Raw genomic sequence first — 56472 nt, 5'->3', positions numbered from 1 at the left:
CAGTTCCTGACCGTTCATCATAAAGTCGCCGTCGCCTGCGATAACCACGGACACGCGGTCGGGGAAGCGCAGGGATGCGGCCACCGAGGCCGGGACGCCATAGCCCATGGCGCCGCTGGTCGGAGCGAGCTGGCTGGGAAAGGCGCCATATTTCCAGTAGCGGTGCCACCAGCCGGAAAAATTGCCGGCGCCGTTGCAGATAATCGCGTCGGCGGGAAGCTGCTGCTGCATCTCCGCTACGCACTGGCCCAGGTCGAGCTTGGCGGCAGTGGGTTTCGGGCTCGACCAGTCCAGATAGTCCTGATGCGCGGCCTTGCCTGCGTCGAAAATGAGGAGATCATCGTCCCATAGCGTGGCCTGTTCGGCGAACTCGTCCATTTCGGCGCAGATCGGCAGGTCGGTGCGATAGACATGGTTGAGCTCGTCGGGATCGGGATGGACGTGGACGAGAATCTGGTCGGGATGGTCGGGGGTGATCAATGTATAGCCATCGGTGGTCGCCTCGCCGAGCCGCGCGCCGACCGCAATGATCAGGTCAGCCTCTTTTATTCGCTGGGTCAATTTGGGATTGGGGCCGTAGCCGAGATTGCCGGCATAGACCGGACTTTCGTTGGGGAAATTATCCTGTCGCCGGAACGCGACCGCCACCGGCAGGCCGATACGCTCAGCATATTGGGCGAAATAATGTCTGGCCTTGGCGCTCCAGCCCGCGCCGCCGATGATCGCGATAGGGTCGGTGGCATCGCGCAACATGTCGGTGAGCGTCATCATCGCGTCGGGGCAAAGTGGCTGGGCTGGGGGTATCACCTTCGGCCGGTCAAGCGCCTCGACTTCGTCGCGTAACATGTCCTCGGGCAGGGATAGCACCACTGGTCCGGGGCGTCCGGAACTGGCGGTATCAAAGGCGCGCGCAACATATTCCGGGATCCGGGCGGCATTATCGATCCGGGCCGCCCATTTGGCGAGCGGCGTGAACATCGCTGCGAAATCGACTTCCTGAAAGCCTTCACGGTCGCGGTCATCGCGGGCGACATCGCCGATGAACAGGATCATCGGCGTGCTGTCCTGCATCGCGGTGTGGACGCCGATGCTGGCATTGGTCGCGCCGGGGCCGCGGGTGACAAAGGCAATGCCGGGCGCGCCGGTCATCTTGCCATCGGCTTCGGCCATGAAAGCGGCGCTGCCGTCCTGCCGGGTGGATACGGTCTGGATCGTGCCGCAGTCGTGGAGCGCGTCGAGCACGGAGAGGAAGCTTTCGCCGGGAACAGTGAAGATTCGCTCGGTGCCCTGGATGACCAGCTGATCGACGAGAATTTGTGCTCCGGTGCGTTTTGTCATGTTTCTCTCTCCATGCTCACCCGCAGCTTGAGCTGCAATTTATCTATTTATATGTCGCACAAAGACACGAAGGCACGAAGGGAATTTAACTATCTGATCTTCTTTGTGCCTTTGTGTGTTCGTGCGACAAAATTGAGAAAGCTGTCGCGTACTGCGATCTCGGGATTTGCTCCCAAAATCAAGCCTGATGGATCGCTTTGGTCACCATATAGGCTTTTAGTCCGTCCGGTCCGTCTTCCGACCCGTGGCCGCTTTCCTTGACCCCGCCGAAGGGTGCGTCGCCAGGGCTGACGGTCAGATTGTTGATTGCCACCATGCCCGCCTCGATCTTGTCACCGATCATATTGGCAGTGTGCAGACTGGAGGTGAAGGCATAGGCGGCCAGGCCCAGCGGCAGGCGGTTGGCCTGATCGATGGCTTCGTCCAGTGTGTCGAAGGGCCGCATCACGGCGACCGGGCCAAACGGCTCCTCGTTCATGATATTGGCGTCGAGCGGGACGTGCGACAGCACGGTGGGATCAAAGAAGAATCCCTTGTCGCCGCGCCGTTCGCCGCCGAGCCGGACGTCGGCGCCCCTGGTCCGCGCATCGTCAATCATCACGCCCACAGCGCTCGGCCGGCGCGGGTTTGCGAGAGGGCCCATCTCGACCGCGTCAAAGCCGTCGCCGACGCTGATTTTTCGGGCGCGTTCGGTAAAGGCTTTCTCGAATCGATCATAAATGCCCGACTGGACATAGAAGCGGGTGGGCGAGACGCAGACCTGACCGGCGTTGCGGAATTTTCCGGCAACGACCAGATCGAGCGTCTTGTCCAGATCGCAATCATCAAAGATCAGCACCGGCGCGTGACCGCCCAGTTCCATGGTGGTGCGCTTCATACCCTCGGCAGCGAGCTTCATCAGATGCTTGCCGACCGGGACCGAACCGGTGAAGCTGACCTTGCGGATCACATCCGAGGCAATAAGATGGCTGGAGACTTCTGCCGGATCGCCGAAGACGACCTGCGCGACACCGGAGGGCAGACCCGCATCGACGAGGCAACGCACCATCTCGATCGGGCTGGCAGGGGTCTCCTCGGCTGGCTTGAGAATGATCGAACAGCCCGCGGCAATGGCCGGAGCCAGCTTGCGCACCGGCGTGAACACCGGGAAGTTCCAGGGACTGAATGCCGCCACTGGTCCGACCGGCTGATATTTGACGAAACTGTTCTGACCCGCCGGGCGGACCAGTACGCGTCCGTAACAACGCTTGGCCTCCTCGGCCATGATATCGAAATGATTGGCGGAAGCGGAGACTTCGCCAACCGCTTGGGCCAGCGGCTTGCCTTGCTCGTAGGTCATCAGACGGCCGATTTCCGGTGCCCGTTCGCGCATCAGGTCGGCCGCCTTGTGCAATATCACCGCGCGCTCGGCCACCGATGTATCGCGCCAGGTCGGAAAGGCGCGGTCGGCTGCGCCCAGCGCCCGGTCGAGATCGGCTTTGGTCGCCTTGGGCAGATCGGAAATAGCTTCACCGGTCGCCGGATTGACGACCTCATGAACGGCGCGATCCCCGCCATCGATCCATCCGCCATCGATATGAAACTGCAATTTGCGAGGATAAGCGTTTGACATAGTTGCTCCTGAAACTGTTTGTCTTGCTACTAGACTTGTCGCCGAATTCCCGCAATGACTGTGACAAATATTGAGAGGAGATTTCGATGGAGATAGTCACCGAAGGCCTGCGCTTTCCCGAAGGTCCGATTGCGATGCCGGACGGCAGCGTCATCTTGGTCGAAATTGAGGCGCAGCAGCTCACCCGTGTCCTGCCCGACGGCACCAAGAAGCTGGTCGCGAAAACCGGCGGTGGCCCCAATGGCGCGGCGATGGGTCCGGATGGCAAAATCTATGTCTGCAACAATGGCGGCTTTGAATATAAGGACGAGAACGGCTTTCTGACCCCGGCGGGTATCGCCAAAGACTATGCCGGCGGCAGCATCCAGCGGGTCGATCCCGACACCGGCGAAGTCGAAACGCTCTACAAGGACGGCGATTTCGGCTGCATCCTGCGCGGGCCCAATGATATCCAGTTCGACGCCCATGGCGGCTTCTGGTTCACCGATCATGGCAAAACCGATTACGAGAAACGCTGCCACGATATTGTCGGGATTTTCTATGCCAAGGCCGACGGCAGCCATCTGGAAGAGGTGGTCTTCCCCTCCAACAATCCCAACGGTATCGGGATTTCGCCGGACGGCAACACGCTCTATGCCGCCGAGACGTTCACCTGCCGGTTGATGAAATTCAACATCACCGCACCCGGCAAGGTGGCTGCCGACGCAGGGCCGGGCGGTCCCGGCATTCCGCTCTATCGTCCTTCCGGCTATAAATTTTTCGACAGTCTGGCGATGGAGGAATGCGGCAATATCTGTGTTGCCACCATCGGTGAATGCGGCATCAGCGTGATTTCGCCGGAGGGTGAGCTGGTCGAATTTGTCGAGACGCCGGATATCTTCACCACCAATATCTGCTTTGGCGGAGAGGATATGATGGACGCCTGGATATGTCTGTCGGCAACTGGAAAACTGGTCAAAACCCGCTGGAAACGGCCCGGAATGAAATTGGAATATTTGAACAAATGAAATTCACCACCGTAATTTTCGACTTTGGTGGGGTTATCACTTCGTCGCCATTTGAAGCGTTTAACCGGCTGGAGGCCGAGAAGGGCGTCCCCCGGGACAGCGTGCGCCGGATCAACAGCGCCAATCCCGACGATAACGCCTGGGCCAGGTTTGAGCGCGCGGAACTGGATGGTGCCGGTTTTGACGAAGCCTTTGCCGAAGAGGCCAAGGCGCTGGGTCTGGAATTGCGCGGCGCCGACGTGCTGGCCGTACTGGCGGGTGACGTGCGACCCAATATGGTGTCCACGCTGGACCGGTTGAAGGCCGAGGGCTTTGCGATTTCCTGCATCACCAACAATGTTCCGGCCGGCAAGGGTGCGGGCATGGCGATGGATGATGAAAAGGCGGCGGCGGTAGCCGCGATCATGCAGCGCTTCGATCATATCATCGAGAGCAGCAAGGCCGGGGTGCGCAAGCCCGATCCGCGCATCTATCAGATGATGTGCGAGGCGCTGAATGTCGACCCGACGCAATGCGTCTATCTCGACGATCTCGGGATCAACTGCAAACCGGCGGCGGCGCTTGGCATGGCGGCAATCAAGGTGTCGGCGGAGCAACAGGCGCTCGACGAACTGGGGGCCCTGCTGAATATGCAATTGCCCTGATGCTTTGCACGACCAGGATGAAGCTGTAATATTTCCGTCACCAATGAGTCGTCGAACGGTCGTGAAACCGCTATAGCGCGACGAGGGTTCAAAGGTTGCGGGGATTCGTGGGTAATAGCTTGTCGGACAGATTTGGCACGGTGGCCCGCTGGTATAGCCGGACGGGTCTATATCCGATTATCTTGGTGATACTGGCGGTTTTGCTGCTGGTCCAGGCGGTACGGCTGATCTGGCTGGTGGTGACTCCGCTGGGGCCGGTTGGCGATTATCGCGCTGATCAGGTGCGAATATTGTCACCGCAATCGCGGCTCACCCTGTTCAGCAGCTTCGATCCGTTTTTCCGCGACGGCGCAACGCAAAGCGCCAATGTCGTGACTTCGCTGCAATTGACCCTGTTCGGCATTCGCATGAACGAGGCGTCTGGACGCGGTTCGGCAATCCTCGCCGGTCCGGACGGGGTGCAGACCAATTATGTAATCGGCGAGGAAATCATGTCCGGTGTCACGCTCGACAGCGTGGAATTTGACCATGTCATTATCAACCGGGGCGGCGTGCGCGAAAGCCTCTATCTCGACCAGTCGATTCCCGCGCAGACCGTCGGCACCGAGGAGCCGGTCGCCTCCGCTTCGCTGTCGCTAGGCGCCAACGAAATCCCCGGCGTCGCATCGCTGGCGCCGCGCAATGATCAGGGGCGCGTCACCGGAATATTGCTGTCGCCGCTGGGCGATGGCAGCCTGTTCAAGAGCGCCGGTTTTCGCAATGGCGATATCATCGTGTCGATCAACGGCAATCCGGTGGGCTCGGCGAGCGACATCGAGGCGCTGACAAGTCAAATCCGGCCCGGCGCGCGCCTGTCGGTGGAAGTGGAGCGCGGGGCCGACACGGTTCCGGTCGCTGTCAATCTGGGAGCCCCATAATGTCTAGTTACTTCGCCCGGATCATAGCGGTCCTCGCTCTTTGCGCCGGCCTTTCGGCCGCGCCCGTGTCGGCCCAGCACACGCTCAATGTCCGCGATGCCGATATCCGCGCGTTCGTGCAGGATGCGGCAAAGGTCACCGGCCGCACCTTCATCCTCGACAGCCGGGTGCAGGGCAAGGTTTCGGTGGTCACCGACCGTCCGCTCAGCCGCTCGGAATATTTCGAGATTTTCCTCTCGACCCTGCGCGCCAATAATCTGGTCGCGATTCCGACGACTCGCGGTGCCTATCGCATCCAGCCGGCCGATGGCGCGGCGTCGCAGCCGAGCCGGATCGGGTCGCGTGGCGCCGAGGCCAATCAGTTGGTCACCGAAGTGGTACGGCTGAAATCGATTGTCGCGACCGAAGCGCTGGAGACACTGCGTCCGCTGGTCAGCAAACAGGGCTCGATCACCGCCAATCGCAACGCGAACAGTCTGGTGATCGTCGACTATGCAGACAATATCCGGCGGATACGGTCGCTGGTTGGCGATATCGACCGCGACAGCGCCGCCAGCACCATCATCACGCTGAAAAACGCCGGTGCTAGGGAAATCGCGACCTCGCTGCAGGCCCTAGCCGCGCAAGGCGGTGGTGACGGATTGCGCGCACCGGTAACCGTGGTGCCGATCGACAGCAGCAACAGCATTGCCCTGCGCGGCGACCCCGGCGCAGTGGCGCGTTTCGAGCAAATGGCGCGTGAACTCGACAAGGGCGCGGAATCGGGGACAGAGATACGCGTCCACCGGCTCGGCTATGCCAATGCCGAACATCTCATGCCGGTGATCGAAAATCTTCTCGGCAAAGGTGGTACCAGCGGAAGCGCGGCCAAAGTTGCCGCTGCCGACGGTGGCGAAGCGGCCGTTTCGTCTGTCTCTGCCGGCGGCAATGGTATCGCCAGCCGGGGCCCGGCCATCGTTACCCGGCTTGAAGGCACCAATGCGATCATCGTAGCGGCAAATCCCGATGTGCAGCGCATGATTGGTGAACTGATCCGCCAGCTTGACACCCGGCAGGAGCAGGTGGTGGTCGAAGCGATCATCGTCGAGATTTCGGAGACGCTGGCGCGCGAGCTGGGCGTGCAATGGCTGGTTGGCGGGGAAGATGTTCCTTTTGCCGTCACAAATTTCTCCAACGCCTCGCCGAACATTGTCGACGTCGCCGGCGGTTTGCTGGCCGACCAGTTCGATACGACAACCACCACCACGACCGATACCGCAACCACCGTAACCACGAACAGTTCGGTCGGCGACGCGCTGAGGGAAAATGCGGCGGATTCTGTGCTTAGTGCCCGCGGTGGATTCGGCGGCTTTGCGACCAGCCTGGGGGGCAGCGCGGTGCTGGGTGCGATCATCAACGCGGTGCAGTCCGATACCGACAGCAACGTCCTGTCGACGCCTTCGCTGACGGTGAACAACAATCTCAAGGGCAGCATCCTGTTCGGCCAGGAAATCCCGGTTTCAACCGGAGAAGCCCTGTCCGGCAATTTCGACAATGCCTTCCGCACGATCCAACGGCAGAATGTCGGCATCGAGCTGGAAGTAACACCGCAGATCAATGCCGGTGAGGAAGTGCGGATGGAATTGCGCCAGCAGGTCAGTTCGATCGCCGGACCGGTTTCCGACGATTTCAACGAGCTGATCATCAACAAGCGCGAGATCAATACCACGGTGACGGTGGGCGATGGCGAAATTATCGCACTGGGCGGTTTGCTCGACGACAACGAGCGTCGCACGATCCAGAAAGTGCCGTTTCTCGGCGATATCCCGGTTCTGGGAGAATTGTTCCGTTCGCGGGGTCGGTCGCGGGTCAAGACCAATCTGATGGTTTTCATCCGCCCGACGATCCTGAAAGATCCCAACGACGCCCGGCGTTTCTCCAGTGCGCGCTATGACTATATCCGGGACCGGCAGATCAGCCGCGATCCGGAAAGCGAACCGTCCATTGATGCTCTGGTCCGCGACTATCTGGGAACCGTTCCTCCGGTGGTCAAACCACGTCCGGACGACCGGATCATCTATGCGCCGGGCGACCGGCCTGCGGTCAGTGACAGTGGCATGATCGAGCGGGCACCGCTCCCGCCAAGCGAGGCCGGCGGGAAGCCGTAATGAAAATCGCCCGGGGAACAGAGGCGACGATTGCCGAGGCGGAGCACAGCCCTCAGAGCGCGCCGCTCGCGAGAGACCTGCCTTATACCTATGCCCGGGACCACGGCCTGTTGCTGCAGGACTGCAGCGGTGAGCGCCCGGTGCTGGCCATGCGTAGCGGTTCTGACCCATCCGCTCTGCTGGAGGTGCGGCGCTATCTGGCTCTGCCCTTCGATGTGGAACTGGTCGATGCTCCGGCGTTCGAGAAGCTGCTCAGCGCCCATTATGCGATGGACGGCTCGGCGGCCGCCATGGCGGGCGATATGGCGCTGGCCGGCGAGGGGCTGGACGATATTGCCGGGGACATTCCGAGCGCCGAGGATCTGCTCGACAGCGCCGATGACGCGCCGACCATCCGGCTGATCAACGGGATCATCGCCGAGGCGGCACGGCAGGGCGCTTCGGACATCCATATCGAACCCTATGAGACGGGGCTGGTGGTCAGGATGCGGGTCGACGGCGTGCTGACCGAGAAATTGCGCATGCCGCCGCATGTCGCGGGCGTGATCGTCAACCGGATCAAGGTTATGGCGCGGCTCGATATTGCCGAGCGGCGGATACCGCAGGACGGCCGGATCAGCCTGACGCTGGGCGGAAAGCTGCTCGATGTGCGTGTTTCCACCTTGCCCAACCGGGCGAGCGAGCGGGTGGTGATGCGGATTCTCGACAAGGAAAGCGCCGGTATTTCGCTCGACCTGCTGGGCATGTCCCCCAATACCCACGCGATCCTCAGCGAGGCGCTCAGCGAACCCAATGGCATCATCCTGGTCACCGGCCCCACCGGCTCGGGCAAGACCACCACGCTTTACGCCGGCCTCAAGCAGCTCAACGACGGCAGCCGCAATATCCTGACCATCGAGGATCCGGTGGAATATGCGATCGAGGGGATCGGCCAGACGCAGGTCAATGCCAAGGTCGGCCTGACCTTCGCGGCGGGTCTGCGCGCGATCCTGCGGCAGGATCCCGATGTCGTGATGATCGGCGAGATCCGCGACCGCGAGACGGCCGAGATTGCGGTGCAGGCGAGCCTGACCGGTCATCTGGTGCTCTCCACCGTGCACACCAATGACGCGGTCGGTGCGATCACCCGGATGCGCGACATGAAGGTGGAGCCGTTTCTCCTCGCCTCGACCCTGCGCGCGGTGGTTGCCCAGCGTCTGGTGAGAAAGCTCTGCGACCATTGCCGCACCCCGATCCAGGCCGACGGGAGCCTGGCAAGCTTGCTCGGTTTTGACAATGGCACCGTGGTCTACCGCGAGACCGGCTGCGACCATTGCAACCATACCGGCTTTCAGGGCCGGATCGGCGTGTTCGAGGCCATCCGCATCGACGACACGCTGCGCAAGCTGATCAACGACGGCGGCGACGAGGCGGCGATCACGGCCCATGCCTTCCGCAACCAGCCCCATCTGGGCGTGGCCGCAAGATCGCTGGTCCGTGAAGGTCTGACGACGCCCGAAGAAGCGATCCGCATCTCCCGGCGTGAAAGCGAAGCGGTCGATGCCTGAGTTTGCCTATAGCGCGATTGATCCCAAGGGTCGGGAAAAGGCCGGGCGACTGACCGCAGCCAGCGATGAGGCGGCGCGCGCGAAGCTGGTCGAACGCAATTTCTACGTCGTGAAAGTGGAAGCGGCCCAGGAGAAGTCCAGCGAACGGGGCAAAACGTCCGCCGGATTATTCGGCCCGAAAAAGCTGTCGTCGAAAGAACTTACCCTGTTCACGCGCCAATTGTCGTCGCTGGCGCAGGTCAGTCCGCTGGAAGAAGCACTACGGCTGATCGGCAACCAGAATGAAAAGCCGCATGTCCAGCAACGGATCGCAGCAGTCCATGGCGGGGTGCTGGAGGGGCAGCGTCTGTCCGAGGCGATGCGCCGAGAGCCGAAAAGCTTTCCGCCGCTCTACCGGGCAATGATCGCGGCGGGAGAAAGTTCCGGCACGCTGCCCGATATCACCGAACGGCTGGCCGATCTGCTCGAGCGCCAGGCCGAATTGCGCGGCAAGCTGATCGGCGCGTTGGCCTATCCGGCGGTGCTGGCTTTGGTCTCGATCATCGTCGTCGCGCTGCTGATGATTGCGGTCGTGCCAAAGGTGGTCGAGCAGTTCGACGACGTGAACCAGCAACTGCCGATAATCACGCGGATTGTCATCGGGATATCGGACTTTCTGGCCGGCTGGTGGTGGGGAATTCTCATATTCATTGGACTGGCGCTGCTGATCGGCTGGCGGGCGCTGAAAGAGCCACAACTGAAATATCGATTCGATGCTTTCCTGCTGCGCCTGCCGTTCTTCGGGCGCCTATTGAGGGACTTGCACGCAGCGCGTCTGGCGCGAACGCTATCGACCATGGTCGCCAGCCGCCTGCCGATTATCGAGGGGCTGCGGCTGACCACCGAAACGATCAAAAACAGCGTGTTGCGCAAGGCGTCGGAAGATATGGTCGAGGCGATAAGAGGGGGCGGCAGCCTGTCCAGCGCGCTGAAAAATGCAGGCGTATTTCCGCCAATGCTGATCTATATGACTTCCAGTGGCGAGGCATCGGGGCAGCTGGATGATATGCTGGCACGGGCGGCGGGCTATCTGGAAAGGGAATTTGACAATTTCAGCTCTACAGCCTTGTCCTTGCTGGAGCCGATCATCATTGTGGCCCTGGGAGGCCTGGTTGCGCTGGTGATATTGGCGATTCTATTGCCGATCCTGCAGCTTCAGAATCTGGCAGGACTATGAGGGCCGGGAAAAAGGAATGACTATGACAACAGACATTGAAAATTCTAGCAAAGCTGCGGTTCGCGAAACCGCAAAGCGCAAGAAGCGCAATGGCTTTACTCTGGTCGAGTTGATGGTGGTGATTTTCATCATCGGCCTGATGACCACCATTGTGGTGATCAACGTGATGCCCAGCCAGGACCGCGCAATGATCGAAAAGGCTCGAGCGGATATTGCGACGCTGGGGCAGGCACTGGAAATGTACCGGCTGGACAATCTCAGCTATCCCGGCTCGTCCGACGGTCTCCAGGCGCTGGTTTCGGCGCCCGCGTCTTTGACGACAAGCGCGCGCTACCGCCAGGGAGGTTATATCAAGAAGCTGCCGGATGATCCCTGGGGACGGCCCTATCAATATGACAATCCCGGTCGTCAGGGTCCCGGCTATGATCTTTACTCGCTGGGCGCCGACGGCGCGCCGGGCGGTGAGGATGATAACGCCGATATTTACGCTGAATAAGACCGAGCGCGTGAACCCCGACCTTCTCCTGATTGCCTTTCCCGTCGCGGATGACGAAGTGCTGCACTGGTGGCACGTCGCAGACGGGGCCGTGCAGGCTACGGACTGCGATTCGGATCCGCTCCTGGCATCGCAGGCCGGTGGGGCCGGCCAGGGGGATGCAAATATACGCATGATCGCGCTGATGCCGTCACATCATGTCAGCATCATGGCGCACCCAGCGATCAGCGATGCGAATGAAAGCCAGATGCGGGCGGCAGCAATTATCGCCGCCAGAGCCCAAAGTCTGGAAGCCGACCGGGTGCATATTGTCGCCGCTATCGATGAATCGGGCGAGCCGGTTACGGCTGCGGTCGGGCAGGATATACTGGCAAGCGGTCTGGTCCGTTTGCAGGCGCGGAATATTGACCCGGATGCGATCATTCCGGCTGGCTGGCTGCTGCCGACGGGCGGAGAGATGGAAGCGAATGCCGTATCTGCGGATTTCGGATTTGACCGGGTCGTGCGCGCCGGAAATATCATCGCGGTGGATGATCCTGCTTTGCGCAAAATTCTCTTTGCCGAACGAGCCGTCGAACCGATAGCCGGCGATGCTTTCGGCGTCATGCTGGCCGGTGCTGCGGAGAAAAGCGATCTGAATTTCCGGAGCGGGCCCTTCGTGAAGAAAACGCAACGGGCGATCGATGCGAAGGAAAAACGCCGCCTCGGCTGGATGGCTGCGGGACTGGTCATCCTGTCTCTTGCCATTCCGCTGGCGCAACTGGCCAAATATCATTGGGCAGCCGCGTCCGCGGACGAGGCGGCGCTGGTGCGGGCTGCAGAGATTGTCGGCGAGCAGGAAAATCCCGAAGCCGCCGAACGCGCGCTGGACCAGCGGCTGATTGCCGAAAACCGCGGCAATATAATGTTCCCGGTTCCGGCTTCGGCACTATATGCAGCGCTGCAGCAGGTGCCGAATGTGTCGATCACCCGCATGGCTTATGGTGACAATGGCATTGTGTCGGCGACATTGTCGGCGGTGCGCAATGAGGATATCAACCCGGCCCTGCTGGCTCTCCAGGACGCGGGTTTCATCATTACCGCGACCCCGCGTACCGACGCGACCGGATCGGCACAGGCTGACATTACGGTGAGAGCACCATGATAGACAATGCGAGAAGCTGGCTAGCCGGACTCAGCCGGCGGGAACAAATGCTGGTCGGCATAGCCGGCCTGTTGCTGGCGGGAGTGGTCGGCTATTACGGCATTGCCGGCCCGATGGTCGATGCCATGGACACCGCCGAAGATCGCTATAGTGATGCGGTCGAACGGCAGGCCCGGATCGAGAGCAAGGTTGCGGCGCTGCTGCAACCGGCGGATGGGCAGCCGAAACGCTTCACGGGGGCAATCGACGCTTATGTCAGCCAGAGCGCTGGCGAGACGGGTATAGCGGTGGCCTCTGTGACTCCGCAGTCGGACGAACGAGTGAATATGGTGGTGGAATCCGCGAAGCCGACGGCGCTGCTGGGCTGGCTTTCGCGGATCGAACGCGAGGGGATCGCGGTGGAAAGCCTTCGCGTCGATCCCGCTGACAATGGAACGGTTTCGGCCAATCTGACCCTGCGGTCACATTAGCCGCGATCCGTCATTCGGCGGGTTCAATATGATGCTGCTTGTCGGCCGGGAACATGATGCCGCCGTCATCGGCTGACATGACCTCCGGTTCGTCGAATCTGGCAGATGCGGCCTTCGGCTTTTGCTGGATCCATTCGCCCTTTTCGTTCCGGATATAGGCAGGGGCCCGCTGGACGTTCCAGACGAGGCCCATTTTCTCCCAGAGATAAATGATCTGTCCGTTCAGGTCGAACTCCCACCACGCAACCTGGGAGGAGGCGGCGCGCGGATGCTGGTGATGGTTGTTGTGCCATCCGTCACCGAAGGTCATCCAGGCCATGAACCAGTTGTTGCGCGATCCGTCCTTGGTATCAAAGCGCTGCGAGCCGAAAACATGGCCGATGCTGTTCACGCCCATCACGAAGTTCAGGAAGAAGAAATTGCGGAAAAAACCGCCGATCAGGATGGTGCCGATGATATGTTCCGGTCCGCCAAAAGCCAGCGCCCAAAGGGCTGGCAGGACGATGCTGGAAAAAACCGCGATCGACCAGCGATGCTTGTGGCACCACAATACTTGCGGATCGTCGATCAGGCCCTTGCCATAGACCTTCATGTCGGAAGTGGTGTTGTCGAACAGCCAGCCGAAATGGGCAATGCCCAGTCCCTTGAGTTTCCCCATTTTCTTGCCATGACCGTCGATATAGGGGCTGTGTATGTCGCCCACCTTGTCGGCAAAGGCATGGTGGCGGCGATGATCCGCGGCCCATTTCAGGACCGATGCCTGACAGGCCATTTGCGCCATGATGCCGATGGCAAGGCGCATTTTCGGCCCCGCTTCAAAAGCGCGATGGGTGAAATAGCGGTGATAGCCAATGCCGACGCCCATATTGATCAGGGCAAATCCGAACAGAAAAGCGGACCATTCGACCCAGCCGGTGGCGTGGGTCAGGGTCCAGTAAAGCGCTCCGAGCGATCCCAGTACCATCGTCGAAAGCAATATGCCATATTCGATGCGTTTGGCGCGTGCAGCCGGCCCGCCGATGATGACGCCATGCTGTGGATGTTGTTCCGACGGTGTATATTGGTCGGGTTGAATGTCGCTAAATGCGCTTGCCATTAACCAAAATCCTCGAAGATGATATCGGGATCACAGGATATAGGCTAATCAGTATGATTACAATTCTATTAACTATTACGCTGCGGGAGGCGGCGCGCGCGGGCCCGGTTGCGCTAGTCGTCGCGGAGCGGCTTCCGTCCGCTACGGCTGGATTCGCGCGCACGGCGACTCGGTTCGCTGCGGCTTTCGCGGGTTGCTCTGTCGGTACGAACCGACGACTGGGGCCGGGTTCGCGGCTGCTCGGCTGTTCCGTTCGATCTCCTGTTTGGACGGGTTGCCTCTGATTCCGAGCGATTGCCGCGTTCCTCGCGCGCACTTCTGTCGTCGCCGCGCCGCTGGCCGCGACCATTGTCACCATCCCGATCGCGAGAATCATTCCGGCGATCAATTCTGCGGTCACGGCGGTCGCCGCGGCGGCTGGAATCTACATCCCGATATCTGCGATCTCTGGCGCGATGTCCGCCATAAGCGGCACGCTGACGGGCCCAATAGCGCCGGTGATTGGCGTGCATCGCGTGGCGTCTGCCGCCACGATCAAAAATATAGATGCCATAGCCGGGATAATAATATTGGTCATACCAGCCGCCGCCGAAGCCGATATTGGCAAAACCATAGCCATAGTCGCAGGCATAATAATCATCGAACGGCGCATAGGGATCGCAATCATAGCCATGATTGTTGACATAGCCGTCGCCATATGTGCCGCCATACATGCACCCGCCGAGGCTCAACAGTGCGCCTGCGGCGAAGGCAGACTTCAGGAACCGGGGCGTTGCAAAATTGGTCATGATCGTTCCTCTGAATCCGGTTCCTTGGCACCAGCCCTACGGCATTGCGACTGTTTCGTGATTGGTTCCACCATTAATTTGCAGTGATTGAATAGCTTATGAATGGAGTGGCTTGCTGACATTAATGAAAGTAGCTATCCTGTTGTCAAAATACCAGTTCAGGAGAACTCGCGTGACGACAGTTGCAGCAAAACCGCATGGATATCCGTTTCAGGAGTCTGCCAATCCGCATTGGGTGCGGCGCCCCAGCGAGGAAGAACTGTCGCATATTCCGGGTGAAAAAGGCCTGCCGGTTCTGGGTTGTACACTGGATCTGCTCAAGAACCCGTACGCATTCGGGCGCCGGATGTTCGAAAAATATGGCTCGGTCTATCGCGCATTCAGTTTCGGGGGATGGTCGGTCAATCTGCTTGGGGCCGATGCCACCGAATTGATCCTGTTCAACAAGGACAAGATATTCTCCAGCGAGCAGGGCTGGGGACCGATTCTCAACAATTTGTTTCCCCGCGGCCTGATGCTGATGGATTTCGAACGTCACCGGGCGGATCGCAAGGCGCTGTCGGTGGCTTTCAAGCCGGGCCCGATGAGGCATCACTGCCAGGTGCTCGGCGAGGGGATATTACAGCGGGTTGGCGAATGGAGCGGGACGGAATTCGAATTTTATCCGGCGATCAAATCGCTGTCGCTGGATACCGCTGCCAGCGCGATCCTGGGTATCCCTTGGGGGCCGGAAGCCGACAAGATTAATAAGGCGTTCGTGCACGAGGTGCAGGCTTCGGTGGGTGTGGCGCGCAAACCGATTCCCTTTACCAAGATGTGGAAAGGCGTGAAGGCGCGCGAATATCTGCTCGAATATTTCACCCCGCAAGTGAAAGAACGCCGGGCGAAAGGCGGAGAGGATATATTCACCCAGATCTGCCTCGCAACCCATGAAAATGGCGAGCTGCTGACCGAGGACGAGGTCGTCGATCACATGAATTTCCTGATGATGGCGGCGCATGACACAATTACCTCGTCTGCGACCAGCCTGATCTATCTGCTCGCCAAACATCCCGAGTGGCAGGACAAGATCCGCGAAGAATGTCTGTCGGTCGCGCCTGCCGGAACGGCGCTGTCGATGGAACAGCTGGGCAAGCTCGAACTGACCGAAATGGCCTTCAAGGAAGCGCTGCGGCTGATCCCGCCGGTGCCGTCGATGCCGCGTCGGGCGGTCAAGGATTTTACCTTCCGCAATTACACGATTCCAGCCGGTACAACCGTCGGGGTGAGCCCCAGCTTTGTCCACAAGATGGAAAAACACTGGCCCGATCCGGAAAAATTCGATCCGTTGCGCTTCACGCCGGAAAATTCGGCCGGTCGTCACAAATATGCCTGGGTGCCCTTTGGCGGCGGCGCGCATATGTGTCTCGGACTCCATTTCGCCTATATGCAGATCAAGATCTTGATGCATACGATGCTGACCCAGAACCGAGTGGTCCTGCAGGGTGGAGCGGGTTACGAGCCGGACTGGCAGGTCTTCCCGATCCCGCAGCCCAAGGACGGGTTGCCTGTGCGTCTCGAGCGGCTGTAGACACCAGGCTGGACTATCCGCTGCGCTTGGGGCATCGCCTGTTCGGGATTTAAGCTTTTTTCGCTTGAGCGAGCGGGGCGACGGGGAAATCGAAATGAATATCTTACGTATTGTCACGATTCTGGTGGGGCTGGTTCCGCTATTTTTGGGCGTTACCGGCATACTATTTGGCGCAGCGGAACATAGTGGAGGGGACGCGGTCAGCACGGCGCTCGACAGCCAGTATCGTTATCTTGCCGGCGTCTATGTCGCTATCGGGTTGATGATCCTCTGGTCGGCCGGTGATATTCGCGGCCGGGCGGATTTATTACGCTTTGCCATGCTGGGCTGGTTTGTCGGTGGCATCGCCAGGGCGGTGTCCTGGACGACAGTGGGCGAGCCCGCTAGCTGGCAAGTCAGTGGCATGATTGTTGAACTGGTCGTACCGGTCGCGTTGCTATTGTGGCAGCACCGGGTCTTGAAGCGCTAGGGAAAATAGGCCGGAAATCTGGCTTTGATGATCGCAACCAGATCCGGATCCATGAACTTGTAATTGTCCGGAATGGCCAGGTTGCGAACCGGCTTTTCTTTCAGCAACGGGCCGAATTTCTGCGTGATCTTTTTCCTGTGGCCGGTCTCCATCACATAGATGCTGTCCGCCCAGAGGATCAGATCGCCGGATAGCGGTGTCTCGGCATCGTTATTCGTACCAGCCGAGATGGCCGTCACCCTGTCCACGCTGTTCAGCACCACCTCCGCTGTCGGGCTGCGCAGGCGGTTGCGGGTGCAGACGAAAAGAAGCCTCGCAACTGTGCCGCTCACTTCGCCAGCATATCTTTCAGATAGCCGCCGGTATAGCTGCCCTTGACCTTGGCAACTTCTTCGGGTGTGCCTTGCGCGACGATCTCGCCGCCGCGGACACCGCCTTCGGGGCCGAGGTCGATGATATGGTCGGCGGTCTTGATGACGTCGAGATTATGCTCGATCACCACGACGCTATTGCCCTGTTCGACCAGCTGGTGAAGCACCTGCAAAAGCTTGCGGACATCCTCAAAATGCAGACCGGTGGTCGGCTCGTCGAGAATATAGAGCGTCTGTCCGGTTGACCGTTTCGACAATTCCTTGGCCAGCTTGACCCGCTGCGCCTCGCCGCCGGACAGGGTCGTCGCCTGCTGGCCGACCTTCACATAGCCAAGGCCCACTTCATAGAGCATCGCCATCTTGTCGCGGATCGGCGGGACGGCCTTGAAGAAGCTGACCGCATCCTCGACCGTCATGTCGAGAATATCGGCGATTGACTTGCCCTTGAACTTCACCTCCAGCGTTTCGCGATTATAGCGTTTGCCGCCGCATTCCTCGCAGGTGACATAGACGTCGGGCAGGAAGTGCATCTCGATCTTGATCAATCCGTCGCCGCGGCAGACTTCGCAGCGGCCGCCCTTGACGTTGAAACTGAACCGGCCCGGCTTGTAACCGCGCGCCTGAGCCTCTGGCAGACCGGCGAACCAGTCGCGGATGTTGGTGAAGGCCCCGGTATAGGTCGCCGGGTTGGACCGCGGGGTGCGGCCGATGGGCGACTGGTCGATATCGATGACCTTGTCGCAATATTCGAGACCGGTGATCTTGTCATGCGCGCCGGCAATCACCCGCGCGCCATTGAGCGTCCGTGCCGCCGCCGCATAGAGCGTGTCGATGGTGAACGAGCTTTTGCCCGAACCCGACAGGCCGGTGATGCAGGTGAACGTCCCGAGCGGAATGGAGGCTGTGACATTCTGCAGATTATTGGCGGTCGCACCATGCACGGTCAGCTTCTTGCCATTGCCCTCGCGCCGTCTGGCCGGCACCTCGATTTCGCGGGTGCCGTTGAGATAGGCGGCGGTCAGTGACTTCTTGGACTTCAGGATCTGCTTGAGCGTGCCCTCGGCCACGACCTCGCCGCCATGGACGCCGGCGCCCGGTCCCATGTCGACAACCCAGTCCGCGGTGCGGATCGCGTCTTCGTCATGTTCGACCACGATCACCGTATTGCCGAGATCGCGGAGACGTTTCAGTGTGGTCAGCAGCCGGTCATTGTCGCGCTGGTGCAGGCCGATGCTCGGTTCGTCGAGCACATAGAGCACGCCCGACAGGCCGGAGCCGATCTGGCTGGCGAGACGGATGCGCTGGCTTTCGCCGCCGGACAAGGTGCCGCTGGTCCGATCGAGATTGAGATAATCCAGACCGACATTGTTGAGAAAGCCCAGTCGTTCAATAATCTCTTTCAGGATCGGTTCGGCAATCTGGCTCTGCGTCTTGTTGAGCTTGGCACCCAGACCTTCGAAAAATTCCAGCGCGTCACCGACGCTGCGGCGAGAGGAGATGGAGATATCCTCGCCGGCAATCTTGACCGCCAGCGCTTCCGGCTTGAGCCGCGCGCCGTGACAGGTCTCGCACGGTGCGGCGGCCTGGAATTTGGCCAGCTCTTCCTGCATCCAAGCGCTCTCGGTCTGCAGCATGCGCCGGTTGAGATTGCCGACGACGCCTTCGAATGGCTTCTTCACTTCATAGGATTTGCGGCCGTCCTGAAAACGGAGCGTGACGGGCAGGCCCTGGGTGCCGTTGAGAATGACATCCTGATGATGTGCGCTCAGTTCGTTCCAAGGCGTCTCGAGATCAAATTCGAAATGGCGCGCGAGGCTGCCGAGAACCTGCATATAATAAGGCGAGGGCGGGTTGGACTTGGCCCAGGGCACAACCGCGCCCTGTTTGATACTCAGCGCCGGATTGGGCACGATCAACTGGGTATCGAAATGCAGCTTCTCGCCGAGACCGTCGCAGGACGGGCAGGCGCCTTGCGGGGCGTTGAAGGAGAAGAGCCGCGGGGCGATTTCCTCGATGGTGAAACCGCTGACCGGGCAGGCGAAGCGTTCGGAAAAGACGATCCGGTTCGGGGGGAGGCCGGTGCCTTTCATGCTCCCCTCCCGCTTGCGGGAGGGGTCGGGGGCCCGCTTGCGGGAGGCGTCGGGGGTGGGGATATTCTGTGTGTCCGGCTGGCCCACCCCTAACCCCTCCCGCAAGCGGGAGGGGGAGTCATCCGGTTCCGGTTTGAAAGTCGCGCTGGCTTCCGCGACACTTTCCGTTCGTGCTGAGCTTGTCGAAGTACGATTGGCAAGCGCCAAAGCCTCCTCAACCGTCCCATCCGCCAGATCGACAAAGGCCAGGCCATCCGCCAGCCGCAGTGCCGTCTCGAAACTGTCGGCGAGCCTTTGTTCCATGCCCTCGCGCACCACGAGCCGGTCCACGACAACCTCGATGTCATGCTTGTATTTCTTGTCGAGCTTTGGCGTTTCCTCGATATTGTAAAATTCGCCGTCGACGCGGACCCGGGTGAAGCCGGCCTTCTGCCACTCCAGCAATTCCTTGCGATATTCGCCCTTGCGGCCGCGCACCACGGGTGCGAGCAGGAAGAAGCGGGTTTTCTCGGGCAGGGTCATCACCCGGTCGACCATTTGCGACACGGTCTGCGCGGTGATCGGCAGGCCGGTGGCTGGCGAATAAGGCACGCCGGCGCGCGCCCAAAGCAGGCGCATATAGTCGTAAATCTCGGTCACCGTCGCGACGGTCGAACGCGGATTGCGGCTGGTGGTCTTCTGTTCGATCGAGATCGCAGGCGAAAGCCCCTCGATATGCTCGACATCGGGCTTCTGCATCATCTCGAGAAACTGCCGCGCGTAGGCGCTGAGGCTCTCGACATAGCGCCGCTGCCCCTCGGCATAGATGGTATCGAAGGCCAAGCTCGACTTGCCGCTGCCGGACAGGCCGGTGATCACGATCAGCTTTTCGCGCGGCAGCTCGATATCCACGCCCTTGAGATTATGCTCGCGGGCGCCTTTTACTTTGATGTGGGTCAGACTCATGGACGTGCTTTGCAGAAGATGCCGGAGAGAGTCCAGCGGGCCAAAAGAACAGGGTGGTCCGCGTTATATGTTCAATGTTTGTTCTGTTTTCAAGGGTTGTGTGCGAGCAAATATACCGGTCGCGAGGCACTTGCTCTCGACTAGTCCTCATCGTCTCACCCCTAAAAATGGCGTTCAGGGTGTTTCATTCAGCGCCCGAGTCCCCTTGACCCGCCCAAAGGCCGCCCGATATTTCTCGAAAAACCTGACCATCTCCGGCGACCTTTTGCTCTTCATATCGCAGAAGAATTTGCGGTTCCATCCCTTGGCCGTGCCGAGATGAATCATCGCATAGACATAAGCGAGCAGGCCTGCTGAGAAAGCAAATGCGGCGTCCGTTCCTGCGGCTGCCCACGTGGCGGCCGCAACCAGCGGATAGGCGAGCACCGGGAAGCTGATCGCCTTGCGATAATTGAATATCGCCTTGCTCTCCCGTGTCGGCAGGCCGAATTTTCCGACCAGCGTCGAGGTGAAGGGCAGGCGGTTGTGGATGATCGCTGCTGGAATCTTGACCCACCAGGGGACGGGCGCCAGCAGGATAGTGGCGAGCGCGAGCAGCTCGAAAAACGGGTAGCGGATGACCAGCAGCGCCAATACCTTGTAGTCGTGATATTGTTTCGAGGTATGCTCGATCAGTTGGTCCACGCCATCGACTGCGTATCGGCCCTTTTCGCGGAAGCGGAATACATTATTGGGGAACATATAATAGCGCATCAGGCCCTTCTTCCCGGGCATGTCGGCGCGGGCCGGGCGAATGTCGAGCAGCTTGGCGACCTCGTCGGTGAAGGTCCCGTACCACACCAGATGGTCGGTCTTTTTCTCCGGCCGCTTGGTATAATAAGTCGCGTTATAGTCGGCGATGCGCTGGTCGATATTGGTCCTGATACTGTTACGAAAGTCCGGATCGGCGATCATCCGGTGAACCAGCAGGCACTGCATTTCGGTGATATTGTTAAGGCCGCCGGTGAACGGACGGGTGAAACCGATGGTGTAGATGTTCCGGAGCCCGGGTGACGTGACGCCCATGAACTGTTCGCGCGGCTTGTAGGCAAAGACTTCCACTCCGCTTTCGCCATGCGCCCGGATCTCGGGTACTGCGGGTATTTCCTGATCGCCGTCGATGATCATATCGAAGCTTGCGTTTTCGCCGTCTTCGCTGAGCGTCATCGCCTCATGATCGATGGTTGTGGCCGCCTTGTCCCACAGCTTCACATGGCCATGCTCCAGAAAGAAGGGCAGATCGTTGATCAGATAGCCATCGGCAATCTTCTGTTCCAGCGTCTCCTCGCAATAGAGCTTGTAGACATCGATCGGCCAATATTTGATCGCGATATGGCCGTTTTCGACCGGCGCCTTCGCCTTGAAGAAATGGCGGATGTCCTTGTGCGGCCGGATGCTCTTGGGGTGGCGCACGCCCAGGCTGTTGCGGTCGAACAACTGGGCAAAGCGGTGATGGATCAGGCCGTGGATATAGCCGCCGTCGATGAAGGCGCGATAGCTCCATTTGCTGACTTCCGAAAAATTGTGGCATTCGAGCTGGTCGAGCGGGACGAAACGCGGCCCATCGTCGAAGGGCGAAAAGGTGGCGAACATCTTGTCGAGAATGATGAAACCGTTGCTGACCAGATGCACTTTGGCGCCATGAGCAACCAGCTTGGCGATCAGCAGGTTCGAGCTGTCGCCGGTCGAAGTGATGGCGACGTTTTTGCCGGCAAAGCTCTCATCCACGGTGATCTGCTTGAGATTGGCGTTCATCCTTCGCCGGAAAGCGGTTGCGACGACGACATGTTTGGCGCGGAGCTGCTCGCCGCTTTCGAGGTGGACGATGCTGTGATCGGCATGATTGTCGATGCTGTCGACGACGCCATTGTAGATGTGATCGGCGTGACGTGCGGCGTATTTTTTGTGGATCCCGTAAAATTCCTTGGCAGTGGGAAATCCATCGGAGAAATTTTCCCCCTGCTCCCTGAGCATTTCCACCAGTTCGAAGGAGTAGACGCTGCTCTGGAGCGAACTCACAAGGTCGAAATCGAGTGCACCGGCAGTTTCCAGCTGCTCCCAGATTGGCTGCATCGGAGACACCATAAGCCAGCCGATGCCGCTTGCCTCCAGTTCGCGGATCAGTGGCATGGTCGAAAAGCCGCCGCCGACGATCAGAACATCAATTTCCCGTGGTTCAGCCACATTACCCCCTTAGCGATCCGCCATTGCCACTTTGGTACCCTTTCGGGGACCGAAAACCAACGGTCTTTTCCGATCGATGCAATGCAAAATGTCCTCGTTTTGCGCAGCTTGCCAAAGCATCTTTCTTTTGTCGATCGGCAAATGCCGTTGGTCGAACGGCAATCTGGGTGCGGCGCGTCTATGCTATGTTGACGGCAGCTGAGTGAGAATCCGGAAAAGCATAATGCTGACGGGTCGCATCGAAGCTTGAAATGGGGGATGGTATCGGAATGCGGACAAGCAAAACGCTGAACCGGAATATATTGCCTACCGCATGGGCAAGCTCCTATTTCCGGATTCGCGGATCATGCGTCCGCCCCCTATTGGGCGCAACCGTTGCAACGCTTCTGGTGCCATCCCCTTTTTTTTGAACCTGTGCACGCGCAGACGCCTGCGCCAGCGTCTGTCCAGTCGGTAAAAGCCTGCCTAAGCGACGCTCACCGTGCTTTTGATTTCTGGATCGGAGTCTGGGACGTTACCGCAGCCGGACAGGACCGGGCGACGGCGTCGAGCCGGATTTCACGCGATCACGGCGGCTGCGTTATCCGTGAAGATTATACCACCAAAAGCGGTTACACCGGCATGAGCATGAGCTTTTACGATGCCGCGCAGAAAAAATGGCACCAGACCTGGATGGGGACGGATGGTTCGGCGCTGTTTATCGAAGGCGGACTGAATGCTGAGGGTGAGATGGTACTCGCCAACCGCAACACCCTTTATTATGCAAGGGGCATGGTCATTAACCGCATCACCTGGACAGCCCGGGATGACGGAAGCGTCCGACAGCACTGGCAGACGTCGACTGATGATGGTGCCAGCTGGTCGACAATGTTTGACGGGCTTTACGTCAGGCAGGTGCCGCAGCCAGCGCCCTGACTATTCCGCCATCAAGTTCCGGACGAACCCGATCAGGCCGGTTTGTCGCGACCGTCGCATCCGTTCGGTGGCAAGAATTTGCTTCACCTTGGTGAAGCAGGCGTCGAGATCGTCGTTGATCAGGACATAGTCATAGCCGTCCCAATGGCTGATCTCGCTGGTCGCGCGCTGCATCCGGCTTTCAATGATCTCCGGCGCATCGGTGTTGCGGCTTTCCAGACGGTTGCGCAATTCCCCGAGCGAGGGTGGCAGAATGAACACCCGCACCACATCCTGGCCGGCGCGCTGATAAAGCTGCTGTGTGCCCTGCCAGTCGATATCGAACAGCACATCCTGTCCGGCTTCCAGACTCTGGTTCACCGGGACCGACGGAGTGCCATAGCGGTTGCCGAATACCGTAGCATATTCAAGGAAGCTATGGTCGGCGACCATTTCCTCGAACTGGTCGCCACTGACGAAATAATAGTCCTTGCCATCCTCTTCACCAGGCCGTTTCGGCCGGGTTGTTACCGACACCGACATGGCGATCTCGTCGTCGGCTTCCAGCAACATCTTTGCCAATGTCGATTTGCCGGCGCCCGAGGGAGAGGACAGCACGAAAAGCAGTCCTCTGCGGTTCAGTTCGCGGTGATCATTATCGATATTCTGGGAAGCAATATTGTCGGCCATAGCGGCTATTGGCCGATAGGTGTGCATCGCGTCAAGATGCTTGTCCCGATGTTTTATATCTGCAGGATGCACAATCATCCTGATGACAGTCACGGAGATTAAGGCTATCGAAAAATCATGATCCAGGGACGTATCAGCACCATTTTCTACGCGATCGGTATCACGATCATGATCGGCTGGCTGTTTTACGTGGGTCAGGACATCATCCTGCCGATTGTGACCGCGATCATCCTGCTGCAGATTCTCTATGCCGCCAGCGCCACTGTCGCCCGAATTCCCGGGCTTGGCCAGACGCCCTTGTGGCTCCGCGCCACGCTCGCCCTGATTGGCGTGTTGGCCATGCTTTTTGCCATGACCCGGATGCTGGTGGCCAGTCTGCAGAATCTGGTGCCTTCGCTGCCGGTCTATCAGCGCAATCTGGAAAATCTGTTCGCCCTATGGTTCCCGCTGCCGGCAGACGAGACGATTGGCCGTCCGGAAGTTTCCGAACTTATGGCTTCGCCCTCGGCGATATTTGACCGGGGCACCGAGGCGATCGCCAAAGCGGTACGTGAATTTGCCACGAGATTTTTTACCGAGATCGATATCGCCGCACTGGCCCAGTCGGTGCTGTCCTCGCTGACCAGCTTCGGCGGATTTGTCTTCATCACGATATTATATGCATCCTTCCTGCTCAGCGAGATCACCGGCTTTCCCGAAAAGGTGCGCCGGGCCTTCGGTTCGGACAGCGATTCGACCGATACACTGAACATGATCACCCGGATCAACCATGATATCGGCAGCTATCTGGCAACCAAGACGCTGATCAACATCATCCTCGGTGTCATCTGCTGGGTGATATTGCTGATATTGGGCGTGGAATATGCCGCCTTGTGGGCGATCATCATCGGGCTGCTCAATTATATTCCCTATATCGGTTCGTTCGTCGGCGTGGCTTTTCCGGCGCTGTTCGCCGTGGCCCAGTTCGGGACGCTGACCATTCCTCTGATTGCCACCGGCCTGATGACCACGGCGCAGGTGATCGTCGGTAATATCGTGGAACCGAAAATGCTCAGCAAATCGGTCAATCTCAGCCCGATGGTGGTGCTGGTCTCGCTGGCCATCTGGAGCAGCCTGTGGGGCATTCCCGGCGCTATTCTGGCGGTTCCGTTCACGACGATCTTGATGATCGTGCTGGCGCGCCGGCCGGGAACCAGACCGATTGCCGCGCTGCTCTCTAGCGACGGTAATATCTAGACGGGCGTCGCCGGTGGCTTGAGGCAGAAAGCGGCGAGCATTCCGGCGGCGAGCAGGATGATCGCCCCGGCAAAGGCGAAGTCGTAGCTGCCGGTCGCCTCGAAAACAAAGCCGGCACCGGCAGGCGCCGCAGCGGCGAAGGGCAGAACCACAGGAGCGAACAGGGAATTGATCACGGGAAAGGCGCGCTCGCCGAAATAATTGCCGATCGCCGCGGGGAGCAACACCAGCAGACTGCCATAGCCGGCACCGAATAACATACCCATGGCCGACAAGAGCCATATGCTCTGGCCTTGCCAGAATCCCGCGAGCGCTACCGCCATCAGGGCGATGGACCCGAATATGGTCCAGCGCAGTTCGAACTGGTCGCCAAGCCAGCCGGCCGGAATCCGCGCCAGCCCGCTGCCCAGGATCAGAAGGCCGAATATGGCGGCCGCCTCGATCCCGTTCAGACCATTGTCTGTCAGATGCAGAACGCCATGATTGAGCAAGGCAAAGAAGGTGCCCAGATAACCAACCGATATCACCATCATCAGAAAAAGGGTCGGTTTGCGAATGATCTCCCGCAACGTCCATTCATGGTCGGTGCGATAGGTTTTCGGGTGCGCGTGATGAGCTTGCTCGTCACTGACTGCGCTTATGGGATCGATATTGTCCGGGAATTGTCCGATATCGGCCGGCCGGTTAATGATGAACCGCGTGGCGGCCAGCGCGATGAGGACCATCGCCGCGGCGATGGCCCAGGCGGCCCGCCAGCTGTCAAACCGGTCCATCATCTCGGCCAGAACCGGCTGTGCCAGCGCGCCGCCGAGCGCGCCACCGGTCATGACTATGCCGATTGTCGTCGATCGCTTGACGCTGAACCAGCTGATCATGGCGGTCTGCGCGCAGATCGGGCCGGTCAGGCCAAAAGACAGGCCCATGACCACGCCCCATACCAGAACCCACTGCCATAAATCGGACACTGCAAATACCAGCAGCAGCAAACCGGCCAGCATGACCAGCAACCCGACTGTTATGGTCCGGCGGACCCCCGACCGGTTCAGAAGATAGCCGGTCAATGGATAGGACAGGCCAAGCGTTATCAGCGCCACCGACTGGGCAATGGAGGCGGAGCCGCGGTTCCAGTCCATCGTCTCGACCATCACCGGGAAGACCACCGAATAGGCGAAATAGACAAAGCCGGATGCGGCAAACTGGATGAAGAAGAACAGACCGACATTGGTCCAGCCAAAGAATTTGCGGGGCGCTTGCCCCGTTTGCGCGGTGGTTGCCAACATGCTCTCCTGTGCCGCTTCGTTTTGGCGGTTCTCATGGAGCTTACAGCAATGTCAGTTGTGATCAATATTACAATTGGCGGGGATAGGTTCTTCTCACCAAAATTTGGGCTGTGAGGAATTAGCGATGGATTGCAGAGAAGCTCGAAACCATGCCTCCAATGCGAAATCTGGTCCAAAGTTCGTCAAAGTTCGGACCAAGGAGGCGCTATTTTGCGTGATGTTGGATAGATTGTTGCCGATGTAGGAAGTTTTGTTTCGGGTGGTTTGGCGGCCGAAGAATCGGCGGAACGGCGTTACTTCAATCAAGTGTCTTTGGTAAACTGTCGCCGTGCGTCCGATCAGAAACCAGGCTCGAACGATCCCCTTTGTGGATATTCACGTCTCTTGACCCGTCGGTTTCAGATATACAATTGCGGAGACAGTTGTAACAATCCCCGAATAGCCAAATATCGGCGACTTTAATGCCAGTTACAATCAACATTGCATTGGAGGAATAAACTGTTCCTTCACGATCATTGCGTTGGAGGAACTGTATGACGAAATGGCCACTCAGGATCAGCAAAACCAGCGCGCTGATCTTCTTCATATTATTTGCCGGTTTTGCGCTGATCCTGTTTGGCATGGGACGCCCTCCGATCTGTAGCTGCGGTACGGTCAAGCTGTGGCAGGGCGTGGTGCAATCATCGGAAAATAGCCAGCATCTCACCGACTGGTATTCGATGAGCCATATCATTCACGGTTTTGTTTTTTTCGGGCTGGGACATCTATTGCGCAAGCGCTTGCCGAAGCTGTTCCCGCTTGGCGTGATCCTTGCGCTGTCAATATTGGTGGAGGGCGCGTGGGAAGTGTTGGAAAACTCCTCCGTCATCATCGACCGCTATCGCGAGGCGACCATTTCCTATGGTTATGAGGGGGACAGCATTATCAACTCGATGGCCGATATCGTGTGGATGATCATCGGATTTTTCCTCGCCTCGCGACTGCCTTGGAAAGCAACACTGACAATAGCCGTGATTTTCGAGCTGTTTACCGGCTATATGATCCGCGACAATCTCGCGCTCAATATCCTGATGCTGACTGTACCGATCGAAGCTGTGAAGGATTGGCAGGCAGCTGGCACCGGCTACTGGTTAACCGGGAAGACGTAGCGCCGGATCTGCCGTAGTTTCGCTGTCTACAGGAACCGGCTTGCCCTCAATATCAATCACCGCCTCGGATGCGGGCAGGGCTTCCGCCTCTTTCTTGTCATCATAGAGCTTTTTCGCGATCAGCGCCCCGCCGACCAGCAGCGCGCCGGGGACGGACCGGGTGGCCAGACGGGCCGCGAGCATGCCGAGGCCGAAGTTGCGCAAACCGTGGCCTTTGGTGTGCTTGCGGGCTTCGTATCCCACTGCGGTGGTGAATATATTTCTGATGAGCGACATGTTGTTCTTGTTCCCGGATCAGGAATGATTTCCGACCATATTCTCAGGCCTTACATGGGTATCGTAGGTTTCTGCGTCAACCAGACCGAGTTCCAGCGCGGATGCGCGCAATGTCTGGCCGGTCTTGTGGGCATATTTGGCAATCGCCGCCGCCTTGTCATAGCCAATTACCGGGGCGAGGGCGGTGACCAGCATGAGCGAGTTATCGACCAGCTCCCTGATTCGCGCTTCATTAGCCTCCAGACCTTCCACGCAACGTTCGGAAAAGCTCGACATGCCGATGGAAATTATCTCGATCGAGCGCAGCACGTTGGCGCCGATCAGCGGCTTGAACACATTCAGCTCCAGATGCCCCTGCAGTCCGCCGACGGTCACCGCCTGGTGATTGCCGATCACCTGCGCTGCAACCATGGTCAGCATCTCGCACTGGGTCGGATTGACCTTGCCCGGCATGATCGAGCTGCCCGGTTCATTGGCCGGCAGGTCGAGCTCGCCAAGGCCGGAACGCGGTCCCGACCCGAGCAGGCGGATATCATTGGCGATCTTGGTCAGCGACACCGCCAGCGTGTTGAGTGCGCCGGACAGTTCGACCATCGTGTCATGTGCGGCCAGTTCCGCGAACTTGTTCGGCGCCGAGGTGAATTTCAGGCCGGTGATCTTGGAGATTTCCTTGGCGATATGCTCGCCGAAACTGTCTGGCGCATTGAGCCCGGTGCCGACGGCGGTGCCGCCTTGCGCCAGCTGCAACAATCGTGGCAGCACGCTCTCGACCCGGTCGCGGGCGGCGACCAGCTGCGCGGCATAGCCGGAAAATTCCTGGCCGAGCGTCAGCGGTGTGGCATCTTGCAAATGGGTGCGGCCGATCTTGACGATGGATTTCCACTGCTGCGCCTTTTCGGCAAGGGCATCGTGCAATTGCTCGAGCGCCGGGAACAGCTCGACTTCCAGCGCCCGCGCCGCCGCCACATGCATGGCGGTTGGGAAACTGTCGTTGGACGATTGGCCGCGATTGACATGGTCGTTCGGATGGACCGGATATTTGCCGCCGCGCGTGCCGTAGATCGCCTCGTTGGCGACACCGGCGATCACTTCGTTGACGTTCATGTTCGACTGGGTGCCGGACCCGGTTTGCCAGATGGTCAGCGGAAATTGATTGTCATATTCGCCGGTGCGCACGGCATTGGCGGCTTTTTCGATGGCGGCGGCGATTTCCGGTTCGAGGCCATGGATGCCGTTGACCCGCGCTGCTGCCTGTTTGACCGCAGCCAGCGCATGGATCAGCCGAATCGGCATGCGTTCCTGACGGGGGAAGGGAAAATTTTCGATGCTGCGCTGGGTCTGGGCGCCCCAATAGGCATCGGCTGGCACTTCAATTTCGCCGAGAGAATCGGTTTCGGTGCGGGTGCCGCTCACTTTTTCTTGCCGAAGTCCACCGTCACTACGTTGGAGCCGTCATCGACGGTCTCGACCGCTTCCGTCTCGCCGTCATTTTCCGCAGGATCATGGTCATCGATATCGCCCTCGACCTCGTCAACGTGGAACTGCAGGGCAAAATCCACGGCCGGGTCGACAAAAGACGTGATCGCCGCGAACGGAATATGCAGCATCGAACTGATCTGGTTGAAACTCAGGCCAACTTCGAAACGGTCCTTGTCAACTTTCAGATCCCAATAGCGGTTCTGGATGACAATGGTCATCTCGTCCGGGAACCGCGCGATCAGGTGATCGGGGATATCTACGCCGGGGGCGCGGGTCTTGAAGGTGATGTAGAAATGATGCTCACCGGGCAAACCGTCTTTCTCGACTTCCCTCAGCACACGGCCAACCACCGCACGCAGGGCTTCCTGAACGATTTCGTCGTAAGGAATCAGGCTATCGGGTGCGTCATCACTCATTTGCACTAGGTGGCGTGAAGCGGGCATCGGGTCAAGAGCGTAAAATGAATTTTGCGTTGACCAAAGGCCGCGAAATTCTTGCCTGATTTGTCCAAGCCACTATAGGCCTCTTGCATGAGAACAGCGACAATCGAACGAAATACCAAGGAAACCGAGATTTACGTCGAGTTGAACCTCGATGGAACCGGTCAATATGATGTGTCGACCGGCATCGGTTTTCTCGATCATATGATCGAACAATTTTCGCGCCATTCGCTGATCGACCTGAAATTGCGGATCAAGGGCGATCTCCACGTTGATCAGCACCACACCACCGAGGACAGCGCTATTGCGGTCGGTCAGGCGATTCATCAGGCGCTCGGCGACAAGGCGGGGATCGTGCGTTACGGCAGCGCCTATTCGCCAATGGACGAGACGTTGAGCCGGGTGGCGCTCGATATTTCCGGTCGGCCCTATTTTGTCTGGAACGCGGGTTTCACGCAGGAGCGGCTTGGCGAGATGGACACGGAGCTTTTCAAACACTGGTTTCACAGCGTTGCCGATGCCGCTGGAATAACGCTGCATGTCGAACTGCTTTATGGCGAGAATAATCACCATATTGCGGAAAGCATGTTCAAGGGCTTTGCCCGGGCGATGCGTCAGGCGGTCGAACGCGACCCGCGCAAGGGCGATGCGATTCCCTCGACCAAGGGGCAATTGGGCGGTTGAGTTGCACCATGTCTGAAACCATCGCTCTCATAGATTTTGGTGCCGGCAATTTGCATAGCGTGCACAATGCGCTGGTCGCCGCAGGGGCTGGCAAGGTCACTGTAACCGCTGACCCGGAGGAGGTCGCGCGAGCCGACAGGATCATATTGCCCGGTGTCGGGGCATTTGGCGCCTGTCGCGATGCCCTGGGAGCCATTGACGGCATGGTTGCAGCAATGGAAAAGCGGGTGCGCGCCGAAGGCGTGGCTTTCCTCGGTATCTGTGTCGGGATGCAGATGCTGGCCGACAAGGGTATCGAATTTGGCGAACATGAAGGCCTTGGCTGGATCGGCGGCACGGTAAGGGCGATCGAGCCTGCCAGCGATGATATAAAAATCCCGCATATGGGCTGGAATGACGTGACGCCGACCGAGGGACATGATCTGCTCGAGCCCGGCGAAGCTTATTATTTGCACGGCTATCATTTTGACGCCGCGAACCAGGCGGAGATTCTGGCCAAGACCAGCCACGGCGTACCTTTGGTGTCGGCGGTCGGTCGCGACAATATCGTCGGTGTGCAATTTCACCCCGAGAAAAGCCAGGCCTATGGGCTGGCCTTTCTCAACCGTTTTCTGGAGTGGAAACCATGATCGTATTTCCTGCTATTGATCTCAAGTCGGGCGAAGTCGTTCGCCTGGCAGAAGGCGATATGGATCGTGCCACGGTTTATGGCGACAATCCGGCAGAACAGGCCGGTCTGTTTGCCGTTGCCGGCGCCGAACATATCCACGTCGTCGATCTGGATGGGGCCTTTGCCGGCTCGCCGAAAAATGCCGAAGCGGTAGAGGCCATTGTCGCCAGCTTCCCGGGCTATGTGCAATTGGGTGGCGGCATTCGCAATCCCGAGACGGTCGAACGCTGGTTTGGACTGGGCGTCGCCCGGCTGGTGATCGGTACCGCCGCGCTGAAAGATCCGGACTTCGTCAAGGATATGGCGAAGGAATATGAGGGCGGTATCGTTGTCGCCGTTGACGCGCGCGACGGCATGGTCGCGACCGAAGGCTGGGCCGATGTATCGGATGTCTCCGTCCGCGATCTGGCGCGGCGTTTTGAAGATGCGGGCGTTGCATCGATCCTGTTCACCGATGTCGGGCGCGACGGCATGCTCACCGGCTGCAATATCGAAGCCACCGTCGATCTGGCGCGCGGGGTCGATATTCCGGTGATTGCCAGCGGCGGGGTCAAGGGACTGGATGATATCCATATGCTCAGCCAGTTTGCCAAGGACGGGATCGAAGGCGTGATCACCGGCCGGGCGCTTTATGACGGGCGGCTCGATCTGGCGACCGCGATCGCGATGGCCAATCGTGGTTAAACGGCCCAGTTCCGTTCGTGTCGAGCGCAGTCGAGACACATTGGTTTCGCGCGCAAACGTCTCTCGACTTCACTCGACACCAACGGCGGTGCGCGCATGACCGTCCGCATCCGCGTCATTCCCTGCCTCGATGTCGCCAATGGCCGGGTGGTCAAGGGCGTCAATTTTGTTGACCTGCAGGACGCCGGCGATCCGGTCGAGCAGGCGCAGGCCTATGATGCTGCGGGGGCCGACGAACTTTGCTTCCTCGACATTACCGCCAGCCATGAGAATCGCGATACGATCATCGATGTCGTGCGGCGCACGGCCGAGGTCTGCTTCATGCCGGTCACCGTGGGCGGCGGTGTCCGCACGGCGGATGACGCGCGCGCTTTGTTGATGGCGGGGGCGGACAAGGTGGCGGTCAACAGCGCCGCCGTTTCGCGGCCGGAAGTGGTCAGCGATATTGCGACCCGTTTCGGCAGCCAGTGCATGGTGGCGTCGATCGATGCCCGCCAGATCGAGCCGGGACGCTGGGAAATCTTCACCCATGGGGGCCGAACCCCGACCGGCATTGACGCGCTGGAGCACGCTGTCCGCATGGCCGAACTGGGAGCAGGGGAACTGCTGGTCACCTCGATGGACCGCGACGGCACCCGCGATGGCTATGATCTGGACCTGACGCGCACGATCGCTGATGCGGTGTCGATACCGGTGGTTGCCAGTGGCGGTGTCGGCAATCTCGATCATCTGGTCGACGGCGTGACCCGGGGCCATGCCAATGCAGTGCTTGCGGCCTCGATATTCCACTTCGGCCAGCATACGATTGCCGATGCCCATACCGCCCTGCGCGCCGCCAATCTTCCCGCCCGGCGTTGATGCCAAGGCGGCCCATTTTGGTGAAGCGCGCAAACTTGTGCCGCCAGGGCTTGACGAACGGGCGATTTCTCGCCCAAACCGCCGTTGATGACTGATATCCTCAAATCTCTCGAGCAGACGATCCTGCAGCGACGCGACGCGGAGCCGGATCAAAGCTATGTCGCGAACTTGCGTGCCAAGGGGCGCGCGAAAATGGCGGAAAAGCTGGGCGAAGAAGCGGTCGAATCGGTGATCGCCGCGGTGCAGGATGACAAGACCGCAATGATCGGCGAGGCGGCCGACCTGCTGTTCCACCTGATGGTCCTGCTCGCCGACATGGGTTTGTCGCTGGACGACGTGACCGCCGAACTGGCCCGTCGGGAGGGCCTGTCAGGGCTGGAGGAGAAAGCCGCAAGAGGAGCAAGCTGATGGCGATTGACCCAACCCAACCCTATGACGACGATAATATTTTCGCGAAAATCCTGCGCGGCGAAATTCCCAACAAGACGGTCTATGAAGATGAATGGGTGCTTGCCTTCCATGATATCAATCCACAGGCGCCCGAACATGTTCTGGTGATTCCGAAAGGCCGCTATGTCAGCTGGGATGATTTTTCGGCCAAAGCGAGCGACGCGGAGATTGCCGGATTTGTCCGCGCTGTCGGCCATGTGGCGCGCGCAGCCGGGATGGTCGAGCCGGGCTATCGCCTGCTCGCCAATGTCGGCCAGCATGGCCATCAGGAAGTGCCGCATCTGCACGTCCACATTTTTGCAGGAAAACCGCTTGGTCCGATGTTGATGCGGAGCTAGTAACAAAAGCAACAAGGCCGGAACTGGTCAGTAATCGGGGGATTTGAGATATGGCAGGCGCAGTATCAGCAGGTGGTGATGGTTGGTCTTCGCGGACGGCTTTTGTTTTGGCAGCGATCGGCTCGGCTGTAGGTCTGGGCAATCTGGTTCGTTTTCCTGCGGAAGCTGGTGCGAACGGTGGCGGTGCCTTCGTCATATTCTATATTTTCTGTGTTTTGCTTATCGGCCTGCCGATCCTGCTTTCGGAAACGGTGATCGGACGACACGGGCAGGCCTCGGCTGTCGAGAGCATGAAAAAGGTTGCGATCGAGTCTCGCGCCTCGACCTGGTGGTCGTTGACAGCCGGCGTCGGGATGTGCGGTGCCTTACTGGTGCTAGCCTATTATAGCGTTCTGGCCGGCTGGATCGTGCATTATATCGGCGTGTTTGCAGGGGATTTTTTTAGCGCGGTCGGTGCGGGCGCTCCGGCGCGAGGGGCATTGCACGGCTATTCGGTTGACGAGGTGCAAGCCATTTTGCCCGCCCTGCATGCCAACAGTACTGAAATGATCGTCATGCATGCGATTTTCATGGTGTTGACGATCATTGCGGTCGGTCGCGGTGTCAGCAGCGGGATCGAGAAAGTGGCCGTCTGGTTGATGCCGACATTCTTCTTTCTATTGATCGGGATCACCATCTATGGCGCGTTCACCGGATCATTTGGCGCGGCGTTGTCCTTCCTGTTCGATTTCGAACCGGCCCGGTTGCTCGACCCCGCGGTGCAGCTCTCCGCGCTGGGACAAGCCCTATTTTCCCTGTCGCTCGGTTCTGCCCTGATGATCACTTATGGCGCCTATGCCGCGCGGGATATTAATCTGGCGAAAACATCGGTCCAGATCGCCACAGCCGACACGTCGGTTGCGATCATCGCCGGGCTTGCCATCTTCCCGATCACCTTCTCGGTGCTGGCGCCCGCGAGCCTGAACGCCATACTCGATGGTCAGGAACAGGTTCAGGGTGGTCTCGGTCTGCTCTTTGTCAATCTGCCGGTGGCCTTCCAGACCATGCCGGCCGGATCCTTGATCGGTCTGCTGTTCTTCATCATGGTATTTTTTGCTGCACTGACCAGTGCCGTCGCGCTGCTCGAGGCTTCGGTCAGCTGGGCCATCGGCCGTTTCAAACAGCCGCGCTGGCTGGTTACTCTCCTGCTTGGCGGGCTTGCCTTCCTGATCGGCGCATGGGCCAGCTTTTCGTTCAACAGCCTAGCGGATTTCCACCCATTCGACTTCATGATCTTCTCCGGACAGCCGGTTTTCGGGATCCTTGACGAATTGACCGCGAAAATATTGCTGCCGACATCCGCTCTGCTGATGTCGATTTTCGTCGGCTGGATCGCCGACCGCAGGCTGATTGAGAGCGAGAATGGGCTCGATGGCAATTTGCATCGCGTTTGGCTTTTCCTGGTACGCTGGCTCTGCCCGCTGGTGATAACCGCGATTCTGCTGACCGGCCTGTTTCCCGGAATTCTGGAGCAGGGATAGCAGATGGCCGGTACGAAATCACCGAAATGCCCGGTTTGCGGCAATGCTGCGGTGGAAAAATGGATGCCGTTCTGCAGCGCCGGCTGCAAGGATCGCGATCTGCTGCAATGGCTGGGCAACGGCTATAAAATCCCCGGACAGGCGGTTTCTCCGGACGAACTCGCCGAACATTTGACCGGGGATTCCGGCCGAAATGGCGAGGTGTGAAGGGGCTTGATAAATCCACCATTTTTAGGCTGGACAAGCGGCAATAGCCCCGCCTATAGCGTCGCTTCCTAACGAGGCCCGCGCAGCGCGCAGGTCCAGATGCCCGAGTAGCTCAGTTGGTAGAGCAAGCGACTGAAAATCGCTGTGTCGGTGGTTCGAATCCGCCCTCGGGCACCACCTTTTTCCTTGATTTCCAATGTCTCTCGGCGTCCCGAGCGTGTGCCAATTTAGTGCCCAGTTCTTAGAGGGTTAGCTGACGTCGTATGGGGGTGCCGGTGACCAGAGACCATTTGGCAGCGGCCATAGGAGGGCATAATACCCATTTATCTCCATGGCCCTAAACGCTGGCACCAGATGCACTATTGGATTTAAGTGGTTATGGGCTTCAGTTGAAGCCGAAAAGCTTGCGCTGTGCTATCCAGCAGAGCGGAACATTCCCGATCCGCAGGATCCTGCGACCTGTCAGATCAACCGGCTGCGTGCCATCGACAATCGCGCAGATAATGTCAGGTGCTAAATAACTCAGCCGGGCGAGCGGTTGGACATGTCGCGAACTATATTCTGCGATCATCGGTGAAGGTTTTCCTGAGAGCAGAAGATCTTGTGCTGCAAAAGCATGGGCGATCAGTCGCAGAAGCACCGGATCGGGGTCACGTCTGGGTAGGCCTTGATCAGGCGCGATAGCGAGCTTCAAGTCCGATCCCTTGCTCACCAGCTTGGCCTTGACGGAAATTGGGGTGAACTCATCCTCGTCTGTTGCTTTGGAGTATATTTTTATGGCAGCTTCGTGGACTTCCACGCGGGTCTGGCGGCCGAGCAATATTCTGCGCTGCTCCCTGATCGTCATGTCGGGCAGGGCTTTCGCAATCTCCCGACGTTTGTCGATTTGATCGGAGAGCTGCTCAGCGGTCTCAGACCCGTCAGAAACGATATCGCCTGGTTGCTTGGCAATGGCACCAACCACCAAGCGCTCGATTTCTCCAGCCGGCATCCGCCATTTGATTGATTGCTCTCCTGGCAGTGGCCGTGTCACATAATAGCGGAATCGCTTTGATCCCTTGGTCGCATGAGTGGGTGTCATCGGCTTGCCATCTGGATCCGTGATAATGCCTGTGAGCAGACTTGGGTTGCGACTTTTCTTGCCCAGTGCATTGGTGCGTCTATTTGTCTGAAAGTTGGACTGGACAAGATCAAACAGTTCTTGAGAGATGATGGGCTGGTGGGCTCCATCAAAGATATTTTCCTTATGTTTCACCTTGCCAGCATATACAGGGTTCTGAAGGAGATGGGTCACGGTGCCGGTCTTGAAGGTTACTCCGCCCACAACTTTCCCGGTTTTCCAGATGCGCTGTCTGGTCTTGAAGCCCTTAACCGCCATTTCCTCCACCAGTTGCGGGACTGATTTTGTCTCTGTGTAGCGCTCGAACATCCAGCGCACGATTACCGCCTCAGATTGGTTGATCACCAGCTGGCGTTCCACAACATCATATCCGAACGGAACCCCGCCCCCCATCCACATGCCCTTCTTCTTGGATGCCGCCACCTTGTCGCGGATACGTTCTCCGGTGACTTCCCGCTCGAATTGCGCGAATGACAGCAGGACGTTTAGCGTCAGCCGTCCCATGCTGGTGGTCGTATTGAACGATTGGGTGACGCTGACGAAGCTGGCTTCATTCTCGTCCAGTATCTCAACGATCTTTGCAAAGTCGGCGAGAGACCGCGTCAATCTATCGACCTTGTAGACAACGATGACATCGACTTTCCCAGCTTTTACATCATCCAGGAGCTGGGTGATAGCCGGCCGGTTCATGCTCCCGCCCGACCAGCCACCATCGTCATAAAGCTCGGAAACGGCTTCCCAGCCCTCGCTGGCCTGGCTGAGGATATAGGCAGCGCATGCCTCGCGCTGCGCATCGAGGCTGTTAAAATCCTGCTCAAGGCCATCCTCGGTTGATTTGCGGGTATAGATCGCGCAGCGCAGCTTTTTGGGTTTGTCAGCCATTGGCAGCTGTCTTCGGTGTATATCCACTTCGCTTCTTCAAGCCGAAGAAGCGCGGACCGGACCAGTGAGCACCGGTTATCTCGCGGGCAATATGGCTGAGACTGTTATAATGGCGGCCTTCAAACTCAAAGCCGTCATCGCAGACCAGCACATGATAGCTTTTGCCGTTCCATGACCGCACCAGCCTGGTTCCGGTCTTCAACGAGATGGCATGCATGTGACCGGCCTTTCCTGTGCGCTCGACGCGTTTGCGCAGCCGCCCGATTTCTCGCTTGGTGGCGCCTGTCAGGCTGCCGTGCACACGTTCCTGCAGACGATTGGCGATACCGCGTCGGAGCAGGTCAGGTCCGATGTCCGGTGCCGGCGATCGATATGTCTCGCGCCAAAGCGAACGCAGCTGGGCAGGGGGCATGGTCATTAACTCGGTTAACTGCTGTTCGAGCCCAGTCATGATGCAGCCTTTTCGGTATTCTGTTCAGATGTCTTGGTGTCCCCCGTCAGCGTTCGATAGACAGATTGCGGTTCATTAACATGTGAGTGTTTTGGTATCATCGTAGTGACGCAAGGAACGAAGATGAGACCAAAACAGAAAAATTCCAAAGCTAGTGCTGAANGGCAATCGTATCATCACCGCGCAGGCCTTCCAGCACGATCCGTATCTTCTCTTCTGCACTATACTGCTTGCGGGTTTGACGGCGGATGTCCTTGACCACGCGTTCAGCACTAGCTTTGGAATTTTTCTGTTTTGGTCTCATCTTCGTTCCTTGCGTCACTACGATGATACCAAAACACTCACATGTTAATGAACCGCAATCTGTCTATCGAACGCTGACGGGGGACAGCATCAACAGGTGCTTCCTCGAATGGCGTAAAAGGTGCATCGGATGGGACGGTCATGACACCCGAGTTGAGGTGCGCGTAGGTTGGTGTTCCCAATTCTGTTGCGCATCTGGATACTGCATCTTTCACGCCTTCGGCATTGGCGGCATTGCAATAAAAGAAGCTGCCACCAACCTCATGTGCGAGAGCGGTGCCTGCTTCTTCCTTGATATCGCAAATCGCCAGTTTCGCGCCAGCAACAGCGGCTTGCCGAGCGACCTGCTCGCCAATGCCAGCTGCGCCGCCCAAGAGGAAAAAGACCGAGCCTTTCATTCCGGGGCCTAGCTTACGATCGCGGCATATTTCTTCAGCTGCTCTTGATTGAAGCCGCTGATCCCGGCTGTGCCATCATGCGTGAGGCCGCCATCGGGATAGAAATTGGTCCCTGTGACCCACGATGAATCGTCCGAAGCAAAAAACGCAACGACCGGCGCGATGTCTTCAGGGTTGCCCATCCGGCCAAGCGGGAAAATCTCATCACGAATTTTCTTGGTTGCTCCAACTACGGCTTCGGCCTGTTCGTAGGAAATGCCCGCCCGCATGGCATTGGAGGCGATAATATGACGGCCTTCGACCGAACCGATGGCGAGACTGTTGAACCGAATGTTATCGCGTCCATGCTCAACCGCCAGAGTCTTCATCAGCGCCTGCAGTGCGCCTTTTGCGGCGCTATAGGCGGCAATATGCTTGATGCCGACATTTGCCGTCATGGAAGAGCTAACCAGAACGCTGCCCGATTGTTGCTCGATCATGGTCGGCAAAGCTGCACGAATGGGAAGCCATTGACCGGTAAGTTCCAGCTCGAGGCAGTCGGTCCAGAAGGCTTTGTCCTGTTGCAAAGCTTCTTTGACCCATACTTCCCCGGCATTGGAAAATATCATATCGATACGCCCGAATTTTTCCACCGTCTTGGCGGCCAGCTCGGCGCAATCATCTTCGTTGCGTGTGTCGGAAACCAAAGCCAGAACCTCAGCACCTGCTTTGCGAGCTGCTTCAGCGGCGGCATTTAGTTCTTCTTCGCGAATGTCAGAGAGAACCAGATTTGCCCCCTCCTGCGCACAGCGCAATGCCGCTGCGGATCCGATGGAGCCGCCGCCGCCCGTCATAACCAGTGTTTTTCCGCTCAGTCTCTTCATGGTTAATTCCTTCATATGTAAATTTGGATTGGGATTAGCATTCGATGGTCATGGTCACTATTCCAGCGCGAAACCAGCGATCAACTTTGCTGCATCGACAACCATTTCGCGTTGTTTCTTGGGGTCCATGTAGTGGGTTGCATCAAAATAATGATGCCCGGTGAACCGGTCGCCCATGGCATCTTCCCATTGGCGCAAATAATCGGGGTGAGCGCGGTGATCACCTTTCTGAACGATGCTCAGAACCGGGACGGTCGTTTTCCGCATGTCCGATGGGCCGTCGGCGTGACTTATCTCGGTTGCCCATTGGCTGAGCCATGACCGCAGGCTGGTAAAGCGGCCCAGGCCATTGCCCGCCAAATTCATTTCCTGGATCGCGTTTTTATCGCCTTTGAAATCAGAGGTCTCGGCGAACATGAACGGGTCGGCGTTGGTTCGATGCACCACGAACGCTTCATCGGCTCCCGGACCATATTCTTGTTCCAGCTGCGCAAGACGCGCCTTTACCCAATCGGTAATACGCAGCATCCGTGCAGCTTGACCGGCTCTAATTTGGGCAATGAAGTCATCGGAAAAAGGCGGTCCGTTATCCGGATTGAATACATCAAGAGCCGGATCGGTTTTGCTGAGATCATTCTCGTCGAGCACCGACGCATCGAGCACGTTGCGCAATGTCTGCGAGCGCCCCAGATGGTGGCCGAACAGAACGAGCTTGTCGGCGGGTGGCAGATGTTCCGGCAACAGGCCGCTGGGCCGTCCGTCGGGCAGTTGCGTCGCGGTCAGATTCTCTGCCTGTGCCTGATAAAAACAGAGCAGCGAGGCGCCGCCAGAAAAACCCAGCAAGATGATCTTTTCATAGCCACGCTCCTTCAAAAAACGCACGGCTGTGCCGACATCTTGAGCGCAACGCTCCATGTTTAGCGTCGCATCATTGCCCGCAAAGCGCGTGGCAATCGCCGCACAGGGCAATCCCATCATCTTGAGCGGTTCGAACATGTAAAATCCGGCTACGGGCACAGTCGGATGGGAGAAGATAGCCACGGTTTTATGATCCGGTATGCCGCTGTCAGGTTCATATAAATCGACCCTGACGGAAGGATTGCTGTTCACCGCAGGCGGATATAGCTCGAATGGTAGCCCCTTTTCAGCGCTGAGCAGAAAAGAATGCATGGGAAGCGCTTTCACCGGGTTCACTGCCCAATTCCCGCAGATGGACTTATCACTGTTTTTCTCACTTCATTGAACATGTGCAATTGCTTTCGGTTGGGCATTGTCGTCCCCCTGCATCATCCGTTGGCGGCGACCATTGCTTCATAGGCGGGCGTTGGGATGACACGCCGGAATGGATCGATGCTGACCGCATCAAAGGTGCGCTGCAACTTGCCGCCCTCGGCTTCGATCTGCTTGCGATGCATCTCGAACATCTTGCGATGTTCGTCCAACGGGCCGTGCGTCACGGCCTGGGGCATATGCCAGAGCTCGGGCGCCACGACTCCTGCGAACAGCGAGCGAATGAACAGAACTTCTTCGGTGTCCAGATTGCGATGCCGGCTAGGCAGCTCTTCCGCCTCTGGATCACTGACGCCGGACATCGGCCGGAAGGCTACACACAGGAAGCTCGAAGATTCAAAGATGCACTAGGATGAAGGGGCTATGTGCATTCGCTCCGACGTTACATGCCGAATGTCTTTCTCACTGAGGCGGAAGGGAAACAGGTCTCCTTTCCAGCCGATCAGATCAAAGGGCAGCTCCTCGTAAAACCAGGAGGTCAATTCATCCCCCTGTTTCAGCTTTAGCTCCCATTCATCCTGTTCCGGCCAATCATAGGATTCCACTTCGGGTACACCCAAAACGCCGGTGTCAAATGGCGTATGCCGCCCGAGCATCGCATGCTCGGCGATATTGATGGGCGCGATGGACTCAACAACCAAGGCGACCGTTTGGGTTGCGGGCATCTGGCGGTAACTCACGCCTTTCGGGATGTAGATATAATCTCCGTCCGAATAGGACAGCGGGCCAAATTCAGTCGCGAAAGTACCGCTGCCTTGCTGAACATAAATCAGCGTATCGGCGTCTACGTTGCGGATCAGAAAAGGCATGTCCGCCGTACGGCGGCTGAGCGAAATTCTCACCTCGTCGTTGTGCAACATCAGTGTCGGCAGGCCAGTCTCACTGTCCTCATCACTGACCTTGAAGTCTGCGATCTTCGCCATGCGCAGATTGAGCGAACCTTCAACACGCTTTGGCGCGCGTGCTGGCTTGCCATGGTAAATCATGGACGCAGGGCCAAAAAAAGCTTCCCGGCTTATATGCTCCTCGCTCATCTCCCGCACACCCACGCGTGCCTGAGGCACGTGCACACCGCTGCTTTTCTGAATCCAAGAGTTTTTCATCCTCGCCATGCCTTTCGAATCGGTGCCCAGCGGCAAACTAGATGGACAGTTATGTCTAAATGACACGAATGTCAAATTAGCATTGATGCTGCCGATGATTTGGGGCTGCCGTCGACTGGTCTAGTTTCCATTGGGTGCGTTGAGGGGCCTGGACCTGCGCCTGAAGTCTTTCGACTGACTGGGAATCACGGTGTCAGGACACAACTCCTGCCAGCCTCCACAGATTGTGCCCTTTGGCAGGTCGGGAGCGGGTATGGGCTGGTGCGGGATGTGTCAGCGTAACTGAAACAGATTCTAGATATGCTTTAACAGCGCAGTCAGTCCTGACTGACCGGATCCGTTTATCACGCCCAGCGCTTGCGCAAGATCATCGGCGGCGTTCCTGACACGGTCACGCAGATCCGACCGCGGATCGGCCCGCCATTGTTCGACTGCGCAATCGAAAATCGCGGACGTCAGCCAGGCGATGGCTTTCGCTCTCCGGCCGGGACCGGGTTCTGCGGAGATGTGTGGGGCGAGTAATTCCTCCAGCATCTCGCGCTGCATCGATCGCCAGGATGCAGAGCGATCGGCAAAATTTGGAGATGTCAGTCCCCGTTTGAGCCGTTTCCGATTGAGTGTGTCGCCAGAAAAAGCCAGCACCTGTTGGATCGTACCAACTAGGGCAGCCGTTTCTGGCGGCAGGCCCTCTTCGAGCCTTTGCTCGATGAAGCGGCGCTGGTCTTCCACGGCGCGGCGGACATCCAGGTAAATCACGTCATCCTTGGTCTCGAAATACCGGAAAAAGGTCCGGACGGAAATGTCGGACCTATCCGCGATTTGCTCAACCGTTGTAGCTGCATAGCCGCCGCCGTCCTCACCGCCATTCTGTTCGAACAACTCGGTCGCGGCTTCGATAATCCGGCGACGCTGCCGCTCCCGACGGCGCTCCGCTGGCGTCATATCACGTTCATCGTCAGCCATATGGAACACCCTCTTTCTCTGGGAAACCGCATTTCCCCAAATGGGCGAAACCATGATTGATTTCCAAGCAGCGACAATTTGGCACAAATGCCAATAATGCACAACCAAGGAGATTATTATACCCGGCGATGACGGTCCGGAGCGAAAACATCTGGCTTCCGCTTTCGGGACTGGGCAAAATCACTGGGATATATGAAATCGGGTGCATTTCAGACCGGCGGTAATTGGGCCGATAGGAGAATGCCCACATTAATCTGCAAGATTGTGACAAAGCAGACATTGTCGTGCGCGTTTCAGGACCTTCCTCTCGCCCCAGCCGCGAACAAAAAAGCCAGATCAACAAGCTGGGTGCTTCCAGAGCCACCAAAACAATCCAATATGATGTGCCCGGGCTTTGAACAGCCATGTATAATATCGGATACCAGAGTGACCGGTCTGACCGTCGGGTGCATGGCAAGTTCATCGCCTCGATCTGCGCTGATGCTGCTTCTACCCGTATAGTCCCATACATTGGTCCGGTAACGTCCCGTATCGCCCAGCCCAAAACTGTCAATATGCTCCCCGGTTCCGTGCTTGACTACGAAGATGAGCTTATGCTTCGACCGGTAAAAAGTACCCATGCCGCCATTGGTCTTGGTCCATACGACCAGATTTTGTGTTCGGCAAACGCGGTGGTACCTATGGTTAAAAGTTCGCCCATGTGCCGCCAGTCCATGCAGACGAAAACGATGGCGCCAGCATCCATATTGACTAACATGTTGCCAAGCGTTTCAATTTCGGCTCCCGTCTTCGCTATGGCTGGTGGAACTTTTCAGTTCGGCCGGTTGCACACTTGCTGTCTAGATGCTTGGCGAACAATCCTATTTCTCTGAAAGCGGCACGCTATGACCGCAGTTTGCCGGTGACGATGCCGTCAGGTGTCTTCGCTCGCCAACCCGCCTTAACTTGGATCAGGCACGCCCGTTCTGACGGCGTCTGTGCCAACCCTTTCAGCAGCAGATCGCCATTGCATCGTCGCCCATCTGAAAAAGGGGTCACGGAACAGTGCAATTTGCTCCGCAGAAAGGTTCCAGGGTTTGGTCCGCTGGTTGAAATGCAGCACGCGGATGTCTCGCGGCACGACCGGTTCCCGCCTCTCGATCAACATCCGATGTTTCAAGAGATAGTTGTGGCTCCAATCCACGTGCCTGACGCGATCGGCAAAGACCAGATTATAGATCGCCTGATCATGCAGACCACATTCCAGCTTGTTGAACCGCAACTCCGAAAGTTCGGTCAGGGCGCGACTGAAATCATCTCCGGTCAGAGAAGGCTGGCCGAACAGCATGACACCGGCATTGAACGTATGATTGAGCCGTCCGGGGCCGCGCTCCACCTCGGCCAGCGTAACAGCGTCTCTCGCCTGTCCTCGCAAGAAACAACCATCGCCGGTTGCAATAACATCGCTTTTGATGTCGAACATCGAGCCGATCGGACCGAGGAAGAGCGTGTCGCTGTCGCAAAACAGCACCCGTTCCGCTCCAGAAGGTCGAAGCACTTCGAGGGACAGGAATCGCCCGCTGGTCTCGGACAGACCAGGGATGGCGTCAGACAGTCGGGCAATCCGCTCAACCAAGTCCTGCCCGGCAGGCACGATCCTGATCCGTGGAGAAACACTGCGCAGTGCGGCCTCTGCCGTATTAGTCAGGCCGTCGGTGATGGTTATCAGTTGGCCTTGGAAATCGGGATGGAAACGCAGAAACGAGGCAAACATGACACAGGCCCCGGGAACAAAGCTTTCGGTTGCCACCGTCACCAGCTGCATGTTCTGCGATGCGTCCATGCTCATACGCGCGGATCGATATCGAGCATTTCGAGCGCGGCCCGCCGGCGGCCAAATCGCGGGCTGCGATTCCCCCGTGGCCTGATCGGAAGTTCGGAGAGATCCTTTCGAAGGCTGGCAACGTCAATCATGTTGCCGCGTTCCAACTCGCCATGCAGGGCTTTGACCAGCAACGGCCGGGCTTCCTCGAGCGCATCCACCATGGCGAGCGACCGTGTAGGTTCGGTTTTGTTGCGGTTTTCGGCGACTGGTTCGGGTGCGTGGCGGCGCAGCATCTGCCGCATCAGCCAACGGCTCTGGGTTCCCCGATCGAACATCTCCGGCGGGAGGCCGAGCGCGAATTCAAGCAAATATCTGTCCAGAAGTGGGTACACATATCTTAAGCCACGACGAGAGCCATGTTCCGCCCAGGCTTCAATACGCATATCCAGATAACCGTCGAGCAGCATATTGCGCCGCGCTCCTTCCGGCGATGCAGCCAGTCTGCGGACGAACCGGTTTCGCGGATTGAAGCGACAGAAGCTCGGACGCTTGAAGCTTCCTGACGACCTGCCGAGAGCAAAGGGTATCTGATTTTTCAGGTCTCGTTTCACGAGGCGGACCAGCCCGCGCAAGGCGCGAGCAAACGCGCGTATTGGCCCGCTCCCCGAACTGCGCCCGATTTCCGCCAGGCGCTGCCAGTCTCCCGACAACAGCAACGACGGCATATAACCGCTACCGCGATAAGAGATGCCTTGGTCACCGCCATGACCGGAAAAAATCGTGGAGCAGCCCGCGCGATGAGCGACTTTCTGAACGGGAATTTCCATGATCAGCATGCTTGAGGTCGGATGCAGCACCGGATCACGCGCGAAAAATTCGAGGACGCTCTCAACATCGGGCGGATGGCGATGTATCGACAGATCGAGTGCACCACAGAATGTCGCAAGTATCGCCGCTTCGGGATGGCTACGATCCGCCTTCGTTATGGGCTCCGGATTCCAGGTAATTGCCATGGGTGGCGCTGCGTCGGCAGCCCTGCATTGCTCGGTCAGAATCGCGGTCACGGCTGACGAATCAAGGCCGCCGGTAACATGCGTGGCTACCGAGCCTTGGGCTGGCAACCGGTTCTTCACCGCGCGAGCAAGAATGGAATCGAGCGCTTCGACATAATCCCCGTCAGAATCAAAACGAACCTCGGGAATCCGTTCGAACCTCCACCAGCGCTCTTCCTTCAATCCGCTTTCCGAAAATTCGAGCCGGTGTCCCGGACGCAATCGTGATACTGACTTGAGCATTGTCCGGCCCGGCGGGAACAGCAGTTCCGTATCCAGAAAATCTGCAACCAGCCTGCTATCGATTTCCCCGGATATGTCCGGCGCCCCTGCGACCGCGGCAAGCTCGTTGCCAAAGACCAATATGTCGCCGGCCCGTGCAAAATAAAATGGCACAATGCCGACATGGTCCCGTGCGCACAGTGCGCGGTGCCGGTTGGCATCCCACAGGGCAAAGGCAAAGTCGCCGTACAGACGCGCAATACAGTCAGCACCCCAGCGCCGATAGGCCGCTATAACAAGCGCCAGATCCTGTTCGCGGGTGACGTCACTGCCCGACATTCCCAGTATTTCGGCGAGTTCGCGGCGATTGTCGATTCTCACGGATCCCGCGCAACTGATGCCTCCCGGCTGGTCGATCAGAGAATAGGTCGAGACATCCACCGGGCTATCGGCGGTCAGCCGCTTGGCAGCCGCTTGAAAGCCCCCTGTGGCGAAAGTCGTGATCGGGCCCACGCCTTTCTCCGTCAAGGAATGTGCCATATCGGATATCATTTCTGATTCCGAGAGAGGGGTGGCAGTAAGTTTGATCCTGCCACAAAACAGAGACATGTCGGTCCATTCCCAAGATCAGGCAGCGGCGTGCATTGTCGGCGTGCCGTATGTGCATATGATATCAACGCTTTATTCCGGCGGCGTTATCATGCAAAGCGCGCGCATGGCAAGCTTGCTCAAATTCGGTGCACAGCATGATCCGGCGCAAACGATCCGGACACATTTGTTCGTCATCAGCCCGAACAATTCCGGATCAACCTTTCTGCGACGCTCGTTCGAATTCAGTGACAAAGTCTGGTGGCTGCCGCGCGAGGGTCAACATGTCCCAGGCTATGTCGGGCCATTCACGCGTGATTCCCACGATTCCTTGACCTGGAACGCCTCTGCTGACAGTCGTGCACGCTATTGTGATCCGTCTGTCTATGACTGGCAGCGGACGAGGAAGGCATGGTATTTTCTGGCTCGATCATATGGGGTCGACGCCTCTGTATTCGTTACCTCGTCACCGCCTTTTCTGCTTAATATGGATGTTCTGGACCAGCAGTTCGACGATGCTCGGTTCATCCTTTTGACGCGAGATCCTTATGCGGTTGCCGAAGGTATATTGCGCAGGCCGATTGAACAGCGGCTGGCAGCGGGCGACAACAAATATCAATTGGTCGCCAGACATATCGGTCACTGCTTCCGCTGGCAGTTGCGGAACAGGGCTAATCGCCAAGTAAACTCTATTTGGCTGACATATGAAAGCATGACCGATGATCCCGTCGGCACGGCGGCTCGCATTCGGCAATTCATGCCAATGATCGACGATTATGCTCTGGATCAACCGATTCCGGTAAAAAATCGCTATTTCGAGACAGCGCGGAATATGAATGGTGACGCTTTTTCAAGATTGCAACCCCATGCAATCGACGACCTGCGTGCCGGATTTGCTGATTTTGCTGATGAGATCGAGGCGCTGGGTTATGCTTGGCGCGGGCTGTTCTAGTTTTTACCTACAATATGGGTCAAAAATGAAACATTAGTCGGCACGAATATTCAGCCTATGGACGGCAGAACCAGTCAGAATATGGAAAACAGATTCAGCTGCTATACCAAGCGTCATCACCTGGACTGTTGAAATCAAAAGTGCCACCTTCTGTTGCCCGTATCACGTCGAACGTAAGGACGGTCGGCCGATCCCAAGCCAGACGTTCACAAGAATCTTGCTCGGACCCAGTTTCTTTTACCACTTTTTCAGCCATTATCGATTCCTTCAATTACCGTTATCCATGATTACGCGAGCAGCATTTTGTTTTTCATGCAGAAGTTTCTCGTTTGAATCAACAGATTTACGCATGATCGCGCATTAATTTCCAGTCGGTTCTTTTCCGACCACGACCATCTGCAACGCAGACAGTTCCGTCAGAAAATCCGACATCTCGCTCAGACATTGCTCGGGTGATACATCGTAGCGGTTACAAAGCCTGTCCCGAAGCAAGTCGATCTGAACCGGCTGTTCAATTTCACGCCATATCGCTGAACCGATGGAATTGAGTTCGTGATAATTCCCGGTTTCAATGTTCATAGTCATTGTCTTGTCACCCAGTTCGGTGAACATTATTTCAGGGTTCCGGCAAATGGTGGTTGCGAGGTCCATAACGCTACTCTCGATCAAAGTCATTTTTGAAGTTTCCTAATTGCCAGTGGATCGTCCGTCAAGTAGCCCAGCAGCCGCATTCCTGCCTCCTGATCGCGCTCGATCTGACGCTGTTGTTCGGTGGTTAGCACCTCCCGCCATTCATCGCTTGTCCCGTTTCGGAAAAATCGATCTGTCGCGGTGGAACGCTGGTTGAACCCTTCCTTGCGCTCCAGATTCTGCAATCGGTCAAATCGCGTGGCCGCAATGGCGCTTTCGATGGTGTCGGCACAAAAATCAATACCGACAAAATCCAGAATTTTCCTGACCGCACGGTATGGATCGGCCTTGAGCGCTTCATATTGCACCACATGGACCGGAATATGGTTTTGGCCTATCCAGCCGGTCACATGGTCGGTCCAGCGGCCTACACTTTCATGTATTTCTGGGTCGCCTAGAGAGGTCCGCCTGTTTGGATCGTTCATGATCTCCGCGGATTCTGCGATTCCCGTGCCAAAGAAATGTGCGTGGGAAATGACGACCTGCCGCGGATCGCGGGCAATATAGACCGCGACCGCCCCCTCCCGACCATCAAACACAGGTCTCCCAGAAGGACTCCACTTAAACTTCATATGGGTCTTGTGATACTCTATCCCTCGAACGCCGCGTGCCAGTTCGGCCGTAAACTCGGGCAAAAGATCCTGCCGTTCGCGAATGCTTAGCTCGCTCCAGCACACGCCCATGATATCTTCAAACTCATTCGGACTGACCGGACCGCCTCGGCCCACCATTGCGTTGATATCGAACATATCTGCCGAATCGACGGACAACGCGGACAGGATCGCACGCACCCAGGTATTGCCTGACTTGGGATAGGAGGCCAGCCAGACCAACCGATTGGTCACGATTGCATATTCGCGAGATCCGACCGAACCCGGTTGACGATAGCGTCTGCCAGTTCCGTAAAGCGCGCGCCTTCGCGAGGACGGATCAGGCGATAGGACTGCACTTGCCGGGCGGTCGCGGCCAGGGACAGAAAAAATCCGGGCAGTGCGCCTTGCGCCAAAGCAGCCCGCTTGCGATGAATGTTCGCATTCAGCAGTTGATGAAGCTCTGACAGGTCAAGCGCCGTCAGCTCGAAATCGCCTTCGATGTGCGGCTCTATCTTGAAAAGATGCGACAATTGCACGGGTGAGGAGTGAAATTGCTTTGGCGTAACTAGATATTTTTCAACGCCGTTCATCCGCTGGTCGTCAGGGGTTACCGTCAGGTCCAGGGCAGTGGTTGCGCTGCGCCATAGCCCGATCTTGGGGAACGCGGGCACCGCCAACACGGTGTCGCCCTGCTCGATTTGCAATCCCAGAACATCATCGGCAACCAAGGGAAAACCGCGTTCGGCCAGCACAGCAGCGGTTGTCGACTTACCGGCACCGGAATTACCAAAAAAACCTACTGCATTGCCGTCAATCAACACGGCACTGGCGTGAAGTGGGACGATATTGCGTTGTTGCAAGAGGGCGGTCAAGGCAGATCCGGTCAGCAGCAATCTGACCATATCGGGTTCGGTGCCGCCGACAATCATTTCCCGTCCATCCCGAACCAACACGCCGCTGCCGTCACCATGGTGGATCAGGAAGCAACCCGGCTTTGCCCACCACAGCCCGCGACCACGTGTGCCTTCGCCCAGATCCTGCGGTATTTCGCCACGCACGACAGTCACATCCACTGCTGCCTCGTCAACCGGCTCGAACGGCAAGGCAATTTCCGACGCGAAAATCAGTCCATAAGCGCGATAATAGAGGGGCACTTCAGGAATTCATCTTTGTGGCTGCAGCGGCATCGAAGACTTCGAAAATCAGATGGACGCGGTGGTCGTCCCCGTCATTGTATCCGCCGTGCCGGGTTATATTATTGACTTCATAAGCTTCGCCGACATGAAGCTGGAATTGCGCATTGGCGAACTGGAATCGAACGGCGTCGTTTGTCTGTAGTGGCACGTGGATTTTATGGGTATGAAGATTGGCCCCCGCGCCGTCCCGGTGCAGATCAATATGCCGCTTGGCAAGTAGCCGGGCCAGCATGACCTTTGGAAAAACCGGCCGGGTAAAATTATACGGAACAATTGCCGACTGCATCACAGGAAGCAGCAGGGGCGCCCAAAGCGGCCAGCTGGGATAGGAAACGAAATTTGCTGCATTCCGGTTGTCCGGGATGAATCGAAACAGGATATGCTGGGTGTGATGGAAACAGGGAAACCTGTTGGGCTTTCCTTCATCCTCTTTGGCCCAAGCCATCTCTGACAGGCGGCTTACCTTGGCCTGCAGCAAATTGATATCGACCGGCGCAAGATGCCGAACCATCTCCGGTTTTGTCACCCGCGGCAACACGCCAAGCGTGCCCGGATCGGACCGTTCAAGTATGAGCCGTGTTACCGGGCTGGTGGAGGGGGCTTTCATCACGAGCTTGCCATGCCAGAATTGATTGCCGCGTTCTGCGGCTGTCTAGCCTGCGGTGCCCAGGCTTCGATCTGTGTCACAGCGGGGTCGCTTCCGCGTTCTGCCAGATTGGCGTTAACTTTTCGCACAAAAGCCATTCTTGCGGCTTCCTCGGCTGGCAGAGCCCGATTCCGGGCATAGGGCACTCCGCAGCCAAGCAGGATGGCGAGCCAGCCATCCACACCGAACAAGCAATGTTCGGCTAGCATCATCCGCATTCCGGTTGGGTCGGGGCCGGCCTCGCGGTAATAATCAACGGCCGCCTCCGCCGTGTGCAAGGGGGTTGCGTCGCGCGCGTGCTGCCAGAAAGGCGTGTCCAGCAACGTGTTAAACTTGTAATGGCCAGCGAGAAAATCGCGCACCGAATGCCAGCTTCTTTCAGTATAGATATTAAACGCCTCAACCTGTGAGGGCACTATTCTCCGGCTGACGCTCAGAGCGATCGCCAATCGCAGTGCATAGTTGCATATAAGCTGGATATTCGTGGCTTCCAACGGCTCGACAAAACCGTTGGCATTGCCGATAGCGACAGTGTTGCCAACCCACGAGCGACGGATTCTGCGCGTTTCAAAAGGGACCGTTCGGGTTTCGACGACCTTCGGGTTCTTGCTTCTGAATTCGGCCTCGGCGGTCTCGTCATCTATGAAGGCGCTGCAGTAGACATATCCGCGATTTACGACATCGCGGTGCTCGATCTGCCAGCACCAGCCGGCGTTCATCGTTTCTGCAGTTGTATAGGGGCGCAACGGTTCGTCCGTGCGCGTCCATCCGCCGACGACAGCCTTGTCGCAAAAAAGGGAATCTCTCATGCTGAGATAGGGTTCGCCCAAGGCACCATGAATGAGCGCGCCGGAGAAGCCGGAACAATCAACGAACAGATCAGCGGCAAACGCGCGCCCATCTTTGGTCAGGACGTGTTTTACGCCCGATTCGCCCGTTTCGATGTTGGAGACTTCTGCGTCTACAAGCGAAATATTGCGCTGGGAGCATGTTTCCGAGAGGAAATCGACGAACAGCTGATTTTCCATATGATAGGCAGCCGGTGGCCGGCCAACCGAAGCCATTGACTGCAGCGCCGCATCCGGAATCTTTCCGGCCTCCATGAACGCAGAACTTATGCAATATCCGGTAAACGGGCTATCAGGAGGGAAGCTATAGCCAAGCGGCAACTTGTGAAATTCATTGCCGCCTGTGCTTAGCGGTGCTTCAAACGTGTAATCAAAATTGCCATTTTTTCCCCAAAGAAATCGCGCTCCGAACTTAGGGGTAGGTTTTACTGCGGCGTAAAATGCACGCCGATCTAACCCCATGCTGTCATGAAGCAGGGCCGGGGTAGTGGCAAAAGTTCCTTCGCCGATCATGATATGCCCAATGCGAGCGGAATAGAGGACAGTAATCGGCAGGTCAGGGTTCATCTGACGGATCATCAGTGCCGAAACCAGACCGGCAGTACCCGCTCCAACCACCAATACAGAATCTACCCGGCCATCCTTTGATTGCATGCTTCAGACCCCAATTTCACGGTGCTTAGGCTCATCCTCCAACCCTATGACTACCCAATCGTCAAGCACTATTCACCGGCAGGGCATCACTTTATAAAGCGGGCGTAAGAAAAGCGTTTATGGTAAGGCGGCCGTTTCGGGCATCAAGCGGAATTGGGGCAGTCCTGTCGATATCACCGCTATGCAGGATCGCTCCGGGATAGACGACCATGCTGTTGAAGACAGGCTTCGCAGTGGCGATCCTGGTATAACAGGGGTGATGCAAATCCGGCGCAATAGACGTTGAACGAACGCGCTGAGCCTGTTCTAACTTCACAACCGTATCATAGAATGGTTTGCGGTCATCTGTGATCCGTTCAAAGCCGGTGCCCCGATGACGAAAAAAGCCGGTGCCGCCATGCGGGCCACGATTGAGGTATAGCACTGCAGCCATAAGGGCTCCTGTCGAGCCATCGGTATGCGGCATCCGCGCTATACCCCGTCTGTCGAACGGGGGTTGGGTCACTATCGAATAATGTAGACCGCCGGCCAGCTCCGAAATCTCGGCCGCCAACAATGCCCGTACCGCCGCCAAAATCGCTGATTTGACCAACACGGCGACGTCCTTATCCACCGGAGCGCGAACGCCGGGATAGGCTTTGCTCGCCGCCGCATATTTTGCCGCAGAGGCCAGAGCAATCACCCTCTCAGGCTCTTCAAACACGTCGCGTACGAATGCGATGCGGTTTTGCTCACGCCCTATGGTTTTGATTAAAATGCGATCTTCAATTGCCGTCATGCTTGTTTTTCTGCGCCGGTAAAGTCGAAGTTTGTCCCGTCACTGAAGCCTGCATTATCCGGGAACCAGTTATCCTTGCCTGGCAAATTCCCGTGGCCGGATACGATCCAAATATGCGCGCTAATCATGTCGATCGCCTCTCTGCTTTTAGACGACGCCAAGCCGAGACGTAGCGCGTAAGCCATGCGCAGAAGCCCCGCGAACCGCATCGCAGCCGGTGCCGGCAGATAGCATTCGGGCCGATACCGTGTAAATCTTGGCACGATCCCGAGGGTGGAATTGAAAGCCTTGGCGCAACGGTAGCTTGTCATACGGCTGCGGGTGGCAACGAGACCAAGACCGACCAAGGGGGGCGACAGCTGTCCGGTGCTTTAGCCAAGGGGTTTGCACGTAAACACCGACTGCTGAGTGGACTTGCATGGCTTTTATGGTCCTGTGTTCCTTGCGGAAACCGCGTGAATTAGGCGCTATCAAGACTGTCCGTCGTCAGAACATTTTGCACTGAAGGCTTCGTAATATAACGGGGCATTGGCTCGATCTGGTTGGTTGATATTAAGCAGCAGGCTTGCAGTGTTGCAAGCACGGATGTTCGATGTCGTGTTTTTTGGTTCTTTCTCGCTGCCTTGTGATCGCGGATGCTCAGCTGAAGTAGGCATCGGCAGGCGTCACATTGTTCGGGTTTGCGTGATAGCGCTGGTGGCTCGGCATCAGGCAGCGCTCCCGGCACTGCCGTCGCCTGCGCTGATGTTCGACGAACGTCTCGAACTGTGTTTCCAGATCGCCTGGCAGGAAGTAGTTTTCCAGTAGCTCCGGCCTTCATAGCTATCAGCTTTGCTGCCTCTACTCGCCCGTGCCCGGCGTTGATTTCGCCATCATCCGATACCGCCACCGGATTGGGAAAGCCGAACCGCTGGATGCTGTCAGCAATTTGCCTCACTCTTTGTTGTCGCCGGACTTGTTATTTGCAGCAGCTTTGCCTGATTTTGCAGCCGTGCGCCCCTCTGGCTATTGTATAGGGCCTCCCGCAATCTTAATAGGCGACGTCGACGGCGATCCGGAGCGTTCGTGGACGAAGCGGGGTCAGATAGCCCTCGCTGCCTGGAACGAACGGCGTTCCCAGAGCAAAGCGATTGCCACGCGAATCCAGAAGATTGGTTATGGAAAGAGTGATCCCTCGTGAATCATCGCCGATCCGCGCGGCCAGGCCGCTGTCCAGATAGTCTCCTTGCCCTTCGCCCAGAAGCGGGCCGATACCGACACGGGAAGGACCGATATAGCTGGCCCATCCCTGCAGGTGGAAATCCTCGTCACCGATGGCCGTTTCAAAATTGGCCGAGCCGCGCACGGCGTGGCTGGCGACATTGGGTATGCGGCCAAGCCGCCCGGTAGCGGACACCGGGACCGACGAGAGGAAATCGGTGGGGGGACCGGCTAAGGTCGCCCCGGCCAGTTGCAGACCGGTCGACAACTGGATCACGCGACTCTTGTTATAAACTGCTCCCATTTCCAGCGACAGTCCGGTGACAGGTCTGACGGCAATTGAACCCGATATGCTGGTGATTTTTCCATCGCCGATATTGGCGGTGGTCGGGAAGCCATTGGTGTCGATATAATCCGCCTGAATATCCCGCCAGCGGCTGTGCGAGATGGAAATCGTGGCGTCGAAGGGAGTCACGCCCTTGCGACCAAAGCGCATACCCGCGTCATAGGTGGACACATGGTCATTGCGAAAGCGCTGGACGAAGCTGCCGTCTATCGACAGCCCGCCGGGGCGAAATCCTTCCTGATAGCGGGCGTAAAATGTTACATTTTTCCCCAGCTTCGCGAGCAGCGATGCTGATGGCAGCAGGTCCTGTTCATTGCGCTTTGCGGTTATGGCACGGCCGATTTGCGTCAGCGCGACGAGGGCATCGATATCCTCGCCATTACCGCCGAGACGGGCATGGGTATAGCGCAGGCCGCCGGTAGCGACGATATCGGGCAGCAGTTCAAGCGACATTTCGCCATAGGCCGTATATTCGGTGATCCGGTTGGTGACGCCGACAATCGCCGCACGCATGTTCTCTCCGCCAAAGTCCCTTGTTTGGCGTGTCCGATTGTCAATGAAGCTGGCGCCGATCACCCAGCCCAGCCCGTCGCTATAGGGGCGGGACAGGCGCGTCTCGCTGGTCAGCATCCGGGTCGCATTCCGCTGTTCGAAAATACGGGGCGTGTCTCCGACCAGACTGGCGTCGAACCGTTCGTAGAGATTGTGGTCGACATAGGCATTGGAGGACTGGAAATGGAGATTGTCCCAGTCCTTCATGATCACCACCATCGCCGAACCGTAGCGCGCCTTTGCACCCTGCTCGACAAGACTGCTGCGGGTTAAGGGTGGGGCATTTTTGTCAGCATATTGGGCGTCATCGGCCTTTATGGTCTGGTAGATGCCACCGAAATCTATTGCCCAATTGTCACCAAGGTCGAGTTGCAGCGTGCCGCGTCCACCACGGATATCGGTACGGTTTACGTCATTCAGTCCGAGCAGCGGATTGTCGATATAGCCACCGTCGCTGATGGAATAGCCGACCAGCCGCAGCGCATGCCCTCTCGCACCGACAGGGATATTCGCTGTGGCTGAAATATCGCCACCCGGCGCGCCATGCTGCACCAGAGAAACGCCCGCTGAGGCGACCAGAGTCGTCTCGTCCGGGTCGGGTGCCTTGGGGATCATCCGGATAATGCCCCCCAGCGATCCCGCGCCATATAATGTGCCTTGCGGTCCTTCGAGAATTTCCACCCGGTCGATATCGTAAAGTCGCAAGTCGGGATCGGGCGCGTTATAGCTGAGACGGATATCGCCGAGATATTGCCCGACCGTCGCCTGGGTCGGTCCAGTAAAGCTTGAATCGGCGATGCCTCTTATGAACAGCTTGTTTCGGCCGCTGCCAAGATGAGTGGAGGATATGGTCGCCATGCGCGACAATATCGAATCCATGCCCCGCTCTCCGCCAAACTGCAGATCGGCACCGTCCAATATGGTGACGGCGCCGGCATAGTTGACATAAGGCATGTCGATCTTGCTGGCGTTGACGACAATTTCTTCAACCGGACGTTGCTCCTCCGCTGATGGCGTCGCTTGCACGCTGACCTGGCGTGATTTGCGGGTTGATCCGGCCTGACGAGTGGCGTGTTGAGAGCGGGATGCCCGCCGTTCAATGCGCCAGCTGGTCGCACCGACCTTCACCGCATGCGCATCGGTACCGGAAAGCATGCGATCAAGGGCCTTTTGCACGCTCATCCGACCGCGAACCGGTTTTACCATCCTTCGCCAGAGTTTTGCATCGGCCACGCTGATGCTGATGCCCGCCTGTCGCCCGAGTAGCGGGAGGCTTTGCAACAATGTTCCGCTTGGCAATTCGATCAAGCGCGATTCATCACGTGCCGCGACGGGGGTCGCGCACAAAAGTAAAAACAGGGCGGAGAACAGGCGGGTGTTCATTTCAGCGGGTCAGCAACCATCCTTCATTCTGTTTTTCTCCTCTAATGCCTGCCAGTGCCGTCAGGTCATCGATCACTCGCTGTTGGTCATCGCTGATCAAAAGGGCGCCGCGAAACGGCAGCGATGCAACGTCGGGCGAGACACTGATTTTCAGACCGGCCGTTCTGCCAAGATCTTCGGCGACCTGCGCAATGGACGTCCCATTATAGACAAGCTGGCCCTTCCGCCAGCTACCGACGCTGAGGGGGTCAATGGCCTGCACCCGGGGCGGTCCCAACGCATCCGAAGCCTCAATTCCGAATCCAGCATCCAGCGAGATATTCTCGCGTTCCGGATTGTACAGCACCAGGCCCTCCGACACGGCTACGGTCAGCGTATCAGACCGGCGAATGACGTTGAAGGCGGTCCCCATGTCGACAAGCTTCGCTTTGCCGGCCTCGACCAGGAACGGGTGGTCTTCGCGGTGAACGACGTGGAACATTGCCTCGCCACTTTCGAGCCGGGCGAAGCGGGGCCGGTCTTCGTCCAGTGCGATGATTGTTCCGCCATTGATCTCGATCCGGGAGCCGTCTGCCAACGCGACCGTCCGATGCTCTCCGGCGACGGTTTCAATACGGGTGACATTATTGTTGAACATGCTGGTGCCGATAA

At 58.0% G+C, this 56472-nt stretch carries 56 protein-coding genes, 1 tRNA gene and 2 pseudogenes (2 of these 59 only partly in view); 24 read left to right on the top strand and 35 right to left on the bottom strand.

What is annotated here, in order from left to right; all coding sequences use genetic code 11:
* Together BOSE62_RS09595 and BOSE62_RS09590 are read right to left on the bottom strand one after the other, a co-directional pair.
* A protein-coding gene (locus tag BOSE62_RS09595) for a thiamine pyrophosphate-binding protein (protein ID WP_159645430.1) crosses the window boundary here: on the bottom strand, positions 1-1338 show its 5' portion. 315 nt of this gene lie to the left of the window's left edge; the window shows 1338 of its 1653 coding nt (coding positions 1-1338); its start codon is at positions 1336-1338; the stop codon falls past the left edge of the window.
* Positions 1339-1516: 178 nt separating this feature from the next.
* The gene (locus BOSE62_RS09590) at positions 1517-2950 is read right to left on the bottom strand and encodes an NAD-dependent succinate-semialdehyde dehydrogenase (protein ID WP_159645427.1); all 1434 of its coding nucleotides are present in this window, start codon (positions 2948-2950) and stop codon (positions 1517-1519) included.
* Positions 2951-3036: 86 nt separating this feature from the next.
* On the opposite strand from BOSE62_RS09590, the gene BOSE62_RS09585 reads away from it, so the two are divergent.
* The 9 genes from BOSE62_RS09585 to gspM all read left to right on the top strand — a co-directional run bounded on the left by BOSE62_RS09585 (position 3037) and on the right by gspM (position 12538).
* Positions 3037-3957 carry an SMP-30/gluconolactonase/LRE family protein gene (locus tag BOSE62_RS09585; protein ID WP_159645424.1) on the top strand — a complete coding sequence of 307 codons (921 nt, stop codon included), beginning with the start codon at positions 3037-3039 and terminating at the stop codon, positions 3955-3957.
* Complete coding sequence (locus tag BOSE62_RS09580) at positions 3954-4601, top strand: HAD-IA family hydrolase (RefSeq protein WP_159645421.1); 648 nt, start codon at positions 3954-3956, stop codon at positions 4599-4601. The genes BOSE62_RS09585 and BOSE62_RS09580 overlap by 4 nt, the downstream gene beginning before the upstream one ends.
* A 119-nt stretch (positions 4602-4720) precedes the next feature.
* Positions 4721-5518: a type II secretion system protein N gene (locus BOSE62_RS09575; protein ID WP_159645418.1), complete on the top strand. Its 798-nt coding sequence runs from the start codon at positions 4721-4723 to the stop codon at positions 5516-5518.
* Positions 5518-7665 carry a type II secretion system secretin GspD gene (gene gspD, locus BOSE62_RS09570; protein ID WP_159645415.1) on the top strand — a complete coding sequence of 716 codons (2148 nt, stop codon included), beginning with the start codon at positions 5518-5520 and terminating at the stop codon, positions 7663-7665. Before BOSE62_RS09575 ends, gspD begins: the two co-directional genes overlap by 1 nt.
* A complete protein-coding gene (gspE, locus tag BOSE62_RS09565; protein WP_159645412.1) occupies positions 7665-9212 on the top strand; it encodes a type II secretion system ATPase GspE in 1548 nt (515 codons plus the stop codon). The genes gspD and gspE overlap by 1 nt, the downstream gene beginning before the upstream one ends.
* On the top strand, positions 9205-10428 hold the full coding sequence (gene gspF, locus BOSE62_RS09560) for a type II secretion system inner membrane protein GspF (protein WP_159645409.1): 1224 nt from the start codon (positions 9205-9207) through the stop codon (positions 10426-10428). Before gspE ends, gspF begins: the two co-directional genes overlap by 8 nt.
* Positions 10429-10450: 22 nt before the next feature.
* Positions 10451-10924 carry a type II secretion system major pseudopilin GspG gene (gene gspG / locus BOSE62_RS09555; protein WP_159645406.1) on the top strand — a complete coding sequence of 158 codons (474 nt, stop codon included), beginning with the start codon at positions 10451-10453 and terminating at the stop codon, positions 10922-10924.
* On the top strand, positions 10896-12068 hold the full coding sequence (locus tag BOSE62_RS09550) for a hypothetical protein (protein ID WP_159645403.1): 1173 nt from the start codon (positions 10896-10898) through the stop codon (positions 12066-12068). Before gspG ends, BOSE62_RS09550 begins: the two co-directional genes overlap by 29 nt.
* On the top strand, positions 12065-12538 hold the full coding sequence (gspM, locus tag BOSE62_RS09545) for a type II secretion system protein GspM (protein ID WP_159645400.1): 474 nt from the start codon (positions 12065-12067) through the stop codon (positions 12536-12538). The genes BOSE62_RS09550 and gspM overlap by 4 nt, the downstream gene beginning before the upstream one ends.
* A gap of 10 nt (positions 12539-12548) precedes the next feature.
* Here the strand turns inward: gspM and BOSE62_RS09540 are convergent, their stop codons facing one another.
* Positions 12549-13634 (bottom strand): acyl-CoA desaturase, encoded by a 1086-nt coding sequence (locus tag BOSE62_RS09540; RefSeq protein ID WP_159645398.1) that lies wholly within the window; start codon positions 13632-13634, stop codon positions 12549-12551.
* Positions 13635-13747: 113 nt separating this feature from the next.
* A complete protein-coding gene (locus BOSE62_RS09535) occupies positions 13748-14422 on the bottom strand; it encodes a hypothetical protein (protein ID WP_159645396.1) in 675 nt (224 codons plus the stop codon).
* A 172-nt stretch (positions 14423-14594) separates the two neighbouring features.
* On the opposite strand from BOSE62_RS09535, the gene BOSE62_RS09530 reads away from it, so the two are divergent.
* Both BOSE62_RS09530 and BOSE62_RS09525 read left to right on the top strand, forming a co-directional pair.
* Entirely contained in the window at positions 14595-15992 is a 1398-nt protein-coding gene (locus BOSE62_RS09530; RefSeq protein ID WP_236553960.1) for a cytochrome P450, read from the top strand.
* Between the two features lie 94 nt (positions 15993-16086).
* Positions 16087-16461 (top strand): DUF4345 domain-containing protein, encoded by a 375-nt coding sequence (locus BOSE62_RS09525; protein WP_159645392.1) that lies wholly within the window; start codon positions 16087-16089, stop codon positions 16459-16461.
* On the opposite strand, the gene BOSE62_RS09520 is transcribed toward BOSE62_RS09525, so the two are convergent.
* From BOSE62_RS09520 to BOSE62_RS09510, 3 genes are all read right to left on the bottom strand, one after another.
* Positions 16458-16793, bottom strand: a complete 336-nt coding sequence (locus BOSE62_RS09520; protein WP_159645390.1) for a low molecular weight protein tyrosine phosphatase family protein — start codon at positions 16791-16793, stop codon at positions 16458-16460. The genes BOSE62_RS09525 and BOSE62_RS09520 overlap by 4 nt on opposite strands.
* Positions 16790-19867: an excinuclease ABC subunit UvrA gene (gene uvrA / locus BOSE62_RS09515; RefSeq protein WP_159645387.1), complete on the bottom strand. Its 3078-nt coding sequence runs from the start codon at positions 19865-19867 to the stop codon at positions 16790-16792. Before uvrA ends, BOSE62_RS09520 begins: the two co-directional genes overlap by 4 nt.
* Before the next feature lie 174 nt (positions 19868-20041).
* Complete coding sequence (locus BOSE62_RS09510) at positions 20042-22090, bottom strand: hypothetical protein (protein ID WP_159645385.1); 2049 nt, start codon at positions 22088-22090, stop codon at positions 20042-20044.
* 414 nt (positions 22091-22504) lie between these two features.
* On the opposite strand from BOSE62_RS09510, the gene BOSE62_RS09505 reads away from it, so the two are divergent.
* A complete protein-coding gene (locus BOSE62_RS09505; protein WP_159645383.1) occupies positions 22505-23005 on the top strand; it encodes a hypothetical protein in 501 nt (166 codons plus the stop codon).
* Here BOSE62_RS09505 and gmk read toward each other — a convergent pair whose 3' ends face one another.
* A complete protein-coding gene (gmk, locus tag BOSE62_RS09500; RefSeq protein ID WP_159647991.1) occupies positions 23006-23674 on the bottom strand; it encodes a guanylate kinase in 669 nt (222 codons plus the stop codon).
* 117 nt (positions 23675-23791) lie between these two features.
* On the opposite strand from gmk, the gene BOSE62_RS09495 reads away from it, so the two are divergent.
* Positions 23792-24910, top strand: a complete 1119-nt coding sequence (locus BOSE62_RS09495; RefSeq protein WP_159645381.1) for an AI-2E family transporter — start codon at positions 23792-23794, stop codon at positions 24908-24910.
* Here the strand turns inward: BOSE62_RS09495 and BOSE62_RS09490 are convergent.
* Positions 24907-26190, bottom strand: a complete 1284-nt coding sequence (locus BOSE62_RS09490; protein WP_159645379.1) for an MFS transporter — start codon at positions 26188-26190, stop codon at positions 24907-24909. The two genes, BOSE62_RS09495 and BOSE62_RS09490, sit on opposite strands and share 4 nt — an antisense overlap.
* 533 nt (positions 26191-26723) lie before the next feature.
* On the opposite strand from BOSE62_RS09490, the gene BOSE62_RS09485 reads away from it, so the two are divergent.
* Complete coding sequence (locus BOSE62_RS09485; protein ID WP_159645377.1) at positions 26724-27338, top strand: DUF2585 domain-containing protein; 615 nt, start codon at positions 26724-26726, stop codon at positions 27336-27338.
* Here BOSE62_RS09485 and BOSE62_RS09480 read toward each other — a convergent pair.
* Genes BOSE62_RS09480 through BOSE62_RS09470 form a run of 3 tightly spaced genes read right to left on the bottom strand, consistent with a single transcriptional unit; the run spans position 27321 to position 29509 of the window.
* Positions 27321-27614, bottom strand: coding sequence for a hypothetical protein (locus BOSE62_RS09480; RefSeq protein WP_159645375.1), 294 nt, complete (start codon positions 27612-27614; stop codon positions 27321-27323). The two genes, BOSE62_RS09485 and BOSE62_RS09480, sit on opposite strands and share 18 nt — an antisense overlap.
* A gap of 18 nt (positions 27615-27632) precedes the next feature.
* The gene (gene fumC / locus BOSE62_RS09475) at positions 27633-29027 is read right to left on the bottom strand and encodes a class II fumarate hydratase (RefSeq protein WP_159645373.1); all 1395 of its coding nucleotides are present in this window, start codon (positions 29025-29027) and stop codon (positions 27633-27635) included.
* Positions 29024-29509 carry an SspB family protein gene (locus tag BOSE62_RS09470; RefSeq protein ID WP_159645370.1) on the bottom strand — a complete coding sequence of 162 codons (486 nt, stop codon included), beginning with the start codon at positions 29507-29509 and terminating at the stop codon, positions 29024-29026. Before BOSE62_RS09470 ends, fumC begins: the two co-directional genes overlap by 4 nt.
* A gap of 114 nt (positions 29510-29623) precedes the next feature.
* On the opposite strand from BOSE62_RS09470, the gene hisB reads away from it, so the two are divergent.
* The 9 genes from hisB (at position 29624) to BOSE62_RS09425 (ending at position 35121) form a co-directional block, all read left to right on the top strand.
* Positions 29624-30217: an imidazoleglycerol-phosphate dehydratase HisB gene (hisB, locus tag BOSE62_RS09465; RefSeq protein ID WP_159645368.1), complete on the top strand. Its 594-nt coding sequence runs from the start codon at positions 29624-29626 to the stop codon at positions 30215-30217.
* 8 nt (positions 30218-30225) lie between these two features.
* The gene (gene hisH, locus BOSE62_RS09460) at positions 30226-30846 is read left to right on the top strand and encodes an imidazole glycerol phosphate synthase subunit HisH (protein ID WP_159645366.1); all 621 of its coding nucleotides are present in this window, start codon (positions 30226-30228) and stop codon (positions 30844-30846) included.
* Positions 30843-31571 carry a 1-(5-phosphoribosyl)-5-[(5-phosphoribosylamino)methylideneamino]imidazole-4-carboxamide isomerase gene (hisA, locus tag BOSE62_RS09455; protein ID WP_159645364.1) on the top strand — a complete coding sequence of 243 codons (729 nt, stop codon included), beginning with the start codon at positions 30843-30845 and terminating at the stop codon, positions 31569-31571. Before hisH ends, hisA begins: the two co-directional genes overlap by 4 nt.
* Before the next feature lie 96 nt (positions 31572-31667).
* Positions 31668-32429, top strand: a complete 762-nt coding sequence (hisF, locus tag BOSE62_RS09450; protein ID WP_159645362.1) for an imidazole glycerol phosphate synthase subunit HisF — start codon at positions 31668-31670, stop codon at positions 32427-32429.
* Between the two features lie 87 nt (positions 32430-32516).
* A complete protein-coding gene (locus BOSE62_RS09445; RefSeq protein WP_159645360.1) occupies positions 32517-32837 on the top strand; it encodes a phosphoribosyl-ATP diphosphatase in 321 nt (106 codons plus the stop codon).
* Positions 32837-33217, top strand: a complete 381-nt coding sequence (locus BOSE62_RS09440; protein WP_159645357.1) for a histidine triad nucleotide-binding protein — start codon at positions 32837-32839, stop codon at positions 33215-33217. Before BOSE62_RS09445 ends, BOSE62_RS09440 begins: the two co-directional genes overlap by 1 nt.
* A gap of 50 nt (positions 33218-33267) precedes the next feature.
* Entirely contained in the window at positions 33268-34737 is a 1470-nt protein-coding gene (locus tag BOSE62_RS09435; RefSeq protein ID WP_159645355.1) for a sodium-dependent transporter, read from the top strand.
* A gap of 3 nt (positions 34738-34740) precedes the next feature.
* The gene (locus tag BOSE62_RS09430; protein ID WP_159645353.1) at positions 34741-34944 is read left to right on the top strand and encodes a DNA gyrase inhibitor YacG; all 204 of its coding nucleotides are present in this window, start codon (positions 34741-34743) and stop codon (positions 34942-34944) included.
* A 101-nt stretch (positions 34945-35045) separates the two neighbouring features.
* Positions 35046-35121 (top strand) — tRNA-Phe (locus BOSE62_RS09425).
* A 208-nt stretch (positions 35122-35329) separates the two neighbouring features.
* Here the strand turns inward: BOSE62_RS09425 and BOSE62_RS09420 are convergent.
* The 12 genes and pseudogenes from BOSE62_RS09420 to BOSE62_RS09365 all read right to left on the bottom strand — a co-directional run bounded on the left by BOSE62_RS09420 (position 35330) and on the right by BOSE62_RS09365 (position 45935).
* Positions 35330-36946 carry a recombinase family protein gene (locus tag BOSE62_RS09420; protein ID WP_159645351.1) on the bottom strand — a complete coding sequence of 539 codons (1617 nt, stop codon included), beginning with the start codon at positions 36944-36946 and terminating at the stop codon, positions 35330-35332.
* Positions 36939-37397 (bottom strand): DUF2924 domain-containing protein, encoded by a 459-nt coding sequence (locus tag BOSE62_RS09415; protein WP_159645349.1) that lies wholly within the window; start codon positions 37395-37397, stop codon positions 36939-36941. Before BOSE62_RS09415 ends, BOSE62_RS09420 begins: the two co-directional genes overlap by 8 nt.
* 163 nt (positions 37398-37560) lie before the next feature.
* A pseudogene (locus tag BOSE62_RS09410) lies at positions 37561-37701 on the bottom strand (IS3 family transposase); the annotation flags it as partial.
* Positions 37702-37738: 37 nt separating this feature from the next.
* Positions 37739-38098 carry an SDR family oxidoreductase gene (locus BOSE62_RS09405; RefSeq protein WP_159645347.1) on the bottom strand — a complete coding sequence of 120 codons (360 nt, stop codon included), beginning with the start codon at positions 38096-38098 and terminating at the stop codon, positions 37739-37741.
* A gap of 8 nt (positions 38099-38106) precedes the next feature.
* Positions 38107-38961 (bottom strand): SDR family NAD(P)-dependent oxidoreductase, encoded by an 855-nt coding sequence (locus BOSE62_RS09400; protein WP_159645345.1) that lies wholly within the window; start codon positions 38959-38961, stop codon positions 38107-38109.
* Positions 38962-39018: 57 nt separating this feature from the next.
* Entirely contained in the window at positions 39019-40131 is a 1113-nt protein-coding gene (locus BOSE62_RS09395) for an alpha/beta hydrolase (RefSeq protein ID WP_159645342.1), read from the bottom strand.
* A 116-nt stretch (positions 40132-40247) separates the two neighbouring features.
* Complete coding sequence (locus BOSE62_RS09390) at positions 40248-40553, bottom strand: hypothetical protein (protein ID WP_159645340.1); 306 nt, start codon at positions 40551-40553, stop codon at positions 40248-40250.
* A 45-nt stretch (positions 40554-40598) separates the two neighbouring features.
* On the bottom strand, positions 40599-41354 hold the full coding sequence (locus tag BOSE62_RS09385) for a homogentisate 1,2-dioxygenase (protein ID WP_159645338.1): 756 nt from the start codon (positions 41352-41354) through the stop codon (positions 40599-40601).
* A 294-nt stretch (positions 41355-41648) separates the two neighbouring features.
* Positions 41649-42317 (bottom strand): TetR family transcriptional regulator, encoded by a 669-nt coding sequence (locus tag BOSE62_RS09380; RefSeq protein WP_159645336.1) that lies wholly within the window; start codon positions 42315-42317, stop codon positions 41649-41651.
* Positions 42318-42610: 293 nt separating this feature from the next.
* Entirely contained in the window at positions 42611-42937 is a 327-nt protein-coding gene (locus tag BOSE62_RS09375) for a DNA methyltransferase (RefSeq protein ID WP_236553959.1), read from the bottom strand.
* A gap of 320 nt (positions 42938-43257) precedes the next feature.
* A complete protein-coding gene (locus BOSE62_RS09370; RefSeq protein WP_159645334.1) occupies positions 43258-44145 on the bottom strand; it encodes a glycosyltransferase family 8 protein in 888 nt (295 codons plus the stop codon).
* Positions 44142-45935 carry an asparagine synthetase B family protein gene (locus tag BOSE62_RS09365; RefSeq protein ID WP_159645332.1) on the bottom strand — a complete coding sequence of 598 codons (1794 nt, stop codon included), beginning with the start codon at positions 45933-45935 and terminating at the stop codon, positions 44142-44144. The genes BOSE62_RS09370 and BOSE62_RS09365 overlap by 4 nt, the downstream gene beginning before the upstream one ends.
* Before the next feature lie 175 nt (positions 45936-46110).
* Between BOSE62_RS09365 and BOSE62_RS09360 the strand changes: the two genes are divergently transcribed.
* Positions 46111-46935, top strand: coding sequence for a sulfotransferase (locus BOSE62_RS09360; protein WP_159645330.1), 825 nt, complete (start codon positions 46111-46113; stop codon positions 46933-46935).
* A gap of 94 nt (positions 46936-47029) precedes the next feature.
* On the opposite strand, the gene BOSE62_RS09355 is transcribed toward BOSE62_RS09360, so the two are convergent.
* From BOSE62_RS09355 to BOSE62_RS09305, 11 genes and pseudogenes are all read right to left on the bottom strand, one after another.
* Complete coding sequence (locus BOSE62_RS09355) at positions 47030-47191, bottom strand: hypothetical protein (protein ID WP_159645327.1); 162 nt, start codon at positions 47189-47191, stop codon at positions 47030-47032.
* A gap of 104 nt (positions 47192-47295) precedes the next feature.
* Complete coding sequence (locus tag BOSE62_RS09350) at positions 47296-47547, bottom strand: PqqD family protein (protein WP_236553958.1); 252 nt, start codon at positions 47545-47547, stop codon at positions 47296-47298.
* A gap of 59 nt (positions 47548-47606) precedes the next feature.
* Positions 47607-48470 carry a sulfotransferase domain-containing protein gene (locus BOSE62_RS09345; RefSeq protein WP_159645321.1) on the bottom strand — a complete coding sequence of 288 codons (864 nt, stop codon included), beginning with the start codon at positions 48468-48470 and terminating at the stop codon, positions 47607-47609.
* Positions 48467-49372, bottom strand: a complete 906-nt coding sequence (locus BOSE62_RS09340) for a hypothetical protein (RefSeq protein WP_159645318.1) — start codon at positions 49370-49372, stop codon at positions 48467-48469. The genes BOSE62_RS09345 and BOSE62_RS09340 overlap by 4 nt, the downstream gene beginning before the upstream one ends.
* Position 49373: 1 nt before the next feature.
* Positions 49374-50021 (bottom strand): aspartyl/asparaginyl beta-hydroxylase domain-containing protein, encoded by a 648-nt coding sequence (locus BOSE62_RS09335; protein ID WP_159645315.1) that lies wholly within the window; start codon positions 50019-50021, stop codon positions 49374-49376.
* Complete coding sequence (locus BOSE62_RS09330) at positions 50021-51562, bottom strand: tryptophan 7-halogenase (protein WP_159645312.1); 1542 nt, start codon at positions 51560-51562, stop codon at positions 50021-50023. Before BOSE62_RS09330 ends, BOSE62_RS09335 begins: the two co-directional genes overlap by 1 nt.
* A gap of 91 nt (positions 51563-51653) precedes the next feature.
* Positions 51654-52340 carry a DUF6445 family protein gene (locus BOSE62_RS09325; protein ID WP_159645309.1) on the bottom strand — a complete coding sequence of 229 codons (687 nt, stop codon included), beginning with the start codon at positions 52338-52340 and terminating at the stop codon, positions 51654-51656.
* Positions 52337-52525, bottom strand: a complete 189-nt coding sequence (locus BOSE62_RS09320; RefSeq protein WP_159645307.1) for a hypothetical protein — start codon at positions 52523-52525, stop codon at positions 52337-52339. The genes BOSE62_RS09325 and BOSE62_RS09320 overlap by 4 nt, the downstream gene beginning before the upstream one ends.
* 367 nt (positions 52526-52892) lie before the next feature.
* Positions 52893-53147, bottom strand: a pseudogene (locus BOSE62_RS09315) (hypothetical protein); the annotation flags it as partial.
* Between the two features lie 223 nt (positions 53148-53370).
* Positions 53371-55746, bottom strand: a complete 2376-nt coding sequence (locus tag BOSE62_RS09310) for a TonB-dependent receptor (RefSeq protein WP_328799772.1) — start codon at positions 55744-55746, stop codon at positions 53371-53373.
* Positions 55747-55822: 76 nt separating this feature from the next.
* A protein-coding gene (locus tag BOSE62_RS09305; protein WP_159645301.1) for a FecR family protein crosses the window boundary here: on the bottom strand, positions 55823-56472 show its 3' portion. It continues 271 nt past the right edge of the window; the window shows 650 of its 921 coding nt (coding positions 272-921); the start codon falls outside the window, past its right edge; the stop codon is at positions 55823-55825.

The sequence above is a fragment of the Sphingorhabdus sp. 109 genome, from assembly GCF_902506555.1.
Taxonomy (GTDB): domain Bacteria; phylum Pseudomonadota; class Alphaproteobacteria; order Sphingomonadales; family Sphingomonadaceae; genus Parasphingorhabdus.
The sequence above is the reverse complement of the archived record's forward strand: the minus strand, read 5'-3'. Positions and strand labels throughout refer to the sequence as shown.

Bases quoted from the DNA above. Each gene is read 5' to 3' on its own strand.
- BOSE62_RS09590 (WP_159645427.1), bottom strand. From the start codon at position 2,950: ATGTCAAACGCTTATCCTCGCAAATTGCAGTTTCATATCGATGGCGGA.
- BOSE62_RS09585 (WP_159645424.1), top strand. From the start codon at position 3,037: ATGGAGATAGTCACCGAAGGCCTGCGCTTTCCCGAAGGTCCGATTGCG.
- BOSE62_RS09580 (WP_159645421.1), top strand. From the start codon at position 3,954: ATGAAATTCACCACCGTAATTTTCGACTTTGGTGGGGTTATCACTTCG.
- gspD (WP_159645415.1), top strand. From the start codon at position 5,518: ATGTCTAGTTACTTCGCCCGGATCATAGCGGTCCTCGCTCTTTGCGCC.
- gspE (WP_159645412.1), top strand. From the start codon at position 7,665: ATGAAAATCGCCCGGGGAACAGAGGCGACGATTGCCGAGGCGGAGCAC.
- gspF (WP_159645409.1), top strand. From the start codon at position 9,205: ATGCCTGAGTTTGCCTATAGCGCGATTGATCCCAAGGGTCGGGAAAAG.
- gspG (WP_159645406.1), top strand. From the start codon at position 10,451: ATGACAACAGACATTGAAAATTCTAGCAAAGCTGCGGTTCGCGAAACC.
- BOSE62_RS09550 (WP_159645403.1), top strand. From the start codon at position 10,896: ATGATAACGCCGATATTTACGCTGAATAAGACCGAGCGCGTGAACCCC.
- gspM (WP_159645400.1), top strand. From the start codon at position 12,065: ATGATAGACAATGCGAGAAGCTGGCTAGCCGGACTCAGCCGGCGGGAA.
- BOSE62_RS09540 (WP_159645398.1), bottom strand. From the start codon at position 13,634: ATGGCAAGCGCATTTAGCGACATTCAACCCGACCAATATACACCGTCG.
- BOSE62_RS09535 (WP_159645396.1), bottom strand. From the start codon at position 14,422: ATGACCAATTTTGCAACGCCCCGGTTCCTGAAGTCTGCCTTCGCCGCA.
- BOSE62_RS09525 (WP_159645392.1), top strand. From the start codon at position 16,087: ATGAATATCTTACGTATTGTCACGATTCTGGTGGGGCTGGTTCCGCTA.
- uvrA (WP_159645387.1), bottom strand. From the start codon at position 19,867: ATGAGTCTGACCCACATCAAAGTAAAAGGCGCCCGCGAGCATAATCTC.
- gmk (WP_159647991.1), bottom strand. From the start codon at position 23,674: ATGGCCGACAATATTGCTTCCCAGAATATCGATAATGATCACCGCGAA.
- BOSE62_RS09495 (WP_159645381.1), top strand. From the start codon at position 23,792: ATGATCCAGGGACGTATCAGCACCATTTTCTACGCGATCGGTATCACG.
- BOSE62_RS09490 (WP_159645379.1), bottom strand. From the start codon at position 26,190: ATGTTGGCAACCACCGCGCAAACGGGGCAAGCGCCCCGCAAATTCTTT.
- BOSE62_RS09485 (WP_159645377.1), top strand. From the start codon at position 26,724: ATGACGAAATGGCCACTCAGGATCAGCAAAACCAGCGCGCTGATCTTC.
- BOSE62_RS09480 (WP_159645375.1), bottom strand. From the start codon at position 27,614: ATGTCGCTCATCAGAAATATATTCACCACCGCAGTGGGATACGAAGCC.
- BOSE62_RS09470 (WP_159645370.1), bottom strand. From the start codon at position 29,509: ATGAGTGATGACGCACCCGATAGCCTGATTCCTTACGACGAAATCGTT.
- hisB (WP_159645368.1), top strand. From the start codon at position 29,624: ATGAGAACAGCGACAATCGAACGAAATACCAAGGAAACCGAGATTTAC.
- hisH (WP_159645366.1), top strand. From the start codon at position 30,226: ATGTCTGAAACCATCGCTCTCATAGATTTTGGTGCCGGCAATTTGCAT.
- hisA (WP_159645364.1), top strand. From the start codon at position 30,843: ATGATCGTATTTCCTGCTATTGATCTCAAGTCGGGCGAAGTCGTTCGC.
- hisF (WP_159645362.1), top strand. From the start codon at position 31,668: ATGACCGTCCGCATCCGCGTCATTCCCTGCCTCGATGTCGCCAATGGC.
- BOSE62_RS09445 (WP_159645360.1), top strand. From the start codon at position 32,517: ATGACTGATATCCTCAAATCTCTCGAGCAGACGATCCTGCAGCGACGC.
- BOSE62_RS09440 (WP_159645357.1), top strand. From the start codon at position 32,837: ATGGCGATTGACCCAACCCAACCCTATGACGACGATAATATTTTCGCG.
- BOSE62_RS09435 (WP_159645355.1), top strand. From the start codon at position 33,268: ATGGCAGGCGCAGTATCAGCAGGTGGTGATGGTTGGTCTTCGCGGACG.
- BOSE62_RS09430 (WP_159645353.1), top strand. From the start codon at position 34,741: ATGGCCGGTACGAAATCACCGAAATGCCCGGTTTGCGGCAATGCTGCG.
- BOSE62_RS09420 (WP_159645351.1), bottom strand. From the start codon at position 36,946: ATGGCTGACAAACCCAAAAAGCTGCGCTGCGCGATCTATACCCGCAAA.
- BOSE62_RS09415 (WP_159645349.1), bottom strand. From the start codon at position 37,397: ATGACTGGGCTCGAACAGCAGTTAACCGAGTTAATGACCATGCCCCCT.
- BOSE62_RS09405 (WP_159645347.1), bottom strand. From the start codon at position 38,098: ATGAAAGGCTCGGTCTTTTTCCTCTTGGGCGGCGCAGCTGGCATTGGC.
- BOSE62_RS09400 (WP_159645345.1), bottom strand. From the start codon at position 38,961: ATGAAGAGACTGAGCGGAAAAACACTGGTTATGACGGGCGGCGGCGGC.
- BOSE62_RS09395 (WP_159645342.1), bottom strand. From the start codon at position 40,131: ATGCATTCTTTTCTGCTCAGCGCTGAAAAGGGGCTACCATTCGAGCTA.
- BOSE62_RS09390 (WP_159645340.1), bottom strand. From the start codon at position 40,553: ATGTCCGGCGTCAGTGATCCAGAGGCGGAAGAGCTGCCTAGCCGGCAT.
- BOSE62_RS09385 (WP_159645338.1), bottom strand. From the start codon at position 41,354: ATGAAAAACTCTTGGATTCAGAAAAGCAGCGGTGTGCACGTGCCTCAG.
- BOSE62_RS09380 (WP_159645336.1), bottom strand. From the start codon at position 42,317: ATGGCTGACGATGAACGTGATATGACGCCAGCGGAGCGCCGTCGGGAG.
- BOSE62_RS09375 (WP_236553959.1), bottom strand. From the start codon at position 42,937: ATGGGTACTTTTTACCGGTCGAAGCATAAGCTCATCTTCGTAGTCAAG.
- BOSE62_RS09370 (WP_159645334.1), bottom strand. From the start codon at position 44,145: ATGAGCATGGACGCATCGCAGAACATGCAGCTGGTGACGGTGGCAACC.
- BOSE62_RS09365 (WP_159645332.1), bottom strand. From the start codon at position 45,935: ATGGCACATTCCTTGACGGAGAAAGGCGTGGGCCCGATCACGACTTTC.
- BOSE62_RS09360 (WP_159645330.1), top strand. From the start codon at position 46,111: ATGGCAAGCTTGCTCAAATTCGGTGCACAGCATGATCCGGCGCAAACG.
- BOSE62_RS09355 (WP_159645327.1), bottom strand. From the start codon at position 47,191: ATGGCTGAAAAAGTGGTAAAAGAAACTGGGTCCGAGCAAGATTCTTGT.
- BOSE62_RS09350 (WP_236553958.1), bottom strand. From the start codon at position 47,547: ATGTTCACCGAACTGGGTGACAAGACAATGACTATGAACATTGAAACC.
- BOSE62_RS09335 (WP_159645315.1), bottom strand. From the start codon at position 50,021: ATGAAAGCCCCCTCCACCAGCCCGGTAACACGGCTCATACTTGAACGG.
- BOSE62_RS09330 (WP_159645312.1), bottom strand. From the start codon at position 51,562: ATGCAATCAAAGGATGGCCGGGTAGATTCTGTATTGGTGGTTGGAGCG.
- BOSE62_RS09325 (WP_159645309.1), bottom strand. From the start codon at position 52,340: ATGACGGCAATTGAAGATCGCATTTTAATCAAAACCATAGGGCGTGAG.
- BOSE62_RS09320 (WP_159645307.1), bottom strand. From the start codon at position 52,525: ATGGCTTACGCGCTACGTCTCGGCTTGGCGTCGTCTAAAAGCAGAGAG.